Origin of the sequence: Synechococcus sp. J7-Johnson, from assembly GCF_024345795.1 — a bacterium.
Classification (GTDB): domain Bacteria; phylum Cyanobacteriota; class Cyanobacteriia; order PCC-6307; family Cyanobiaceae; genus Regnicoccus_A.
In genome coordinates, this window is record NZ_JAGQBU010000010.1 from 1 (window position 1) to 55106 (window position 55106).

General features: G+C 66.6%; 60 protein-coding genes and 1 tRNA gene (1 of these 61 running past the window's edge). 42 read left to right on the forward strand and 19 right to left on the reverse strand.

Annotated features, from left to right (window positions below):
- Positions 1–890: HAD family phosphatase (locus tag KBY93_RS06840; RefSeq protein ID WP_255093538.1), on the forward strand; the 890-nt coding region annotated here is incomplete at its 5' end.
- A gap of 360 nt (positions 891–1250) precedes the next feature.
- Positions 1251–2036, forward strand: a complete 786-nt coding sequence (locus KBY93_RS06845; RefSeq protein ID WP_255093539.1) for a methyltransferase domain-containing protein — start codon at positions 1251–1253, stop codon at positions 2034–2036.
- Positions 2037–2487: 451 nt separating this feature from the next.
- Here the strand turns inward: KBY93_RS06845 and KBY93_RS06850 are convergent, their stop codons facing one another.
- A complete protein-coding gene (locus KBY93_RS06850; protein WP_255093540.1) occupies positions 2488–3870 on the reverse strand; it encodes a PhoH family protein in 1383 nt (460 codons plus the stop codon).
- Between the two features lie 111 nt (positions 3871–3981).
- On the opposite strand from KBY93_RS06850, the gene KBY93_RS06855 reads away from it, so the two are divergent.
- The 15 genes from KBY93_RS06855 to fba all read left to right on the forward strand — a co-directional run bounded on the left by KBY93_RS06855 (position 3982) and on the right by fba (position 17185).
- Positions 3982–5202, forward strand: coding sequence for a F420-0:Gamma-glutamyl ligase (locus KBY93_RS06855; RefSeq protein WP_255093541.1), 1221 nt, complete (start codon positions 3982–3984; stop codon positions 5200–5202).
- Positions 5203–5255: 53 nt separating this feature from the next.
- Positions 5256–6407, forward strand: a complete 1152-nt coding sequence (locus KBY93_RS06860) for a hypothetical protein (RefSeq protein WP_255093542.1) — start codon at positions 5256–5258, stop codon at positions 6405–6407.
- Positions 6404–6889, forward strand: coding sequence for a Holliday junction resolvase RuvX (ruvX, locus tag KBY93_RS06865; RefSeq protein ID WP_255093543.1), 486 nt, complete (start codon positions 6404–6406; stop codon positions 6887–6889). The genes KBY93_RS06860 and ruvX overlap by 4 nt, the downstream gene beginning before the upstream one ends.
- Before the next feature lie 19 nt (positions 6890–6908).
- Positions 6909–7478 carry a DUF3727 domain-containing protein gene (locus KBY93_RS06870; protein ID WP_255093544.1) on the forward strand — a complete coding sequence of 190 codons (570 nt, stop codon included), beginning with the start codon at positions 6909–6911 and terminating at the stop codon, positions 7476–7478.
- A 29-nt stretch (positions 7479–7507) separates the two neighbouring features.
- Entirely contained in the window at positions 7508–7990 is a 483-nt protein-coding gene (locus KBY93_RS06875) for a YqeG family HAD IIIA-type phosphatase (RefSeq protein WP_399222736.1), read from the forward strand.
- Positions 7987–9126 (forward strand): glutamate 5-kinase, encoded by a 1140-nt coding sequence (gene proB / locus KBY93_RS06880; protein ID WP_255093548.1) that lies wholly within the window; start codon positions 7987–7989, stop codon positions 9124–9126. The genes KBY93_RS06875 and proB overlap by 4 nt, the downstream gene beginning before the upstream one ends.
- 41 nt (positions 9127–9167) lie before the next feature.
- Positions 9168–10196 (forward strand): UDP-3-O-(3-hydroxymyristoyl)glucosamine N-acyltransferase, encoded by a 1029-nt coding sequence (gene lpxD / locus KBY93_RS06885; RefSeq protein ID WP_255093549.1) that lies wholly within the window; start codon positions 9168–9170, stop codon positions 10194–10196.
- Positions 10197–10221: 25 nt separating this feature from the next.
- Positions 10222–11295 (forward strand): 3-isopropylmalate dehydrogenase, encoded by a 1074-nt coding sequence (gene leuB, locus KBY93_RS06890; protein WP_255093550.1) that lies wholly within the window; start codon positions 10222–10224, stop codon positions 11293–11295.
- A gap of 57 nt (positions 11296–11352) precedes the next feature.
- Positions 11353–12255 carry a phosphoribulokinase gene (locus KBY93_RS06895; RefSeq protein WP_255093551.1) on the forward strand — a complete coding sequence of 301 codons (903 nt, stop codon included), beginning with the start codon at positions 11353–11355 and terminating at the stop codon, positions 12253–12255.
- 112 nt (positions 12256–12367) lie between these two features.
- On the forward strand, positions 12368–12664 hold the full coding sequence (locus KBY93_RS06900; RefSeq protein WP_255093552.1) for a hypothetical protein: 297 nt from the start codon (positions 12368–12370) through the stop codon (positions 12662–12664).
- Between the two features lie 26 nt (positions 12665–12690).
- On the forward strand, positions 12691–13539 hold the full coding sequence (locus tag KBY93_RS06905) for an A24 family peptidase (RefSeq protein WP_255093553.1): 849 nt from the start codon (positions 12691–12693) through the stop codon (positions 13537–13539).
- A gap of 33 nt (positions 13540–13572) precedes the next feature.
- Positions 13573–14448: an acetyl-CoA carboxylase, carboxyltransferase subunit beta gene (gene accD / locus KBY93_RS06910; RefSeq protein WP_255093554.1), complete on the forward strand. Its 876-nt coding sequence runs from the start codon at positions 13573–13575 to the stop codon at positions 14446–14448.
- Positions 14445–14843: a hypothetical protein gene (locus KBY93_RS06915; protein ID WP_255093555.1), complete on the forward strand. Its 399-nt coding sequence runs from the start codon at positions 14445–14447 to the stop codon at positions 14841–14843. The genes accD and KBY93_RS06915 overlap by 4 nt, the downstream gene beginning before the upstream one ends.
- 26 nt (positions 14844–14869) lie before the next feature.
- Complete coding sequence (locus KBY93_RS06920; RefSeq protein ID WP_255093556.1) at positions 14870–15967, forward strand: Gfo/Idh/MocA family protein; 1098 nt, start codon at positions 14870–14872, stop codon at positions 15965–15967.
- Between the two features lie 144 nt (positions 15968–16111).
- Positions 16112–17185 (forward strand): class II fructose-bisphosphate aldolase, encoded by a 1074-nt coding sequence (gene fba / locus KBY93_RS06925; RefSeq protein ID WP_255093557.1) that lies wholly within the window; start codon positions 16112–16114, stop codon positions 17183–17185.
- A 76-nt stretch (positions 17186–17261) separates the two neighbouring features.
- On the opposite strand, the gene KBY93_RS06930 is transcribed toward fba, so the two are convergent.
- Complete coding sequence (locus tag KBY93_RS06930) at positions 17262–20153, reverse strand: UPF0182 family protein (RefSeq protein ID WP_255093558.1); 2892 nt, start codon at positions 20151–20153, stop codon at positions 17262–17264.
- Positions 20154–20305: 152 nt separating this feature from the next.
- Here KBY93_RS06930 and thrC point away from each other — a divergent pair, with 152 nt between their 5' ends.
- From thrC to KBY93_RS06945, 3 genes are all read left to right on the forward strand, one after another.
- Positions 20306–21592, forward strand: a complete 1287-nt coding sequence (thrC, locus tag KBY93_RS06935; RefSeq protein ID WP_255093559.1) for a threonine synthase — start codon at positions 20306–20308, stop codon at positions 21590–21592.
- A gap of 61 nt (positions 21593–21653) precedes the next feature.
- Entirely contained in the window at positions 21654–21929 is a 276-nt protein-coding gene (locus tag KBY93_RS06940; protein WP_094556518.1) for a MoaD/ThiS family protein, read from the forward strand.
- Between the two features lie 105 nt (positions 21930–22034).
- On the forward strand, positions 22035–23015 hold the full coding sequence (locus KBY93_RS06945; protein WP_255093561.1) for a cupin: 981 nt from the start codon (positions 22035–22037) through the stop codon (positions 23013–23015).
- Between the two features lie 29 nt (positions 23016–23044).
- Here the strand turns inward: KBY93_RS06945 and ftsH are convergent, their stop codons facing one another.
- Positions 23045–24853 (reverse strand): ATP-dependent zinc metalloprotease FtsH, encoded by a 1809-nt coding sequence (gene ftsH, locus KBY93_RS06950; protein ID WP_255093647.1) that lies wholly within the window; start codon positions 24851–24853, stop codon positions 23045–23047.
- 204 nt (positions 24854–25057) lie between these two features.
- Between ftsH and rpmF the strand changes: the two genes are divergently transcribed.
- The gene (rpmF, locus tag KBY93_RS06955; RefSeq protein WP_255093562.1) at positions 25058–25237 is read left to right on the forward strand and encodes a 50S ribosomal protein L32; all 180 of its coding nucleotides are present in this window, start codon (positions 25058–25060) and stop codon (positions 25235–25237) included.
- A gap of 157 nt (positions 25238–25394) precedes the next feature.
- Here the strand turns inward: rpmF and KBY93_RS06960 are convergent, their stop codons facing one another.
- The 3 genes from KBY93_RS06960 to KBY93_RS06970 are packed head-to-tail and all read right to left on the reverse strand — an operon-like array spanning position 25395 to position 27507.
- Complete coding sequence (locus KBY93_RS06960) at positions 25395–26393, reverse strand: phosphoribulokinase (RefSeq protein WP_255093564.1); 999 nt, start codon at positions 26391–26393, stop codon at positions 25395–25397.
- A complete protein-coding gene (locus tag KBY93_RS06965; protein WP_255093565.1) occupies positions 26390–26734 on the reverse strand; it encodes a DUF565 domain-containing protein in 345 nt (114 codons plus the stop codon). Before KBY93_RS06965 ends, KBY93_RS06960 begins: the two co-directional genes overlap by 4 nt.
- A complete protein-coding gene (locus KBY93_RS06970) occupies positions 26731–27507 on the reverse strand; it encodes an HAD-IA family hydrolase (protein ID WP_255093566.1) in 777 nt (258 codons plus the stop codon). The genes KBY93_RS06965 and KBY93_RS06970 overlap by 4 nt, the downstream gene beginning before the upstream one ends.
- 141 nt (positions 27508–27648) lie before the next feature.
- Between KBY93_RS06970 and recJ the strand changes: the two genes are divergently transcribed.
- The gene (gene recJ / locus KBY93_RS06975; protein ID WP_255093648.1) at positions 27649–29457 is read left to right on the forward strand and encodes a single-stranded-DNA-specific exonuclease RecJ; all 1809 of its coding nucleotides are present in this window, start codon (positions 27649–27651) and stop codon (positions 29455–29457) included.
- 6 nt (positions 29458–29463) lie between these two features.
- On the opposite strand, the gene psb30 is transcribed toward recJ, so the two are convergent.
- Positions 29464–29571: a photosystem II reaction center protein Ycf12/Psb30 gene (gene psb30 / locus KBY93_RS06980; protein ID WP_006170631.1), complete on the reverse strand. Its 108-nt coding sequence runs from the start codon at positions 29569–29571 to the stop codon at positions 29464–29466.
- A gap of 116 nt (positions 29572–29687) precedes the next feature.
- Between psb30 and KBY93_RS06985 the strand changes: the two genes are divergently transcribed.
- From KBY93_RS06985 to KBY93_RS07035, 11 genes are all read left to right on the forward strand, one after another.
- Positions 29688–30092, forward strand: coding sequence for a YkgJ family cysteine cluster protein (locus KBY93_RS06985; RefSeq protein WP_255093567.1), 405 nt, complete (start codon positions 29688–29690; stop codon positions 30090–30092).
- Positions 30089–30499 carry a TMEM165/GDT1 family protein gene (locus tag KBY93_RS06990; protein ID WP_255093568.1) on the forward strand — a complete coding sequence of 137 codons (411 nt, stop codon included), beginning with the start codon at positions 30089–30091 and terminating at the stop codon, positions 30497–30499. Before KBY93_RS06985 ends, KBY93_RS06990 begins: the two co-directional genes overlap by 4 nt.
- Before the next feature lie 16 nt (positions 30500–30515).
- Positions 30516–30800 carry a TMEM165/GDT1 family protein gene (locus tag KBY93_RS06995; protein ID WP_255093569.1) on the forward strand — a complete coding sequence of 95 codons (285 nt, stop codon included), beginning with the start codon at positions 30516–30518 and terminating at the stop codon, positions 30798–30800.
- A gap of 95 nt (positions 30801–30895) precedes the next feature.
- Positions 30896–33151, forward strand: coding sequence for a ribonuclease R family protein (locus KBY93_RS07000; protein ID WP_255093570.1), 2256 nt, complete (start codon positions 30896–30898; stop codon positions 33149–33151).
- A gap of 3 nt (positions 33152–33154) precedes the next feature.
- Entirely contained in the window at positions 33155–33778 is a 624-nt protein-coding gene (locus KBY93_RS07005; RefSeq protein ID WP_255093571.1) for a flavin prenyltransferase UbiX, read from the forward strand.
- A 38-nt stretch (positions 33779–33816) separates the two neighbouring features.
- Positions 33817–34338, forward strand: a complete 522-nt coding sequence (locus KBY93_RS07010; RefSeq protein ID WP_255093572.1) for a hypothetical protein — start codon at positions 33817–33819, stop codon at positions 34336–34338.
- Positions 34339–34414: 76 nt separating this feature from the next.
- The gene (locus tag KBY93_RS07015) at positions 34415–34864 is read left to right on the forward strand and encodes a DUF2996 domain-containing protein (RefSeq protein WP_255093573.1); all 450 of its coding nucleotides are present in this window, start codon (positions 34415–34417) and stop codon (positions 34862–34864) included.
- A 104-nt stretch (positions 34865–34968) separates the two neighbouring features.
- On the forward strand, positions 34969–36060 hold the full coding sequence (gene acsF / locus KBY93_RS07020; protein WP_255093574.1) for a magnesium-protoporphyrin IX monomethyl ester (oxidative) cyclase: 1092 nt from the start codon (positions 34969–34971) through the stop codon (positions 36058–36060).
- A 41-nt stretch (positions 36061–36101) separates the two neighbouring features.
- Entirely contained in the window at positions 36102–37535 is a 1434-nt protein-coding gene (locus tag KBY93_RS07025; protein WP_255093575.1) for a TldD/PmbA family protein, read from the forward strand.
- Positions 37536–37537: 2 nt separating this feature from the next.
- Complete coding sequence (locus KBY93_RS07030; RefSeq protein ID WP_255093576.1) at positions 37538–38929, forward strand: TldD/PmbA family protein; 1392 nt, start codon at positions 37538–37540, stop codon at positions 38927–38929.
- A 24-nt stretch (positions 38930–38953) separates the two neighbouring features.
- Complete coding sequence (locus KBY93_RS07035) at positions 38954–40009, forward strand: methionyl-tRNA formyltransferase (protein ID WP_255093577.1); 1056 nt, start codon at positions 38954–38956, stop codon at positions 40007–40009.
- Positions 40010–40222: 213 nt separating this feature from the next.
- On the opposite strand, the gene KBY93_RS07040 is transcribed toward KBY93_RS07035, so the two are convergent.
- The 5 genes from KBY93_RS07040 to KBY93_RS07060 form a co-directional block, all read right to left on the reverse strand.
- A complete protein-coding gene (locus KBY93_RS07040; protein ID WP_255093578.1) occupies positions 40223–40375 on the reverse strand; it encodes a hypothetical protein in 153 nt (50 codons plus the stop codon).
- Positions 40376–40759: 384 nt separating this feature from the next.
- Entirely contained in the window at positions 40760–42025 is a 1266-nt protein-coding gene (locus tag KBY93_RS07045) for a DEAD/DEAH box helicase (protein WP_255093579.1), read from the reverse strand.
- A 655-nt stretch (positions 42026–42680) separates the two neighbouring features.
- On the reverse strand, positions 42681–44096 hold the full coding sequence (locus tag KBY93_RS07050) for an NAD(P)(+) transhydrogenase (Re/Si-specific) subunit beta (RefSeq protein WP_255093580.1): 1416 nt from the start codon (positions 44094–44096) through the stop codon (positions 42681–42683).
- Positions 44096–44392 carry an NAD(P) transhydrogenase subunit alpha gene (locus KBY93_RS07055; RefSeq protein WP_094555566.1) on the reverse strand — a complete coding sequence of 99 codons (297 nt, stop codon included), beginning with the start codon at positions 44390–44392 and terminating at the stop codon, positions 44096–44098. The genes KBY93_RS07050 and KBY93_RS07055 overlap by 1 nt, the downstream gene beginning before the upstream one ends.
- Positions 44389–45540, reverse strand: coding sequence for an NAD(P) transhydrogenase subunit alpha (locus KBY93_RS07060; RefSeq protein ID WP_255093581.1), 1152 nt, complete (start codon positions 45538–45540; stop codon positions 44389–44391). Before KBY93_RS07060 ends, KBY93_RS07055 begins: the two co-directional genes overlap by 4 nt.
- Before the next feature lie 221 nt (positions 45541–45761).
- Here KBY93_RS07060 and KBY93_RS07065 point away from each other — a divergent pair, with 221 nt between their 5' ends.
- A complete protein-coding gene (locus KBY93_RS07065) occupies positions 45762–46043 on the forward strand; it encodes a 2Fe-2S iron-sulfur cluster-binding protein (RefSeq protein WP_094555567.1) in 282 nt (93 codons plus the stop codon).
- A gap of 4 nt (positions 46044–46047) precedes the next feature.
- On the opposite strand, the gene KBY93_RS07070 is transcribed toward KBY93_RS07065, so the two are convergent.
- The 5 genes from KBY93_RS07070 to KBY93_RS07090 form a co-directional block, all read right to left on the reverse strand.
- Entirely contained in the window at positions 46048–47745 is a 1698-nt protein-coding gene (locus KBY93_RS07070; RefSeq protein ID WP_255093649.1) for an NAD-dependent malic enzyme, read from the reverse strand.
- A 34-nt stretch (positions 47746–47779) separates the two neighbouring features.
- A complete protein-coding gene (locus KBY93_RS07075) occupies positions 47780–48172 on the reverse strand; it encodes an MAPEG family protein (protein WP_255093582.1) in 393 nt (130 codons plus the stop codon).
- Positions 48173–48178: 6 nt separating this feature from the next.
- Positions 48179–48370 carry a hypothetical protein gene (locus tag KBY93_RS07080; protein ID WP_255093583.1) on the reverse strand — a complete coding sequence of 64 codons (192 nt, stop codon included), beginning with the start codon at positions 48368–48370 and terminating at the stop codon, positions 48179–48181.
- Positions 48371–48671: 301 nt separating this feature from the next.
- On the reverse strand, positions 48672–49214 hold the full coding sequence (locus KBY93_RS07085) for a hypothetical protein (protein ID WP_255093584.1): 543 nt from the start codon (positions 49212–49214) through the stop codon (positions 48672–48674).
- Between the two features lie 42 nt (positions 49215–49256).
- Positions 49257–50135 carry a PfkB family carbohydrate kinase gene (locus tag KBY93_RS07090; RefSeq protein ID WP_255093585.1) on the reverse strand — a complete coding sequence of 293 codons (879 nt, stop codon included), beginning with the start codon at positions 50133–50135 and terminating at the stop codon, positions 49257–49259.
- Between the two features lie 23 nt (positions 50136–50158).
- Between KBY93_RS07090 and KBY93_RS07095 the strand changes: the two genes are divergently transcribed.
- The 4 genes from KBY93_RS07095 to KBY93_RS07110 all read left to right on the forward strand — a co-directional run bounded on the left by KBY93_RS07095 (position 50159) and on the right by KBY93_RS07110 (position 52260).
- On the forward strand, positions 50159–50320 hold the full coding sequence (locus KBY93_RS07095; RefSeq protein WP_255093586.1) for a hypothetical protein: 162 nt from the start codon (positions 50159–50161) through the stop codon (positions 50318–50320).
- A gap of 225 nt (positions 50321–50545) precedes the next feature.
- Positions 50546–50695 (forward strand): hypothetical protein, encoded by a 150-nt coding sequence (locus KBY93_RS07100; protein WP_255093587.1) that lies wholly within the window; start codon positions 50546–50548, stop codon positions 50693–50695.
- A gap of 138 nt (positions 50696–50833) precedes the next feature.
- Positions 50834–51307 (forward strand): hypothetical protein, encoded by a 474-nt coding sequence (locus tag KBY93_RS07105; protein ID WP_255093588.1) that lies wholly within the window; start codon positions 50834–50836, stop codon positions 51305–51307.
- Between the two features lie 215 nt (positions 51308–51522).
- Positions 51523–52260, forward strand: coding sequence for a hypothetical protein (locus KBY93_RS07110; protein WP_255093589.1), 738 nt, complete (start codon positions 51523–51525; stop codon positions 52258–52260).
- Between the two features lie 236 nt (positions 52261–52496).
- Here KBY93_RS07110 and KBY93_RS07115 read toward each other — a convergent pair whose 3' ends face one another.
- Entirely contained in the window at positions 52497–52703 is a 207-nt protein-coding gene (locus KBY93_RS07115) for a DUF899 domain-containing protein (protein ID WP_255093591.1), read from the reverse strand.
- Between the two features lie 89 nt (positions 52704–52792).
- Between KBY93_RS07115 and KBY93_RS07120 the strand changes: the two genes are divergently transcribed.
- A complete protein-coding gene (locus KBY93_RS07120) occupies positions 52793–53224 on the forward strand; it encodes a hypothetical protein (RefSeq protein ID WP_255093592.1) in 432 nt (143 codons plus the stop codon).
- A gap of 100 nt (positions 53225–53324) precedes the next feature.
- On the opposite strand, the gene KBY93_RS07125 is transcribed toward KBY93_RS07120, so the two are convergent.
- A tRNA-Lys gene (locus KBY93_RS07125) sits at positions 53325–53396 on the reverse strand.
- Positions 53397–53515: 119 nt separating this feature from the next.
- On the opposite strand from KBY93_RS07125, the gene KBY93_RS07130 reads away from it, so the two are divergent.
- From KBY93_RS07130 to trmFO, 3 genes are all read left to right on the forward strand, one after another.
- Complete coding sequence (locus tag KBY93_RS07130) at positions 53516–54019, forward strand: gamma carbonic anhydrase family protein (RefSeq protein ID WP_255093593.1); 504 nt, start codon at positions 53516–53518, stop codon at positions 54017–54019.
- Between the two features lie 87 nt (positions 54020–54106).
- On the forward strand, positions 54107–54229 hold the full coding sequence (locus KBY93_RS07135; RefSeq protein WP_094555684.1) for a photosystem II protein Y: 123 nt from the start codon (positions 54107–54109) through the stop codon (positions 54227–54229).
- Positions 54229–55106, forward strand: the 5' portion of a protein-coding gene (gene trmFO, locus KBY93_RS07140) for an FADH(2)-oxidizing methylenetetrahydrofolate--tRNA-(uracil(54)-C(5))-methyltransferase TrmFO (RefSeq protein WP_255093594.1). It continues 484 nt past the right edge of the window; only the first 878 of its 1362 coding nucleotides appear in the window; it begins with the start codon at positions 54229–54231; its stop codon lies off the right edge, out of view. Before KBY93_RS07135 ends, trmFO begins: the two co-directional genes overlap by 1 nt.

Sequence of the window (55106 nt, forward strand, 5' to 3'; positions counted from 1 at the left end):
GTGATGCCATCACTGCTGCCGGATCCCTGAATTCAGCAGCAAGAGCAGCACTGCTTCTTTGCCCGCTCAGCGATGAGCGATCAGGCGTGCATTCGCGCGGCGGCGCATCCCGACCCCTGAATGGTTACGATGGAGCCTTTGCCGTCGACGAACTAAACCGGCGCATCCTGACTGAGCCCAGGCTCGCTTCAGATCCCATGGTGCAAGCCGTCCTGGCTGGCGACCTTGGGAAACTCCTGGCAGGCGAACACTTTGATGGCCTGATGCAGATCTTGGCGCTCACTCATGCTGGGATGACGACCGACGAGTTTCGTGACGCGGTAGAGGCATGGCTCACATCGGCCAAACATACGCGATTTGGCAGGCCCTATGACGAACTCACCTACCAACCCATGCAGGAGCTTCTGCGCCTTCTGCGGGTAAATGGCTTCAAGAACTTCATCGTTTCCGGTGGCGGTGCGGACTTCATGCGCGTCTGGGTGGAGCGCGTTTACGGCATCCCACCGGAGCAGGTTGTCGGCTCGACAGCGCGGACGACATTTGAGCTACGCGACAGCGGACCGGTGCTGACAAAAACCCTCGATTATTTATTTGTCAATGACAAGGAAGGCAAGCCCGTCGGCATTCATCAGTTTATCGGCCGGCGACCTACGATCTGTTGTGGGAACAGCGACGGCGACCATGCGATGTTGCAGTACACCACGATCAACAACCCGCTCCCTAGTTTCGGCCTGATCGTCCACCATACCGACAGTGAACGCGAGTATGCCTATGACGCCGAGACGAAGAGCACCGGCAAGCTTGTCGAAGCCCTCAAGGAGGCCCCCAAGCGTGGCTGGCTCGTTGTGGACATGAAGCAGGACTGGAATGCCATCTTCCCTCCCGAGTAGAGGTAACCCGTGAATGGGCGACGTTGGTTCTGCCAGCTATCAACGCCCATGCACACCGACCGCCGAAGGTGATTGGTAATGGTGTACAGATTGCCTGCGGCGGGTGATGGGCATCGTTGGGCAGCACTTCGCTGTCCTCCGGTTCCATCCGCATGAACTTTTTTGTTTGCAGTGCCATGCCATTGTTGGTTGGTAGCTGCTAAGCGTCTGCTCCCCCTTGCTGGGCGTCAGAGAATTCCATCTCCCCCTATTTCCACCAAGTTCAGATGAGCTGCATCGCCCAACTAAGAAGTATGCCGCAGAAGATACTGCTCCCATTGCCATTCAGAGCGGAAGATCTGATCACCACGCTCCATTCCCATGAATGACACCACCCCAGACCCACTGCCCGTCGGATTCCGTGATGTCGATGCGACCGCTCCCGACAAGATCATCCGCTGTCTCGACTCTCTTCAGTCGATGGCAGCGGGGCGGGCGTACAAGGCGCGCGCACTCGACCTTCTTGGGCTCGAACCGGGAGCCTCCGCCCTCGACGTGGCCTGCGGACTTGGCGACGATGTGGTGAAGATGAAGGCGCGAGGCGTACGCGCCGTGGGCGTCGACCGCAGCCGCACGCTCATCGCTGCGGCGCAGTCGCGGCACGCCGGAAGCGGCTGCGAGTTCAACGTGGCCGACGCCGCGGACCTCCCCTTCGCTGACTGCAGCTTCGAGGCGGTGCGGATCGACCGCTCCCTCCAGCACATCCCCGACCCGGGCCGAATCGTCCTGGAGATGGCCCGCGTCGCCCGGCGGGACTCGGTGGTGCTCTGCGCCGAGCCTGACTGGGGCACGTTCCTGATTGGCGGGCGCCACAGCGCTGTGACCGAACGCATCCAGCACGACTGGATTCGGACATTCCAGAACCCGTGGATCGGCCGCGAGTTGTCGAGCCTCCTTGCCGACGCCGGGGTGGGCGACATCCGCCAGGAAGGATTCTGGCTGCCCACCCACGGGTTCGCCGAGTCGGATCTCCTGTTCGAAATCGATGCCAACGCCAGGGATCTCTCCGTCGAACTCCCCGAGGCCCTCCCCTGGCTCGATGCATACCGCCGGGGTGAGGCATACGCGGGCGTTCTGATGCTGATCTGCTGGGGCCGCAAGCACTGACCGGTCACGACTGAGAGGACGAGGACCGGCTGGTGCGCTTTTCGCTTCGGGGGCGTTCAGCAAGGGGTCGCTGCAGGTAGCTGTGAATGAAATCCACGCAATACCAAGCTCAGGACTTGCGACGGCGCGAGATGGAGTGGGTGGAGGTAAAGCTCAGGGTCAAACGCAGGGTTGCTCAGGTGGAGGGGATGCCCAGAAAGTAGGGCTCCTGTTCATCGGAGTAAAATGTGACCCTTGCCACGGACTTATTGGATCAGGATGAGCACATTCTGGATTATGTCATCGTTCATGAGCTGCTTCATCGCCGTCCTGATTGATGCCGACAACGCCCAGGCGCCCGTGATCACTCAGCTGTGGCTGAAGGAGGCCCAGGACGCCACCGATTCGGCTGGGCACTGATAACGCCCATACCGGCTGAGTGGCGATCGAGCCCGGACAAAGGTTGAAGCACTCAGAGCAGGTTCGCTGCCAGCTCCGCCAGGGCTGAGCGTTCCCCCTTGAGCAGGGTGACGTGGCCCGCCAGCCGTTGCCCTTTGAAGCGCTCCACCAGCCAGGTGAGTCCGTTGCTGTCGGCATCAACGTAGGGGTTGTCGATCTGATACGGGTCGCCGGTGAAAACGATCTTCGTGCCCTCTCCCACCCGGGTCACGATCGTCTTCACCTCATGGGGTGTGAGGTTCTGGGCCTCATCCACCACCATGTACTGGCGGGGAATCGAGCGGCCGCGGATGTAGGTGATCGCCTCCACCTCCAGCAGGCCCATGCCCTTGAGGTCCGACCAGTTGCTGCGAGGACCACGGCTGGAGCGCATGCTGCCCTGGGACGAGTCCTCACCACCGAGCAGGTAGTCGAGGTTGTCGATGATGGGCTGCATCCAGGGACCCATCTTCTCCTGCAGATCCCCGGGCAGGAAGCCGATGTCCTTGCCCAGGGGGATCACCGGCCGGGTCACCAGCAGGCGGTCATAGAGGTGTTCATCGGCCACCTGATGCAGCCCGGCGGCAAGGGCCAGCAGGGTCTTGCCGGTGCCGGCCTTGCCCACCAGGGTCACCAGGCTGATGGCCGGATCCAGCAGCAGGTCGAGAGCGAAGGTCTGCTCCCGGTTGCGCGGGCTCACCCGCCCCAGCTTGATCCGCGTTGCTTTCTGCAGGGGCCGCAGACCCCTGGCGGAAGCATCCACCCGCGCCAGCAACGTGTGCTGGGGTTGCAGCGCATCCACCAGGGTCACCCCTTCGTTTGCCACCAGCGGCGCCTGGGGCGGCACACCTGGCGGCAGCTCCTCCAGGGCCAGCGATCCCTGGCTGTGCAGCTGCTCCATCTGCTCAGCCGTGACCACCCACTCGCAGAAGCCCGGGTAAAGGTCGGCGATCGCCACCTTGTCGGTGCTGTAGTCCTGGGCGATCAGGCCCACCGCATCGGCCTTGATGCGCAGGTTGGTGTCCTTGGTGACCAGCACCACGGGGGGCTGGTTGCCCATCACGTCCTGGAGGCGCTGCTCGAGTGCCACCGCCAGGATGTTGTTGTCGCCGTTTCCGGACTTCAGTTCCGGCGGCAGTTGGGCGAGCGTTTCGCTGCGGCAGAACACCACCTTGAGCATGCCGTGGTGCTCGGGATCGATCTCCACCCCTTCGGAGAGATTGCCCTTGTTGCGCAGCTCATCGAGCAGACGGGAGGTCTGGCGGGCATTACGGCCCTTCTCAGATGAATCGCGCTTGAAGCGGTCAATTTCCTCGACCACCTCGATCGGAATCACCACCGTGTTGTCTTCGAAGCGGGTGATGGCCTGGGGATCGTGCAGGAGCACGTTCGTGTCGAGAACGAAGGTCTTCTTCATCACCCACGCCGCAATGGCTGTTCCGTGAACCTAGGCCGCAGCGGTGTCCACCCCGCCAGCCCCTGGCGCCAGACACGACCTACGCTCCCGCAGAACCGGCGCCCCTGCCCCTTGCCGACCCTGCCTCCAACGCTCTGCGCGCTGCTTCTGCTGGCGCTGCTCTTCGGCCTCACCCTGCTCTGGCTGGAGTTGCGCCACCGCCTGCGGCCGGCCTCACCCCTTTGCCTGAGTTCGGGCCCCTGGACCACCAGCTGGAGCAACGAGGGAGCAGTGACGCTGGAGGGCAGCTTCCGGATCGACAACCCCCATGCCCGCATGGAGGTGATGGTGCCGGAACTTCAGCTCCGCCCCACCGTGCTCGGCCGGCAGGACCTCTCAAGCCTGCAGGTGAGCACCACCGTCGTCGCCGACCATCCCGATGAGCCGAGCCGGCCCGATGGCTACTGGGCGGCCTACATCGTCAAGGGGCACAAGAGCACCCAGCTCAAGGCCACGGTGAGCATCAGCCTGCCGGCCGGAGCGAGCGGACCTGGCCCCAAAGAGCGCCACACCCTTCTGGAGGAGCTGCTCGACACCCTCTGGCTGGATGTGATCTGGGTGAACTACGGACCATTCGGGCGTCTGGAGCGCCGCCAGGGCTTCCTGGTGCCGGTTCGCCATCCCGCACCGCTCGATCCGGCCAGCGCTGCCTGGCGAAACGGTGATGGCTGCCAGGTCTTGCCGGTGCCCACCCACCTGCTGGGGGTGCTGGATGATCCCGCCGAAGTGCTGCGCCGCTATGCCGGTCCGGTGCTGCGTCCCGGCGACATCCTCACCATCGGCGAAACGCCCCTGGCGGTGATCCAGGGCCGCTATCAACACCCGTCAATGGTGGAGCCCTCCTGCCTGGCCCGGCTGCTCTGCCGCGTCTTCCATCCCACCAGCAGCCTGGCCACGGCCTGCGGTCTGCAGAGCCTGATCGACACCGTTGGGCCGGCGCGGGTTCTCTGTGCCTGGCTGGCCGGCAGCCTGATGAAGCTGGTGGGCAGCAAAGGCGGCTTCTACCGCCTCGCCGGTGACCAGGCCCGGCTGATCGACGACATCACCGGCACCACTCCCCCCTACGACCAGACGATCGTGCTCGGTCCCGATCAGCCCGAACGCAGCTGCCAGGAGCTGGCCCAGGCCCTGGGGGTGCCTGTGGCCGTGGTCGACGTCAACGATCTCGGCCGGGTCAAGGTGCTGGCTTCGAGCGCGGGCTGCGACGAGAACCTGCTGAAGCGTGCTCTGCGTCCCAATCCGGCCGGCAACGCCAACGAACGCACACCCCTGGTGCTGGTGCGACCGGCCTGAAGCCTCAAGGCTCCTGTCTCGCCCCGATACAGTTGGTCATCAGCGGTTCTTCCGTGCGTCACCCCACGTCATCCCGTTCCCCGGGAGGTGATTCACCCATCGCCCCCGGGGAGGTGCAGGTTGAACCCCTGCAGGGTTGGATGCTGCCGCACCTGCAGGACGCAGCTGTCCTCGATCTGCAACCCCTGCTCCAGAAAGCTCTCTTGCTTCAGACCCCGGAGCGGCTGCTGAGCACCCTGGTGCGGCGGCCACCCCTGGCCCCTGAAGTGCTGGTGGCCCACCGCGGCGGCGATCGCCTGCTGGGCCTGAGCGTGGTGCGGCGTCTCAACCGCAGCGGCAGTTGCTGGGGAGTGGAGGAATTGCGGCTCTGCCGCGAAGCCCTCAGCGAACCGGGCTCTCCCACCGCCAGACAGGTGGAGGGAGCCCTGCTGCGCGAGGCTCTGCACCGCTGCCCCGGGGCCTCCAGCTGGATCACCAGGGTTCCGACAGGGCATCAGGATCGCCTGGCCCTGCTGCGGGAGCAGGGGTTCCAGCCGCTGCTCCAGGAAACCCTCTGGTACTGGGAGCCCGATCCGGCTAATGCAGGCACCAGCCAGCCGGCGGCCGCGCCACCCAGCGACGATCTGCAGCTGCGGCCCCTCAACCGCCGCAGCGCCCCCCTGCTCTGGCACCTGGAGCAGGCCACCTGCCCGGCCCAGTTGCGCCAGCTGCTCGATCGCCGCATCGAAGACGTCCTCGATCAGAGCGAAGGGCAGGGGCTGCTTTGGATCGACCCCAGCCGCCAGCAGGCTGTGGCGGCTGTGCGACGGCTGCGCAGCCACCGCCTCGGTCCAGCGGAGCTGGAGGTGACCCTCCACCCCGGTTGGGCCCACCTGCATGGCTCCGCCCTGGCTCATCTGGTGCGGCAGCAGGCACGTGGATTTTCGCCCCTGCGCCTGCGCAGTGACACTGACGATCACGAGCGCGAGCGCTGGCTGAGCCTCCTTGGCGCGGTGGCGGAGGGGGAGGAACTGCTGATGGCGCGCAGCGTCTGGCGGCGCCAGGACTCCCGCGTTCTCAGCCGCCAGTCCTGGCGGCTCGACACCGTGCTGGACCCCTTCAAGCCTCGTCGCCGACCTGTTCCCACCCCGCTGCAGCGGGGAGTGGGCGGCCACCACGGCCCCCAATCCCTCGGTTGCCCCCAGTCCCTGGGCAGCGACCGTTGAGCCGCCAGCCGCCGCCGCCCCGCTCCGTTCTTGCACTCGATGTGGGCCGGCGGCGGATCGGCCTGGCCGGCTGCGACCCGCTCGGCCTGACCGTCACCCCCCTGCCCCCCCTGGCCCGGGGAGCCTTCCCCGCTGATCTCGAGCGGCTGCGCCCCCTGGTGGCCCAGCGGCGTGTGCAGGCCCTGGTGGTGGGGCTGCCCCTTGATGCCAGCCAGCAGCTCACCGTCCAGGCCAGACATTGCCGCCGCTACGGCCAGCGCCTGGCCCAGGCTCTGGCTCTGCCCCTGGCCTGGGTGGATGAACACGGCAGCAGCTGGGAGGCGGGCGAGAGTCGCGGGCTGCATGGAGATCGCAGCGGCCAGCTCGACAGTGCCGCGGCGGCCCTGCTGCTTGAGCAGTGGCTGCGGGAAGGCCCCGAGGCCCGTCCGGTCAGCCCAGCGACACCGAGACTCGACCAGCCGGCAGGCGTTACGACATTCTGATGCGAACTGCTGATTCCCCATGAGTGCCGAAGGACCGTCGATCAGCGGATCCGGTGACGTGCCCACGGTGCTTGTTCGTGATGGCCAGAACCGCCAGCTGCTCTGCTTTCTCGAGCAACTGATCCCCCTCGATGGACATGACTACGCCCTGCTTACACCGGTGGACACCCCGGTGTGCCTGGTGCGCATCGCCGAGGACGACGACGACGAGGACGAGGTGGTCGAAGAGGTTGATGCCGCCGAGTCGATCCTCAGCGTGGCCGATGTGGTGCTGCAGGAGCACGACCTGACCCTGGTGCGCTCGGCGGTGACCCTCACCGTGAGCGGTGAGCTGGAGGAACCGGACCCTGAGGACTTGGAAGACGACCTTCAGGGCGACGGCGATGGCGACGAGGAGACCGATCTCTACGAGATGCTGATTCAGTTCCGCGCCGAAGACCGGGAATACGGGCTTTACATCCCCCTTGATCCCTTCTTCGTGGTGGCCCGCATGGTGAACAATGAAGCCGTGCTGGTGGAAGGCGAGGAATTCGAGCGGGTGCAGCCGCGCATCGAGGCCGAGCTCGACGATCGGGAGAGCGTTGGGTGAAGCTCCAGCAGCTGTTGCGCCCTGACTGGATGCTGAGCACGACGCTTGCCCATGTGCCGCTGGAGAACCTGCTCGATCGCGGAATCCGCGCCCTGGTTCTTGATGTGGACCGCACCCTGCTCCCCCGCCGCCAGGCCGAGATGCCCCCGCTGATGGAGGCGTGGCTGCGGCAGGCCAAGGATCGTCTGCGACTGCATCTGTTCAGCAACAATCCCTCGCGGCGAAGGATCGGCTCGGTGGCCCAGCGCCTGGATCTGCCCTTCACCACCTCGGCGGGCAAACCTCGACGCAGCGCCCTGCGCCGGGTGCTGGCCGACCTCGACCTTCCCCCCGCTCAGGTGGCTCTGGCCGGTGATCGCCTCTTCACCGACGTCCTGGTGGGCAATCGCCTCGGTCTGTTCACAGTGCTGGTCAAGCCCATCGGTCCGGAGGGTCGACCCTGTCAGCAGGATCGGGTCCAGCGCCTGGAGGTGCGTCTGGCACGGCTGGTGGGCACCGAGTTGAGCCGATGACGCCTTCCACGCCCCCGACACGCCGTGTGATCAAGGTGGGCACCTCCCTGCTACGTGGCACGGCCCAGCGCAACACCGAAGCGGTGATCGCAGGTCTGGCCGCCAGCCTCAGCCGCAGGCGCCAGCAGGGGGAGGCCATCGCCCTGGTCACCAGCGGAGCCGTGGGTCTGGGCTGCCATGCCATGGGATTCGGGGAGCGCCCGGAAGATGTGGTGGCGCTTCAGGCGGCCGCCGCCGTGGGCCAGGGCCGGCTGATGCGCCTCTATGAAACTGCCTTCGCCCAGCACGACACCACCGTGGCCCAGGTGCTGCTCACCCGCGGCGATCTGGCCTCGCGCCGCCGCTACCAGAATGCCTGCCGCACCCTGGAGCAACTGCTGAGCTGGGGCGTGGTGCCCGTGGTCAACGAGAACGACACCCTCGCCACCGATGAGTTGCGCTTCGGCGACAACGACACCCTCTCGGCCCTTGTGGCGGTGGCGATCGGAGCCGATGAGCTTGTGCTTCTCACCGATGTGGACCGGCTCTATTCGGGTGATCCCCGCAGCGACAGCAGTGCCAGGCCGATCGAGGAAGTGCGTGATCTGCTGGAACTGGAGCGGCTCAGCGGCGTCGCCCAGGGCGGCGGGAGCTGGGGCACCGGCGGCATGACCACCAAGCTGGCCGCAGCCCGCATCGCCACCTCCAGCGGCATCGCCGTGCGCCTGGCCGATGGCCGCGATCCAGCGGTGCTCGAAGCCCTGCTGGCCGGCGAGCGTCTCGGCACCCTCTTCCGCCCCAGCCCCAGCCCCCTGCCCGACCGCAAGGGCTGGCTGGCCCATGCCCTTCTGCCCAAGGGGGAGCTGCTGATCGATCAGGGTGCCGAGCGGGCCCTGATCGAGCGGGGCGCGTCCCTGCTGGCGGTGGGTATCCGTGCCGTCAAAGGAGAGTTCGAGCGCCGGGATGCCGTGCGGTTGCTGTCGCTGGAGGGGCGGGAGATCGGCCGAGGTCTCTGTGCCCTCAGCAGCACCGAAGTGGCCCAGGTGCTGGGGCTGCGCAGCCAGGCGGCCGAGACCACCCTTGAGCATGGCGCCGGTGATGCCGTGGTTCACCGCGACCACCTTGTGCTCACCACGCCGGCGGCGGCCCGGGGCTGAGGAGCCGCCCTACGATCCGGCCGCCGGCCGCGATCCCTGGAATGCGCTTCAGCACCTTGCTCACCCACTTGAGCGAGTTGAGCGAGGGCAGCCCCAGGGACCTGGCCGCTGACCCCGACCTGATCACAGCGGCGGCCGTGGACCGGGCCGCTGCGACGGAGCTGGCCTTTCTCGAGCCAGGCCACAGCCTGGCCGCAGCTCTCGAGACCTGCTCGGCGGGTGCACTGCTGTTGCCGCCGGATGCCGCCCTGCAGGAGCTGGCCAGTGCCCGCGGCATCGCCTGGGTGGCCCTGAAGAATCCGCGGCTGGGCTTCGCTGAAGCCCTGGAGGCCCTGTATCCACCCCGCCGCCTGCCGCCGGGCATCCACCCCAGCGCCGTGATCGCGCCAGGGGCCAGCCTGGGCCTTGATGTGCACATCGGCGCTCACGTTGTGGTGGGGGAGGGCTGCGTGATCGGCGCTGGCTCCACCCTCCACGCCGGTGCCGTGCTCTACGACGACGTGCAGCTGGCCGAGGGCTGTGAAATTCACGCCAATGCGGTGCTGCACCCCGGCAGCCGCCTGGGCCGTGGCTGTGTCGTGCACTCCACCGCGGTGGTGGGCTCGGAGGGGTTCGGCTTCGTGCCCACCGCCAGCGGCTGGCGGAAGATGCCCCAGACCGGCCTGGTGGTGCTGGAGGAGGCGGTGGAGGTGGGCTGTGGCACCACCATCGATCGTCCCTCTGTGGGTGAAACGCGCATCGGCGCCGGCACCAAGATCGACAACCTGGTGCAGATCGGCCATGGAGTTGTCACCGGCCGAGGCTGTGCCCTGGCTTCCCAGGTGGGCATCGCCGGCGGCGCCACCCTCGGCGATGGGGTGATCCTGGCCGGACAGGTGGGCGTGGCCAACCGGGCCAGGATCGGCGATCGCGCCATCGCCTCCTCCAAGTCGGGGATCCACGGCGAGGTGGCCGCCGGCGAAGTGGTGAGCGGCTACCCGGCCATCCCCAACCGGTTGTGGCTGCGCTGCTCCGCTGCTTTCAGCAAGCTGCCGGAAATGGCAAAGACTCTGCGCCAGCTGCAGAAGTAGCCTCGCGCCCAGCGCTTCCTCCACGATGACCAGCTACCGGATCACCCTGCTCCCCGGCGACGGCATCGGACCGGAAATCACAGCCGTGGCAAGGCGCCTGCTCGATGCGGTGAGCGCGCGCCATGGCTTCAGCCTCACCTACGACGAGCAGCCCATCGGCGGCGACGCCATCGACCGCACGGGTGTGCCGCTGCCGGAGACCACCCTGGCGGCCTGCCGCAGCTCAGACGCCGTGCTGCTGGCAGCGATCGGCAGTCCCCGCTTCGATGCTCTGCCGCGGGAGCAGCGGCCCGAAACCGGCCTGCTGGGCCTCAGGTCGGGACTGGGCCTGTTCGCCAACCTGCGGCCGGTGAAGATCATTCCGGCCCTGATCGGGGCCAGCACCCTGCGGCCGGAGGTGATCACCGGGGTGGACCTGCTGGTGGTGCGTGAACTCACCGGCGGCATCTACTTCGGCACCCCCAAGGGACGGGTGGTGGCCGATGGCCACATACGTGCCTTCAACACCATGGTCTACAGCGACTTCGAAATCGACAGGATCGCCCGGGTGGCCTTCCAGCTGGCGAGTGAGCGCAGCAGCAGACTCTGCAGCGTCGACAAGGCCAATGTGCTCGATGTCAGCCAGCTCTGGCGCGACCGGGTGGAGGCGATCGCCGCTGAATTCCCCCAGGTGGAGCTCAGCCACCTCTACGTCGACAACGCGGCGATGCAGCTGGTGCGCTCCCCCCGCCAGTTCGATGTGCTGCTCACCGGCAACCTCTTCGGTGACATCCTCAGCGACGAGGCGGCGATGCTAACCGGCTCGATCGGCATGCTGCCCTCCGCTTCGCTGGGTGCCGAGGGTCCCGGGCTGTTCGAGCCGGTGCACGGCTCCGCCCCCGACATCGCAGGGGCTGATCTGGCCAACCCGATGGCGATGGTGCTCTCCGCCGCAATGATGCTGAGGGTGGGCCTGAAACAGGAGAACGCCGCCAGCGAGCTGGAAGCGGCGGTCGACCGGGTGCTCAGCGCCGGCTACCGCACGGGCGACCTGATGGCGGAGGGCTGCACCCAGCTGGGTTGCGCGGCCATGGGCGAGCAGCTTCTGGCGGAGCTCTGAGCGCCCACGGACCGACGACCTGCCAAACTCGCCTTCGCCCTTCCTCCCCCTGCGCCGATGTCCAAGCGTCACCCGGTTGTAGCGGTCACCGGTTCCTCGGGCGCAGGGACCAGCACCGTCAAGCGTGCCTTCGAGCACATCTTCCAGCGGGAGGGGATCGAGCCAGCAGTTGTCGAAGGTGACAGCTTCCACCGCTTCGAGCGCGGCCCGATGAAGGAGGAGATGGCACAGGCCCAGGCCTCTGGGGTCAACTTCTCCCACTTCGGCCCCGAGGCCAACCTGTTCGACAAGCTCGCCGAGCAATTCAAGTCCTACGGCGAAACCGGTGGCGGCCAGAAGCGCTACTACCTCCACTCCGTGGAGGAGGCCGCCGAACACAACGCCCGGCTCGGTACCGAGCTGGAGCCCGGCCAGTTCACCCCGTGGGAGCCGATCCCCACAGGTACCGACCTGCTCTTCTACGAAGGTCTCCACGGCGGTGTGGTGGGCGACGGCTACGACGTGGCCTCCCTGGTGGACCTGCTGATCGGCGTGGTCCCGATAGCCAACCTGGAGTGGATCCAGAAGATCAGCCGCGACAATGCCGAGCGGGGCTATTCGGCCGAGACGATCGTGGACACGATCCTGCGCCGCATGCCCGACTACATCAACCACATCTGCCCGCAGTTCAGCCGCACCGACATCAACTTCCAGCGGGTGCCCACGGTGGACACCTCAAACCCGTTCATCTGCCGCAACATCCCCACCCCGGACGAGAGCTTCGTGATCATCCACTTCCGCAAGGGAGCCCGTGAGAAATGGGGCATCGATTTCTCCTATCTCCTGCGGATGATCAACGGGTCCTTCATGTCGAGCCCGACCAGCATCGTGGTCAACGGCGGCAAGATGGGCTTCGCCATGGAGCTGATCCTCACCCCGATCATTCACCGCATGATCGAGGAGAAGAACAAACTCGCCTGAGCGATTAAGCTGCAGGGGCCGATCGGAATGGCTGAGGCCGATTACCTTCGCCACACCTCCATCCTTCGACCCCGTATCCCCGGCGGCTTCCAGCGGCTCCAGGAGGTCAACCATGCCGTCCTTCGAGATCCGCGGGGCCTCCAATCCGGGCAATCCTCCGGTGCGCTGGGATCAGATCAACAGCGGTGTGGTCATCAAACAGGCTCGGCGTGTGTATTTCCACTACGTGGAGCAATGCCCGGGGGGGGCTGAACCGATCGGGATCGTGCTCGAGAGCAGTGGTGGCCTGGGCCGGGTGGTGTTCGAGGCACCCGTGCTGCTGCCGGATGAGCAGTTCGTCCCCCTGGAGCTGATCCGTGGCCGCAGCGCCGGCCGACCCCGCTCGATCCGCAGTCCCCAGCGCAGCTGAGCGAACGCCATCCGCGTCCTAGTGCCATGCCTGTGGAGCCCGACACGGCCGCCCCTCTCCTGATCCCCCTGCTGGTGGCCCTTCTTGGGGCGTGCGTCGGCAGCTTTCTCAACGTGGTGGCCTGGAGGCTGCCGCGGCGGGAGTCACTGGTGCTCCCCGCCAGCCACTGCCCACGCTGCGGAGTGCCTCTGGCCTGGTACCAGAACCTGCCGGTGCTGGGCTGGCTGCTGCTGCTGGGTCGCTGCGGCAACTGCCGGGGCCCGATCTCCCCCCGCTACCCCCTGGTGGAACTGCTCTGCGCCGGGCTGTGGGTGGCGGTCCTTCAGGCAAGCCCAAGTCCCATGGCCGGGACGCCGGCCTGGCTGCAGATCGGCGCGGGCTGGCTGCTGATCAGCTGGCTGATTCCGCTGGTGCTGATCGATTGTGACCATCTCTGGCTGCCGGAACCCCTCTGCCGCTGGGGTCTGCTGCTGGGTCTGGGAGTCACGCTCGCCGCCGGCCTCAGCCAGTCGGAAGTGGTTTCGCGGGCTCTGATCTTCAACCACCTGCTCGCCGCCTGCCTCGGCCTGCTCGCCTTCGAGGGGCTCAGTGCCCTGGCCGAAAAGTTGATGGGCAAACCGGCCCTGGGGCTGGGCGACGCCAAGCTGACCGCCCTGCTGGGAGCATGGCTCGGGCTCTCCGGTCTGGGTCTGGCGGTGGCCCTGGCGGTCTTCAGCGGAGCTGCCCTGGGAGTGCTGGGCCGCCTGAGCGGCAGGCTCGGGCCATCCCAACCCTTTCCCTTCGGCCCCTTTCTCGCCCTTGGTGGCGTGGCGGTCTGGCTGGTGGGGGAGGGCTGGTGGCTGCAGCAATGGAGCCGGTGGGGCGCCACCCTTTAATGGATTCACCGCTCCGTTGCCAGGTCCAATCCCGTGTCCCTGTTCGACTGGTTCGCCGATCGCCGCAAAGCCAATCCGGTGGTGCGCACCACCCAGGAAGTCGACGATGGGGACGGACTGTGGAGCAAGTGCCCGGAATGCGGGCTGGTGGTGTATCGCAAGGATCTGATTGCCAATGCCAGCGTCTGCAGTGGCTGCTCCTACCACCACCGCATCGACAGCGATGCCCGCATCCGGGTGATCGCTGATGAGGGCAGCTTCAGAGCCATCGACACCGAGCTGGCCCCCACTGATCCACTCGCCTTCAAAGACCGTCGCAGCTACGCCGACCGTTTGCGCGACACCCAGCAATCCACTGGGCTGCGTGATGCCGTGGTCACCGGCCACTGCCGCCTGGAGGGCCTGCCTCTCTCCCTCGGGGTGATGGATTTCCGCTTCATGGGGGGCTCGATGGGCTCCGTGGTGGGCGAAAAGCTCACCCGGCTGATCGAGCAGGCCACCGAACTCCGCCAGCCTCTGCTGATCGTCTGCGCCTCCGGCGGCGCCCGCATGCAGGAGGGGATGCTCAGCCTGATGCAGATGGCCAAGATCTCAGGTGCCCTGCAACGCCACCGCCAGCAGAATCTGCTCTACATCCCCCTGCTCACCCACCCCACCACCGGCGGGGTCACGGCCAGCTTCGCCATGCTTGGTGACCTGATCCTGGCCGAGCCCAAGGCGCTGATCGGCTTTGCCGGGCGCCGGGTGATCGAGCAGACCCTGCGCGAAAAACTGCCCGAAGGCTTCCAGACCGCCGAATACCTGCAGGAGCATGGGTTCGTGGATCTGATCGTGCCGCGTACCCGCCTGCGCAGCACTCTCGCCAGCCTGTGGAGACTGCACGGCGTCAGTGTTCCGGTGGCGGCATGAGCGGACTGCAGCGGTTTCTGCGTGCCGCTGTGGTGGCGGTGGCGCTGCTGGCGATCGGCCTGGCGGCAGGGCCCGCCACTGCCTGGGCGGGTCCGGTGAACTGGCAGGAGGTGCCCGAGAGCCCGGCAGGCCGCCAGTGGTGGGACACGGGCAGCCTGCGCCTCAGCCGTGGCGGGGAGCTTTCGGTGCTCACCCGGTTCCAGCCGGCCTCCGAGGATCGTGGCCAGCTCTACGTGATGGAGCTCGACTGCGATCAGGGGCTCTACCGCGACACCTCAGTGAACGGCTTGCCCCGCTTCAAAGCCGAGTGGCAGCCCACCGGCGGCGATTCTCTGATCAGCGATGTGCTTGATCAGGCCTGCGCGGCTGGCACCGAGCTGCTGGCGTCCCGTTGATCCACTGAACACTGAACCCCCCTCCCATGAGTAAGCCCCTCCAGGTCGCCGTGGCCGGCCTCGGGTTCGGAGAGAAGGTGCACCTGCCCGCCTTGCGGGCCTGCCCGGGCACGGAGCCGGTGGCCATCTGGCACCCCAGGCCCGAACGCCTGGAGGCCGCCTGCCGTGCCGCTGAGTTGCCGGGCCACAGCGATTTTGCTGCGCTGCTTGCGGATCCTGCCGTGGAAGCTGTGGTGATCGCCACCCCGCCAGGCCCCCGCTTCAAGCTGGCCCGCGCCGCCCTGGAAGCCGGCAAGCACCTGCTGCTGGAGAAACCCATTGCCCTGGAGGTGGCCCAGGTCCGGGCGCTGAGACGGCTGGCGATCGAGCGGGGCCTCAGCGTGGCGGTGGATTTCGAGTACCGTGCCGTGCCGGTCTTCCAGCAGCTGAAGGCGCTGCTGAGCCAGGGGGTGCTGGGGGACCCGTGGCTGGTGCGCTTCGATTGGCTGATGAGCAGCCGCGCCGATCCCGGCAGGGCCTTCAGCTGGGCGTCCCAACGCTCTGAAGGTGGCGGCGTGCTCGGCTCCCTCGGCACCCATGCCTTCGACAGCCTGGAGTGGCTGGTGGGGCCGGTGCGCCAGCTGAGCGCCAGCCTCTCCACCGCCATCCACCAGCGCCCCCTGCCCGGAACCCCAGAGAGATCCGGAGTCGTCGACGCCGACGATGTGGCCCTGCTTCAGCTTGAGCTCGAAACATCCACAGGGGCATCGGTGCCAGCCCAGCTCAGCCTCTCTTCGGTCACCCGCGCCGGAAGGGGCTGCTGGCTTGAGTTCCATGGCAGCGAGGCCACGCTGATTCTTGGCAGCGATAACCAGGCCGACTATGTGCACGGCTTCCATCTCTGGCTGGCCCGGCCTGGGGAGCTGCTTCAGCCGGTACCGGCGGATCCAGCCCTGGCCTTTGTCCGCACCTGGGCCGACGGCCGCATCGCCCCGGTGGCGCGCCTGCAGGGCTGGTGGAGCGACAGCTGTCGCGAAGGACGACCCATGCTGCCGGGCCTGGCGGAAGGAGAACGCAGCCAGCTCTGCTGCGACCTGGCCCTTGAGTCAGATGCCAGCGGCCTGCGCCAGAACCTTGGCAGCTGAGCCTGAATCCGAGGCCGCTGGGACCTCATTTACAGGGGATCGACTAGATTCTTTCCAGCCCGCGTCAAGGTCCCGACGCCGGTGATCCGGTCCTCCGGGGCCGAACCTGACGCATCACCCACCCAACCTCCAGAGATTTTTCCCATGGCCCTCGTTCCGCTTCGGCTGCTCCTCGACCACGCCGCTGAGAACGGCTATGGCATTCCAGCGTTCAACGTCAACAACCTGGAGCAGGTCCAGTCGATCATGGAGGCGGCCTACGAAACCGACAGCCCTGTGATCCTGCAGGCCTCCCGCGGAGCCCGCCAGTACGCCGGTGAGATCTTCCTGCGTCACCTGATCATCGCAGCCACCGAAACCTATCCCGACATCCCGGTGGTGATGCACCAGGACCACGGCAATAGCCCGGCTACCTGCTTCGGTGCCGCCGCCAATGGCTTCACCTCCGTGATGATGGATGGATCACTGGAAGCCGACGCCAAAACGCCCGCCAGCTACGAGTACAACGTGGCCGTCACCAAGGAAGTGGTGGATGTGGCCCATGCCATCGGCGTGAGCGTGGAAGGCGAGCTCGGTTGCCTCGGATCGCTTGAAACCGGCAAGGGTGAAGCCGAGGACGGCCACGGGTTCGAAGGTGCCCTCTCCCGCGAGCAGCTGCTCACCGATCCTGCCGAAGCCGCTGACTTCGTCGCCAAAACCAAGGTGGATGCCTTGGCGATCGCCATCGGCACCAGCCACGGCGCCTACAAGTTCACCCGCAAGCCCACCGGCGAAGTGCTGGCCATTTCCCGCATTGCCGAGATCCACAAGGCGATCCCCAATACCCACCTGGTGATGCACGGCTCCAGCTCCGTGCCCCAGGAATGGCTCGACATGATCAACAAGTACGGCGGTGCCATTCCCGAAACCTATGGCGTGCCGGTGGAAGAGATTCAGAACGGCATCAAGAACGGCGTTCGCAAGGTCAACATCGACACCGACAACCGTCTGGCCTTCACCGCCGCCGTGCGTGAAGCCGCCTTCAAGGATCCCGCCAACTTCGACCCTCGTCACTTCAACAAGCCGGCCCGGGCCTACATGAAAAAGGTGTGCCTTGATCGCTACCAGCAGTTCTGGTGCGCCGGCCAGGCCAGCAAGATCAAGCAGCAGAACATCAACTACTACGCCGCTCTCTACGCCAAGGGCGCCCTCGATCCCAAGACCGCTGTGGCCGTCTGAGTCTTTCTTCAGCTCAGTCCAGACACTCGCTCGCGACCTGTCCAGGGAGCCCCAGGCTCCCTTTTTTCATGCCTGCTCAGGGAACTGGGGTGAACGTGGGCAGGCCAGGGAGCCCCAGCGGACTAGGCACAACGGGTCCGCCTCCGCCTGCCGGCGCACCCACCGGACTCTCCCCGCCGGAGACCAGCTTCTCCAATGCCGTGTTGAGATCCCGCTCCATCACGAAGCGGCGTCCGTCGGTGACCACCACCCTCACCAGGGTGGGCAGATCGTTGTTCTTCGACTGCAGATAGATCGGCTCCACATAGAGCAGCCCCTTGCCCACAGGCAGCAGCAGCAGATTGCCGCGCACCAGCTGGGAGCCTGTGCGGTTCCACAGACCAAACTGAAAGCTGATCAGCGGATCCTGCTCGATCAGGGCCGAAATCTGCTGCGGGCCCAGCAGCAGCCGCTGCTGCGGGAAGCGCACCAGCACCAGTTCGCCGTAGTGGGGCGGATCGTTGCGCGCCGCCAGCCATCCCACCAGGTTGGTGCGGCGCAGGGGCGAGAACGGCAGCAGCAGCACGAATTCCGGCCGCTTCTCTCCTGGGAGCTGCAAGGTGGCGTGATAGGGCTCCACAGGCACGTTGTTGGAGCCGTAGACCTCGAGCGGGATCGACCAGACGTCATCGCCGTTGTAAAAGGTGCGCACATCGGTGACGTGGTACCGAAGTAGCCGCTCCGACTGGATCGCGAACTGGCTGAGCGGCACGCGGATGTGGCTGAGCAACGCGGCAGGCATCTCCAGCAGCGGGTTGAACAGCTCGGGAAACGCCCGCTGCCAGGTGCTCAGCACCGGATCGGTGGGATCGTTCACATAGAGCCAGAGGCGCCCGTCGTGGGCGTCAACGACCGCCTTCACCGGGTTGCGGAAGTAGCGGATCCCCTTGGCATTGGCGTCGCTGTAGGGATAGCTGCGGCTGGTGGTGAATCCGTCGAGCATCCAGTACTGATGCTGAGAGGGCTCGAAGCCAGGCGAGCCCTCCACCCGCGCCGTCACCAGATAGGGCTCGGCCTCAAAGTGCAGAAACGGCGCCAGGGCCTCCAACCGTTCGTTCACCTGCCTGCGGATCAGCAGCAGCGAGTCGGGCGTGAACGAACCGCTGAACAGCATCCGCGGTTCGCGCAGATAGACAGCTGCCTTGAACCTTTGCCAGGAGGTGTCGAGCCGGATCCCGAGCCGCCCCGAGAAATGGGTGTAGACGTTCAGTTCCCCGTCGGGGAAGTCGAACTCCTGCACCTTGGTGGGGGCGATCACGTAAGGAGCCCGCGCCGAGGCGTAGTAAAGGCGTGGTTGCCCGAGCGGCAATGACTTCTCGGCGGCGGCGTCACTGATTCCCAGCTTGGAAATGCCCTGCACCCGGCCGCTGCTGCCCAGGTCCTTGACGAAGAACAGCGGCAGGCCGTCAGGGCCGAAAACGTTCACCGGCGAGACGGTGAAGCCGAAGCCGTGGGTGAAGACGAGATGACGGTTCAGCCAGGTGCGCGAGCCTGCCGGCAGGGCGCCGCTGTCGAGTTCCCGGGCCGCGATCAACACCTGCTGCGACCCGCGGCGGAGAGGATCCCCCAGCAGCGGGTAGCGGTCCACCGCGGCGGAGGGGAAGGTGTAGTACAGCCGTAACTGCTGCAGCTGCCTGTTGGCGGCCAGCAGAGGCCGACTGTCCCACAGACGGATGTTGGCCAGGGTTCCCGGCGCCGATTCCAGATCGCCAGGGGTGAGCTTCTGTTCTGGATTGAGAGTGCCCTCCTGGATCGTCCCCAGCCCAAAGGCCTGGCGCGTGCCGCGGATGCTGCGCTCGATATAGGGCGCCTCCATCACCAGCTCCCGCGGCTGCACCACAAAGCGCTGCACCAGGGGAGCCACCAGGAACTCGGTGATCGGCACCAGCGCCACCGTGGCCAGCAGGGGAACCAGCGCGACCCTCCGCAGCCAGTGGCGACGCACCGAGGCGAGCAGACCGAGGGCGGTGAGCACCAGCAGGGCGGCGAGCAGTAGCCGCAACGGCAGGCGCACGTGCAGATCGACGAATCCGGCGCCGGAGGCCACGCCGCTGCCCCGCACCATCAGATCGAAGGGGGCCAGGGCGGTGCTGAAGGCGGCCAGCAGGCAGAGAACCGCGAGCTGGGGCTTGAGCACTCCCTGCTGGTCACGGCTCAGGCCCACGAAGCGCAGGTCACTCAGGCTGGATCCTTCGGTGAAGGTGAGCCAGAGGCAGGCCGCGAACCCCACGATTCCCTGGGCCAGAAGGATGCTCAGCAGCAGATGCAGCGCCGGCAGGCGCAGCACCGTGAAGCTGATGTCGAACCCCGTGAGCGGATCCCCTTCTCCGAACGGCACCGCCAGCAGGGCCGGCAACCACAGACTCCAGCCCCGCGCCAGGGCGGTGGCTGATCCGGCCAAGGCGGCCACCAGCACCAGCTGCAGGGTCGGCAGGGGCTTGACCAGCAGCGGCAGCAGCAGTCCGGCTGCCATGGCGAGCAACAGCGGCAGCGGCAGGTCGGCCAGCACTCGAAAGCCACTGAAGATCTCGCCACTGAAAGGGGCGCTGATCAGTCCCCACGCCTGAACGATCAGGTAGGTGAGGCCAGCGGCCAGGAACAGCTCCAAGCCCGCCAACACCAGCACCATGGGCAGGGGCTCGAGCCGCAGCAAGGTCAGGCGCGGCATCACCTTGGTGGCACTGGCGCTGCGCAGACGCCAGCAGCGCTGCAGCTGTTGCAACTGCAGGGGAACCCCCAGCCCCATCACCAGCAGGAACGCCCCGACCTGCAGCCACCAGCGGCGCCACAGCACCGATTCGAAGCCGAACTGGGCAAACCAGTCAAGCTCGATGCCCAGTCGGGAGATCAGCACCAGCGCCAGAGGGACGAGCGCCAGCACAGCCAGGGCTGCAGGCAGCGACAGCAGGCGCGGGAGACGGGAGGGCACGGCATGAGGCTAGACAGCGGCAGGCAACCACGCCCGCTCCGTCCTTGATCGCAGTGAGCACAAGCCGATCCCAATACCCGACCCCGGAGATCGGCTTTAATGGAACGTTCTGTCCGGCGCTGCTAGCTTTCACCCACAGCTGTTGTCGGGCCTTGACCGCCACCCTCTCCCGCTCCACCTTCACGGGCCTGCGCTGCAAGGAATGCGGCCACCCCTATGAAGCGAGCGCCCGCCACGTCTGTGAAGACGTCTGTTTCGGCCCGCTCGAGGTCGTCTACGACTACGACGCCATCCGCAACCGGGTCAGCCGGGCCTCGATCGAAGCCGGCCCCACCTCCATCTGGCGGTACCGCGAATTCCTGCCGATCGAGGGGGATCCGATCGATGTGGGCACCGGATTCACCCCTCTGCTCAAGGCCAACCGGCTGGCCCGCCGCCTCGGCCTCAGGAACCTCTACATCAAGAACGACGGCGTCAACATGCCGACGCTCTCCTTCAAGGATCGGGTGGTGTCGGTGGCACTCACCCGGGCCCGCGAACTGGGCTTCACAACGGTGAGCTGCGCCTCCACCGGCAACCTGGCCAACTCCACAGCCGCCATCGCTGCCCATGCCGGCATGGAGTGCTGCGTCTTCATCCCCAGCGATCTGGAGATGGGCAAAGTGCTCGGTACCCTCATCTACAACCCCACCCTGATGGCGGTGAAGGGCAACTACGACCAGGTGAATCGCCTCTGCTCCGAGGTGGCCAACACCTACGGCTGGGGCTTCGTGAACATCAACCTGCGCCCCTATTACTCCGAGGGGTCCAAGACCCTCGGCTACGAGGTGATCGAGCAACTGGGCTGGCAACTGCCTGATCACATCGTGGCCCCCCTGGCCTCCGGTTCCCTCTTCACCAAGATCCGCAAAGGCTTCGACGAGTTCATCAAGGTGGGCCTGGTCGACGAAAAGCCCGTGCGCTTCAGCGGCGCCCAGGCCGAAGGTTGCAGCCCGATCGCCCAGGCCTTTGCCGAGGGCCGCGACTTCATCACCCCGGTGAAGCCAAATACGATCGCCAAGTCGATCGCCATCGGCAACCCGGCCGATGGCCCTTACGCCATCGACCTGGCCAACCGCACCAAGGGCACGATCTCGGCGGTGAGTGACCAGGAGATCATCGACGGCATCAAACTGCTGGCCGAAACCGAGGGCGTTTTCACCGAAACCGCCGGAGGTACCACGATCGCGGTGCTCAAGAAGCTGGTGGAGCAGGGCAAGATCGATCCCGGCGAAACCACAGTGGCCTACATCACCGGCAACGGCCTCAAGACCACCGAAGCCGTGGCCTCCTCAGTGGGCGAACCTCACACGATCGAACCCCAGCTCGCCAGCTTCAATGCCGCCTGGGAGCGGGCCCAGTCGCTGCACCGCGCCAGCTGGGAGCCGATCGGCGCCTGAGCCATCTTCCAACTCCCATCCACGTCCCGTTCCCTGCGGCTCCGCCGCTCTCCCTTACGCCATGGCGATACAGGTTCTGATCCCCACTCCCCTGCAGAAGTTCACCGCGGATCAATCCAGCGTCGAGCTCGAGGCCACGAGCGTCGACGGGCTGCTCGAGGCTCTTGAAGGACGCTTCCCCGGCATCCTTGCCAGGCTCACCGACGAGAGCGGCAAGCTGCGGCGCTTCCTCAACGTCTACGTGAACAGCGAGGACATCCGCTTCCTCGACAACCAGGCCACGGCCCTCGCCGACGGCGATGAGGTGAGCATCGTGCCCGCCGTGGCCGGCGGCTGATCAGGCTCCGTTCACGACAGCCCCCAAAGCGCAGGTGTGACCGCAAGCACCCAATGGGGTGGGCATCCTCCATAGGCTCAGCGCACGTTCCGTGCGGCTGGATCCATGACCCAAGCTCCCGAAGCCCCGGTGGCCCCGCGGCCTGATGAGAGCGCCGCCCTGTCGATGGCTCCGGCCGGCAAGGCCCTGCTCTTCGACTACCGCCAGGCGGCCAATCCTGTGCGACGGGGCCTCACCGAGCCGATTCCCGAGGGGCGCTGGGGACCGGAGCTGCACGCCAGCGGCCCCAGCGCCATCCTTCCCCTGGATCTGAGCCGTGAGCTGGAATGCCGTGGTCCGGCCACCAGCCCGGCCCTGAGCGCCAACTTCATCCGCATCCTGGCCGGTGAGTCGATCAGCGCCGGGGCCAACGCCACCAGCTTCCTGTTCTACGTCTGGCGCGGCGCCGGCAGGTGCCGGCGGGCGGCGGGCACCCTGGGCGGTGCGGTGGATCAGAACTGGAGCCAGGGGGATCTGTTCGTGCTGCCCTGCGGCGAGGCGGCCCAGCTGGAAGCCAGCGAGGAGAGTGTTCTCTACTGGGTCCATGACGCCCCACTGCTCAGCCACCTGGGGGTGAGCGCCGATCAGCCCCGTTTCGAGGCCACCCACTACCCGGGCGAATGGCTGCGGCGGGAGCTGGCCGCCCTGGCGGCGGATCCCAGCAGCGCCCGCAGCAACCGGCTCAGCCTGCTGCTGGCCAACAGCGATCTTCCGGCCAGCCGCACGGTGACCCACACCCTCTGGGCCATGTACGGGCTCGTGCCTGCCGGGGCTGTTCAGGCCCCCCATCGGCACCAGTCAGTGGCCCTGGACCTGGTGATCGCCTGCGCCCCGGGCTGCGCCACTCTCTCGGGACCCGAGCTCAATCCTGACGGCACGATTCGCAACCCGCTGAGGATGGAGTGGGAGCCTGGCGCGGCCTTCGTGACCCCGCCCGGCCACTGGCACGGCCATGTGAACGAAAGCGGTGAGGACGCCTTGCTGCTGCCGATCCAGGACGCCGCCCTGCACACCTATCTGCGCAGCCTCGACATCCGCTTCACCTGATCAGCCCTGGCCAGATCTCGGTTTCTGGCTCAGGCGTGGCCAGCCACCGGCAGGGCCGCCTGGGAACCAGCCTCAGCAGGAGAAGCCCCGCTGGCTTCGAAACTGTCAACGATGGCGCGGAAATCGTCGCCTCCGAGAGTTTCCTGCTCGATGAGGCGGTCGACCAACTCATCCATCAGGGCACGTCTGGGGCGCAGCAGAGCCAACGCCTGGTCCAGGGCCTGCTGGGAGAGCTGACGCACCTGAAGGTCGATCTGACGGCCGGTGGATTCGGCGTAACTGGGGCGGGTATGGATCAGATCACGGCCCAGGAACACTTCATGGCCATCCCCCTCCAGGGCCACCTGACCGAGGGGAGAGAAGCCGTAGCGGGTCACCATCTCCCGGCTGATGCGGGTGGCCATCTGCAGATCACCGGAGGCACCCTGGGTGATCTCACTCGGACCGAAGACCACCAGTTCAGCGGCGCGGCCACCCATGACCACCACCAGCCGGGCCCGCAGGTAGGCCTTGCTGATCAGTCCTGAATCGAGGATCTCCTCATCCGGCATGGTGCGGGCAAAGCCGCCTACACCACCGGAGCGGGGCAGCAGGGTCACCTTGTCGAGCTTGTCGGCGTGGGGCACCAGAGTGCTGAGCAGGGCGTGACCGATCTCGTGGTACGCGATCAGGCGCTTCTTGGCGCTGTCCTGCAGAGGGGCAACCGCCAGGCCCATGGTGATGCGTTCCAGGGCGTCGCTGAGCGCCTGGTCGTCGATGCTGCTGCGCTGGCGGCGGGCGGTGAGAATGGCGCCCTCATTGAGCAGATTGGCCAGATCGGCCCCGGAGAAGCCGGGTGTGCGCGCCGCCCAGGTGCTCAGCGACACTGAGGGATCGAGGGGGCGGCTGCGGGCATGAACCGCCAGGATCGCTTCGCGGCCCAGGCGGTCGGGCAGGTCCACCTGGATCTGGCGGTCGAAGCGCCCCGGGCGGGTGAGGGCCGCATCGAGCACATCCGGGCGGTTGGTTGCCGCAATCAGGATCACGCCCGAGTTCTGCTCAAAGCCATCCATCTCGGTGAGCAGCTGGTTGAGGGTCTGCTCCCGCTCGTCATTGCCGCCACCGATGCCGGCGCCGCGCTGACGTCCGACCGCGTCCACCTCATCAATGAAAATGATGCAGGGGGCTTTCTCCTTGGCCCGTTTGAACAGATCACGCACCCGGCTGGCACCCACCCCCACGAACAGCTCCACGAACTCCGATGCGGCCATCGAGAAGAAGGGAACCCCGGCCTCGCCTGCGATCGCCTTGGCCAGCAGGGTCTTGCCGGTTCCAGGCGGTCCCACCAGGAGCACCCCCTTGGGGATCTTGGCTCCAAGCGCGGTGAACCGCTCCGGTTGACGCAGGAAGCTCACCACCTCCTGAAGTTCAGCCTTGGCCTCATTGATACCGGCCACATCTTCGAAGCGGACGCCCACCGAGCCCTCCGGCTGCAGGCGGGGCTGGCTGCGGCCGAAGCCCATCGCTTTGCTGGCCACCTGGGAGGAGCGTCTCAGCAGCAAGGTGAGTCCACCCAGCAGCAGCACCACCAGCAGAACGTTCACCAACAGCCCGGCGGTGGCGTCGTCCTGGCGGTCATCGCGCACCGTGAGCGGAACGCGGCTTTGCTCGGCCGTGCGCAGCAACAGCGAATCGTTGGCGAAGACAGGCACCCGGATGCTGCGGCCGTCCTTGAACTGGACCTGCACCTCCCGCTGCCGGGGAGAGAGCTCCAGCTCCTTGATCGTGCCCCCCTTGATCAGGGTGAGCAGCTCGCTGTAAGACGGAATCGGTTCGGGCTGTCGCACCAGGCGGCCCATCAGACCCCCCTCCCTGGTCGGGGTTGGGGAGGGAGTGGCCTCCGGCTGGGCCGGTGCCGCGGCCAGGACAGCAGGGGTACCCTCTGGCCAAAGAGGGAGCACCGGACGCGGGCTGCTCACAGGGTTCTGCTTCTGGAATGAGCTTAGCGATTTGACGAAAGGCCTCACGACAACGGAAGATCGTTGTTTGGTTGATCGCGCGGGATGGCTGTTCCCAAGAAGAAAACCTCCAAGGGCAAGCGCAACCAGCGCCATGCCCACTGGAAGGCGAAGGCAACCGTTGCCGCTCGAAAGGCCATGTCTCTGGGCAAGGCAGTCTTGAGTGGCCGGGCCCAGGGCTTCGTATATCCGATCGACGAATCCGCCGAAGACGCCGAGAGCTGAGCCCTGCTCAGATCACACCGATCGGACAAAACCCCGATCGGAGATCACTCTGATCGGACACCGTAAGGATCACAGCGGCAGCTCGATCGGCTTCACCAAAGCTGACCTGATTTGCATTCCACCTGGTTCAGGGTCCCTTGGTCCGAGAGCCAGGCCACTACGTTTGCTCCGCCGGCCCACTCCAGATGCAGCGTCGCTGGCCATCGAGTCTGATCACGGCGTTGGTACCAGAGGATCCAGGCTGTGCTGCCGCCAGGCAGTCCTGATAGAGCTCAGGGGGCAGAGAAGCCAGGGTGGCTCTCACCATGGAAGCCACTTCTGAAGCCTGGAGTGCCTGGCCGGCTGATCGGCGCTGACATGCTTCGGCCTGAAGGCGCCAGCGCAACGGCAGGCTCCAGCGGCTGGGCCTGAGCAGCCAGAGCCCATCAAGCTGATCCCAGAGCGGCTGATAGGCCTGCAACTCCCTTTCCCAGCGGGGCAGCCAGGCCAGTTCAGCAGCACTCAGGGGGCTGCTCCACTCCTTCAAAGGCCTCGCCATCGCCCTGGAGAGAGCGTTTTCCCCCAGGGCCCGGCAGCCCACCAGCCAGCCCTCCAGCACCAGCACGTCGACGGCCTCGAAGCGTTGCCAGCCGGCCCGATCCCCCTGGCCGGCGCGCAGGCGTTTGTCAAAACGGGGCAGCTGCAACGGCTCTCCCGAGCGCCAGCGCCGCAGGCACTCCAGCAACAGGGGCAGATCGTGGCTGCCGGGCGGAACGCGGCTCACCCCGAAGGGATTGCCCGCCAGCCGCTGCAGCCTCAGCTCAAAGGGGAGGTAGGCGTCATCGATCGAGACCACCGCCAGGCGCAGGCCGAGGCTGGGGGCCAGCTGCTGCAGCACCCGGCCGATGGTGGTCTTGCCTGCCCCCACCGGCCCGTTCAGCCCGATCAACAGCGGGGGGCACCAGCCCGCCTCCCCGCCTCCAGATCTGGAGAGGCAGCAGCTGAGCAGGGGCAGGACGAGGCCCCAGAGCAGGCTGGGATGGGGCGGCCCCTGCCAGGCGCCGAGACGTTGCTGCCACTCCTGCTCCCAGGCGAGGGGATCACGCACGCCGCAGCCGATCAGCAGCTGGCGGTGAGGCTCCGGCGGAAAGCCCCAGGGCCAGGAGCGGCCGCTCACGAGCCGAGCTTGAACCCTTCCAGCACCACGGCATAGACCACACCGATGCGCAGGTTGTCGCAGAGCACCCAGCCCAGGGAGGGTTCACCGCGCACCAAGTGGCTGCGCAGGCGAGCCACCAGTTCAACCAGCACCACCAGCAGCAGCACTGCCAGGGGGCGTGGTCCGAACTGGTAGAGCACAAAGGAGGTGACGTTGTTGCCGGCAAACAAGCCGAGCAGGAGGGCGAGCAGCGCCAGGCTGCGGTGGCGCCAGTTACCACGCCATCCGGAAAGGGCCGTGCGGCCGCTGCTCTCCAGGGCCTGCTGCAGGCGGGTGGATTGCACGGGCAACGGGCTCATGGCACTGGTGGCAACTGCTCCAGGTAGGAGAGCGTGATCAGGCCGCCGGCACAAGCGGGGCCCCGCAGCACCTTCGCGGGCGCCGTGACCTCACCCAGGCCATCGGTGAGGCTGGAGGCGGCGCTGAACACCGAGGCTGAGGCCTGGCTGAAGGCGGCACTGAGGGTCACCAGGCAGCGCAGACCGGCTGCGGTGGCCGCCGCCAGTCCTGCAAGGGAATCCTCAAGGGCCACCGCCTGGGCGGGGTCAAGATCCAGGCGCTGCAAAGCCAGGGCGTAGGCCTCAGGATCTGGTTTCTTGGCGCTCACGTCCTCTCCGCAGATCCGCAGCGGCAGCAGCCGGCTCTGCTGCCTGAGCTGGTTTTCCAGCAGGGCGGCCACCGCTTCGCGGCCACTGGTGGTGACGATCGCCTGCTGAAGACCGGCCGCCCCCGCCGCCTCGATCAGGCGCCGCACCCCGGGCCGCAGCCGCACCTCGCCAGCCACCACCAGCTCGCGGTAGTGGTTCTGCTTGCTTTTGTGCAACGCTTCCAGCAACGACGCCTCAGGCTCCCTTCCCTGCTGGTGCAGGAAAAACCAGCGCATGCGCTCACGCCCGCCGCTGATCGCCAGCAACTCAATGTAGGTGGAGCGGTCCCACTGCCAGGGGAGACCCAGCTCCGCAAAGGCCCGGTTGAAGGCGACCCGGTGGCCGTCAAGTTCAGTTTCGGCCAGCGTGCCGTCCACGTCCCAGAGCAGGGCGCGCAGGGAACCCTGGGCGGCACGGACTTGCATCGACCCAGGCTAGGAGCTGGGGCCAGCCGATCAGAATGAGTCCCGATCCCCGAGGTTCCCCTGCCCTTCACTCCGCCCGAGCAACGCTGGCAATTGCCAGCACCCCTGCCGACCATCGAGGATGAAGCCCAGGCCAGGGGGATGGCGGCCCTGGGCCTGCCCCCGGAACTGCTGGCGGTGCTGCGCCGGCGGGGTTTCGACAGCCCAGAGGCGATCGCCGAGCTGCTGGAGCCACCCGCCGCCCCCGATCCCCGGCTGCACTTCGCCGATCTGAGCGTGGCGGTGCAGCGGCTGGTGCGGGCCTGCGCCGTGGCGGAGCCGGTGGCGATCTGCGGCGATTACGACGCCGACGGCATGACCAGCACAGCCCTGCTGGTAGGGGTGCTGGAGCGACTGGGGGCCCGGCCGCAGGCCGCCATCCCCAGCCGCCAGGAGGAGGGTTACGGCCTCAATGCCGGCATGGTGGAACGCCTCTGGGGGGAGGGGGTACGCCTGCTCGTCACGGTCGACAACGGCATAGCCGCCCGGGAGGCCCTAGATCGAGCCCGGGATCTTGGGCTGGAGGTGATCCTCACCGATCACCACAGCCTGCCCGCCGAGCCCCCGCCTTATCTGGCGTTGCTCCATCCCGCCTGCACCCCTGTGGGCTCCCCCTACCGGGGCCTGGCGGGGGTCGGGCTGGCCTATCTGCTGGCAATGGTGCTGGCCACGGAACTGGGTCGCGCCGACGCCACTGCCATGGCCCTGGATCTGTTCTGCATCGGCACGGTGGCCGACATGGCCCCCCTGCTGGGGGTCAACCGGCGCTGGCTGCGGGATGGCCTCAGGCATCTGCATGCATCACCACTGCCCGGCCTGCAGGCGCTGCAACGGCTGGCCGGGCTGGGGGAGGAGCCCCTCGATGCCACGGCGGTGGCATTCAAACTGGCGCCGCGCATCAATGCCGTGGGGCGGCTGGGCGATCCGGCGCTCGTTGTGGATCTGCTGACCACCGCCGACCGCGACCGCGCCATGGCCCTGGCTCAGGACTGCGAGACCCTCAACCGTCAGCGGCGAGAGCTCTGTGAGGCAATCGAGGCGGAGGCGGTGGCCCTGGTGGAGGCCGATGGCCCCGAGCCCAGCCCCTTTGTGCTTCTCGCCCAGACTCACTGGCATCACGGCGTGATCGGCATCGTGGCCGCCAGGCTCGTGGAGCGTTATGGCTTGCCCGTGGCCCTGCTCGCCGGTGAAGGGGGCGGCAGGCTGAGGGCTTCGGTGCGGGCACCCAGGGGGTTTGCGGTAGATCAGGCCCTGAGCCATTGCGGCGCCTTGCTGGAGCGCTATGGCGGCCATACCGCCGCCGGCGGCTTCACCGTCAAAGCCGAGCGGCTGGCGGATCTGCATGACCAGCTCAACGGCCTGGCGGCCAGCTGGCTTGGCGACCGGGGCGGCGGCTCGCCGGTGGAGCCGGAAGCCTGCCTGGCCCTGAACCGAATCGGCCGTGGCTTCTGGCGCGACCTGCAGCGGCTGGAGCCCCTGGGGGCGGGGCTGCCGACACCGACGTTCTGGAGCAACTCCTGCCGGGTGCTCAGCCAGCGGCTGCTGCGCGGCGGCCACCTTCAACTGGAGCTGGAGCAACAGGGCAGCCGCCTGCGGGCAATTGCCTGGCGCTGGCAGGGAGAGGGCACTGTGCCGGAGCTGGTGGATGTGGCCTACCGCCTGCGCAGCGACAGCTGGCAGGGGGAGGAGCGCCTGCAACTGGACCTGGTGGGACTGCGCGGCAGTGGTGGCGGAGATGTGCTGCTCAAACGTCGCCAGCGTTCCTACTGGTGCCGGCTTCAGGGTGATGGCGTGTTGATCCGCAATCAAGAAGGCCGGGAACTCCATGTGGAGCTCCCGGCGTTGGATCAGCCTGCTTATGTGCGGGCACTTATCGATGAGGCAGCCCTGGCCCTTGGGCTTCAGGCCTGAGCCCGATCAGAGGGCGCCGCGTTTGTAGAAGAGGATAAAGATCACGGCCGGGCCCGCCAGGGTGATCAGGGCCAGCGCCAGAAAGTTGGCGATCAGATGGAAATCGATTCCCATGGATGCGGCGCTCGGATAAAGGAATTCGAGGAATCAGCGTACGGGTCGCCCAGGCCCCCGGCAGCGCCGTCCCCATGCCACTGTGACGCCTTGTCACAGCCGTTGGAGCAGATCGGATGGGCGCAGGATCCCACTGGAGCTGCATCAGCGGCTGCGGCGCCTGCTGCCGTCTTGACCCGGAGCAACGGGGCGAAGCACTCGACGCCCTCAGTGAGGAGCAGCGCCAGCTGTACCTCTCGATGGTGGGGGCCGACGGCTGGTGCCGCCACTTCAACACGGGCTCGAGAACCTGCCGCATCTACGCCGATCGGCCCGAGTTCTGCCGGGTGGGCGCCCTCGCCCAGCTGTTCGCAATACCACTCGAGCAGGGGGAAGCCTTTGCGATCGCCTGCTGCCAGCAGCAGATCCGCGAGGAATATGGGGGTCGCTCGGTTGTGATGCGTCGCTTCGAGCGGGCCACCCGTCAGCCTGGTGGCCTCCCTGCGGCCCCGATCCCCAGCGAGCTCCAGAACCAGACATGAGCGACCCCGTCGATCCCGATTCCAGCGCCAGCCCGGAGACCGGCGCCAGCCCCGAGGCCAGCGCTAACCATGAAATTGAGACCCCGGAGTCGTCGGATTTTGTGGCGGTGGCCGCCACCACCTTCACCACGGTTTTTCTCGCCGAGCTGGGCGACAAGACCCAGCTGGCGGCGCTTTTGCTCTCAGCTGAGTCCGGTAGGCCCGGCGTGGTGTTCGCCGGGGCCGCCCTGGCGCTTATCTGTTCCAGCCTGGCGGGGGTGCTGTTGGGACGCTGGCTGGCGGCGGTGCTGCCGGCCAAGCGTCTGGAGCGGATCTCCGGGGTGTTGATGATGTCCCTTGGCCTCTGGCTGGGGGGTCAGGCCACCTTCGGTCTGCTCCAGCCCGTCCTCGATCTTTCGACTCCCTGAGCCCCCGCGGCAAGCCATGCAGCTCCCTCTCCTGGCCTCCACCTTCCTGACCGTGTTCGTGGCCGAACTGGGTGACAAGACCCAGCTCACGATCGTGACGATCAGCGGTACCTCCAACAACACGCTGGCCGTCTTTCTCGGCAGTGCTGGCGCCCTGGTGCTCGCCAGCCTGCTGGGGGCCCTGGCGGGAGGCTCGCTGTCCAGTCTGATCCCACCCGATGCCCTTCAGCTGGCTGCCTCCCTGGGCTTCCTGGTGATCGGCCTGAGGCTGATTCTGCGCTCAGGAACCGACGCTCCGTAAAGTTGTGGGTGGAGACATCGATGCCCCGGGGCTTCGCTGCACGCCCCTGCCGGCTTCATGCCGCGCGTCTCACCTCCAACTCCGCGTTGCCTTTAATGAAGTTCACGGTCGCCCATCTGCTCGACCAGCTCCCTGCCGCCGATGCCCTGCCGGTGGCCAAGCTCGAGAAAGCGCTGGGCCTGAGCCTCAAGCCGGACAAGTCGCAGCTGCGCATCGCCCTGGAGGGCCTGAGCCGGCTGGGGGTGCTGGTGGAAACCGAGGACGGCATCCAGCGGCGGCAGGACGACACCCTGATCGAAGCTCGCCTGCGCTGCTCCAGCAAAGGTTTCTGTTTCGCCCTGCGCGAAGACGGCGGTGAGGATATCTACATTCGCGATCACCAGCTCAACCACGCCTGGAACGGCGATCGGGTGCTGGTGCGCATAACCCGTGAGGGGGGGCGCCGCCGCTCCCCTGAGGGTGGCGTTCAATGCATCCTGGAGCGGGCCACCACCCACCTCCTGGCCCAGGTGGAGCAGCAGGACGACCGGCTCCTGGCCGTGCCCCTCGACGACCGTCTGCTGACCTCGGTGGAGCTGCCGAGCTCAGACGCCAGCTACCTGGACCCCGAGAAGCAGTCGGTGGTGGAAGTGCTGCTCGACCGCTATCCAGTGGCGCAGTTCCCGCCGCTGGGCCACGTGGAGCGGCGCCTGCCGATCAACGGCGGCGAGGAAGCCGACCTGGATCTGCTGCTCACCAAGCACGGTCTGCGCCAGCGGCCGGCAGCGCCGCGCTCCAGCCTCAAGGCCCCCAGTGATAAGGACCGCACCGACCTGACGGCTCTGCCGACCCTGGTGATCAATGGCTGGAGCGGCGCCGACGCCCCGATCCTGCCCGCCATCTCCCTGGAGGACGGCGATGAGGGCTTGCGCCTGTGGATCCACGTGCCGGCGCTCGCGGAACGCTTCACCACCGGCGGGAGCCTCGACCTCTGGCTACGGGAGCAGGGGGAGTCGATCTGCCTGGGCCGCCGCTGGCTGCCCCTGCTCAGCCCGGCCTTGAGCAAGGCCGCTGCGTTCAAACCCGGTGAGGCTCAGGCCGCCGTCTCGGTGGGGCTGCGCTGCAACGAACAAGGTGAGCTGAGCGACTATCGCTTTGCTCTCACCAGCATTCAGGTGGACGCTGTTGTCGATGGGAGCGCCCTGCAGGCCCTGGCGGAGCGCAAGCCCAAGGCCCGCACCGTGCCGGCGGCGCTCAAGCCCATCAAGGACCAGCTCCCCCAGCTTGAGCGGCTGCTGGAAGTGGCGGCCTTGCTGCGCCAGCACCGACTGGAGCGCGGCTCCCTTGAACTGGATCTGCCGCGCCCCAGCCTCGACTCCCTTGGCGACCTCAGCATCCCCGCTCCTGAGGAACGTCGCCAGGGCTGGATGGTGCAGCTGCCCGACCACCAGCCCACCGCCTTGCTGCGGGAGCTGGTGATCCTCGCGAACCGCGCCCTCGGCGCCCATCTCTTTGCCCTAGGGCTGCCGGCCCTGTTTGCGGTCAACCCGCCGGCCGATGGCACTGAGATCAACGAGGTGGCCAAGGTGGCTCTGGGCCTCGACATCCAAGTCGAGCTAAGCGAAGACGGCAATGCCCCCGCCCCGCGTGACCTGGCGGCCACGTTCGCTGCCACCGATCGCAGCCGCGTGCTGCAGCGTCAGCTGAGTGAGGTTACCTCCCCGATCCAGCTGAGCGCCAGCGCCGAGGTCCACGTGCTGGCTGGTGAACCCACGGCTTACGCACCCTGGTGCCTGCCCTCGCTGCACTACGCCGATCTCTGGAATCAGCAGCTGCTGGTGCTCCTGCTCACCGAGGGCAAGGATCGCCCCAGCGTTCGCCACAAGACCCGGGTCGACCTGGCGAGCGCCAGCTGCCACGGTGCCATCGACTGGCCCCTGCTCACCCCCACACAGCTCTCCGAGCTGCAGCAGGGGCGCAGTGATTCGATGCTGCAGCGGCTGAACGGCCGGGTCCGCTTTGCCGCCGAGGTGGAGTCCGACCTGCTGGCCATGGCCCAGGCCCGGGCGGCGGAACCCCTGGTGGGTCAGACCCTCACCGGTGTGATCAGCGGCGTGCAGAGCTACGGGTTCTTCGTGGAGATTCCCCCCTCCCAGGTGGAGGGACTGGTGCACGTGAGTTCACTCAAGGACGACTGGTACGAATACCGCTCGCGCCAGAACCGCCTGGTGGGCCGCAAGAACCGCCGCACTTACATGCTTGGCGATCAGGTGGACGTGCAGATCCAGAACGTCGATGCGCTGCGCCATCAGATCGATCTGGTTGTGCTTCTGCCTGAGGACGACGAGGAGAGCGGCGAGGGGGAGGACTGAGCGATGGATCCGGTGGTGCTGGCGGTCACGGGTGCCTCCGCCATGCCGCTGGCGGAGCGCGGTCTGCAGTTGCTGCTCGAGGCGGGTGAAACGGTTGAGCTGGTGGCCAGTCGCGGTGCCCTGGGGGTCTGGCTGGCAGAGCAGGGGGTGCGCATTCCCGCCGAACCCGATCTCCAGGTCCGCTTCTGGCGGGAGCGCACGGGCGTGACAACGGGCCAGCTGCGCTGTCACCGCTGGAACGATCAGGCAGCAGCAATCGCCAGTGGCAGCTTTCGCACCCGCGGCATGGTGATCCTGCCGGCGAGCATGGGAACGGTGGGGCGGATCGCCAGCGGCGTGGCCCTAGATCTGGTGGAGCGGGTGGCCGATGTGCATCTCAAGGAGGGACGGCCCCTGGTGATCGCTCCCCGGGAAATGCCCTGGAGCCTGGTTCACCTGCGCAACCTCACGGCCCTGGCGGAGGCGGGTGCACGCATCGCTCCACCGATTCCCGCCTGGTATCACCGCCCCACCACCCTGGAGGAGATGGTCGACTTTCTGGTTATCCGGGTGTTCGATTGCCTTGGCTACGACCTCGGCTCCCTGCGCCGCTGGGATGGCCCGGTGGCCGCCGCGGCCAGCATCTGAGTCCGCCCACCGGTCTGATTCCCGGACTGATCCCCACCGTGCTGCAACGCCTCCTGTTAATGCCTCTGCTGGCCCCGCTGCTGGCCGTGCTGCTGGTGGCGGCCCTGAACCCCACCCCCGCCAGCCGCCTGCGGCTGTTGATCTGGACCTCCCCGGCCCTGCCGATCGGGATCTGGATGGCTCTGGTCGCAAGCGGTGGAGCCGCTATCAGCGCCGGACTCACGGCCCTGGCCCTGCAGCAACCGGGGGATCAGCTGCTGAGGCGTCGATCAGTTGAGAGTTTCGGCGCCGGCGACCGGCGTGAACAGGAACCCTGGGAGGGAATGCCCGAACCACGGGCCAGGCCTGCGCGGCAGGAAGCTCCCGCCTGGTACGCGGGCCCCGAGCGCGCGCCCCAGGACCCACCACCCACCGTCTCGGTGCCCTTCAGGGTCCTGCGCACCGGCAGTGCTGAGGCTCCGGGTCGAGCTTCAGCTGCACCGGCAGCAGCGGCCGCAACGCCCAGCCCCGGCAACGGCGACGCCGAGGGCTGGGACACACCTTCCAGCGACGACTGGTGAAGCTGAGTAACTGGACAGCCCCGCAACCGGAGATGCCTAGAGTCGGCTGCAGTGTTTCGAGCTGAGGCTCCAGCCCGTGAGCGATTCCGCCAGCCCCGCACCGAATCCCACCAAGGCCGACGCCGCCAGCAAACCAGCCCCGGCGGCCGTCAAGGTCAAGCCGCCGGCGCCAGAAGACAAGCCGTTCGGCGAATTCATCCCCCAGCTATTCCTGCCGGCCCTGATCAAGGAGATCAATGCTTTCGGCGGTGACGCCCCCCAGCTGAGCTTTGAGCAGGGGCCGATGCCGGTGGTGGGCAGCCCCTGCTGGATGGTGCTGGGAACCTTCCCTGGTGGCCGACGTTTCTGGCTCTGTTTCACCGAGGCCGGCATCAGCTCAGCCAAGACCTTCGCCCTGGCGGAGACGGGCAGCGATCCCAGCCTGCTGGAGTCGTTTCTGATCGACGAGAAGAAGACGACCCTGGCACTGCTGATCTCGCGTGTGGTCTCCAGGCTCAACAGCCAGAAGTGGCTGGGTCCCAACTGAGCGCCCCCTCAAGCGCAACGACCTGGCTGCGGGGGCTTTACATCCCGGCCGGGTGCGCTGAAAGCCCACCTACGATGCGCTGACCACTCCACTGTCCTGCACGCATGGTGCCCCCCGTCGCTGCGCCCACCGCCACCCGTGGCACCAATGCCGCCGAGGCCAAGGCCTTCAAGGAGCCGGTGAAGGACACGATCCTCACCCCACGCTTCTACACCACGGATTTCGAGGCGATGGCCGCCATGGACCTGCGGCCCAACGAGCAGGAGCTTGAAGCGATCTGCGAGGAGTTCCGCAAGGACTACAACCGCCACCACTTCGTGCGCAACGAGGAGTTCGAGGGCGCCGCTGACAAGCTTGATCCCGAAACCCGCAAGGTGTTCGTTGAGTTCCTCGAGCAGAGCTGCACCTCCGAGTTCTCCGGATTCCTCCTCTACAAGGAGCTGAGCCGCCGGATCAAGGAAAAGAATCCCCTGCTGGCCGAGTGCTTTGCGCACATGGCCCGCGATGAAGCCCGCCATGCCGGCTTCCTGAACAAGTCGATGGGTGATTTCGGCCTGCAGTTGGATCTCGGCTTCCTGACCGCCAACAAGTCATACACCTTCTTCAAACCGAAGTTCATCTTCTACGCCACCTACCTCTCCGAGAAGATTGGCTACTGGCGCTACATCGCCATCTACCGCCACCTGCAGAAGCATCCGGAGAGCAAGATTTTCCCGATCTTCAACTTCTTCGAGAACTGGTGCCAGGACGAGAACCGCCACGGCGACTTCTTCGATGCCCTGATGAAGGCCCAGCCCGACACAGTCCGTGGACTGCAGGCCAGGCTGTGGTGCCGCTTCTTCCTGCTGGCGGTGTTCGCCACCATGTATGTGCGCGATGTGGCCCGCAAGGAGTTCTACGAGGCACTCGGCCTGGATGCCCGCGAGTACGACAAGATGGTGATCGCCAAGACCAACGAAACATCGGCGCGCGTGTTTCCTGTGGTGCTCAACGTGGAGCATCCCAAGTTTTATACGCGCCTGGAGCGGATCGTCACCAATAACGCCGCCCTCAGTGATGCCGATGCGAGCGGCGGCCCGGCCCCGATCAGGGCCCTGCGCAAGCTCCCCTACTGGATGGCCAATGGGCTGGAGATGGCCAAGCTGTTCCTGATGGCACCGATCCGCAGCGAGGAGTTCCAACCCGCCGTGCGTTGAGGGTCTGCGTGGCTAGCCTGGCGGCCCTCACTTAACCCGTCTTGCTCGCCACTCCAACCACGTCCCTGACAGGCGACAGCCTCGATCAACGCTGGCGTGACCGGCTTGAAACCGTGCTGGCCGCAGGTGCGGCAGCCGGAGCCAGCCTGGTGGAGGTGTTCATCGAGAGCACCGACCACATCGGGCTGCTGGCTGAGCAGGAGCGGATCACCAACGTCAGTCCGGCTTTCGGTCGCGGTGCTGGTCTGCGGGTTTTCCTGGGCGACAAAGACGGCTTCGTCTCCACCAACGACCTGAGTGAGGTCGGTCTGCTGCAGGCCCTGGATCAGGCCCTGGGGATGCTCGGCCTAACTCGCGCCAACCTCGGCGCCCATCACTTCGATGGCCTGGCCGCCCTGCGCGACCACGGGGCCAGCAAGGAGAACTGGTTAAGGCAGTGCCCAGGCCTGGATGAATCCACGGCACGGCTGCTGGAGGCGACGGCCCTGCTCAATCGCCACGGAGATCATCTCCAGGCCCGCCGCGGCAGCTATGCCCGCGACTGGCAGGAGGTGCTGGTGGCCGCCAGCGACGGGACCTTCGCCCGTGACATCCGGCTGCACCAGTCGGTGGGGATCAACGCTCTGGCGGCCGATGGCGATCATCGCGCCAGCCTGGGTCGCCGCTACGGCAGCTCCGGTCGTCCGGACGACCTGCGCCAGTGGGATGCGGAAGCCTCTGCGATCGATCTCTGCAGCAGCGCCCGCTCGATGCTCTACGCCGACTACGTGGAGGCCGGCAACTACCCCGTGGTACTCGCCAACCGCTTCGGCGGGGTGATCTTCCACGAAGCCTGCGGCCATCTGCTGGAAACCACCCAGGTGGAGCGGGGCACCACCCCCTTCGCCGACAAGGTGGGCGACACAATCGCCCATGAGGCGGTCACCGCCGTGGATGAAGGGCTGAGTGACGGGGCCTTCGGCAGCCTCTCGATGGACGACGAGGGCATGGAGCCCCAGCGCACGGTGCTGATCGAGAACGGCATACTGCAGCGCTTCATCTCCGACCGCGCCGGCGAGCTGCGCACCGGCCATGCCCGCACCGGCAGTGGTCGGCGCCAGAGCCATAACTTCGCCGCCGCCAGCCGCATGCGCAACACCTTCATCGCCGCCGGCCCCCATACCCCCGAGCAGCTGATCGGCTCGGTGGACCGTGGGCTCTACTGCAAGTCGATGGGGGGAGGCAGCGTGGGTCCCACCGGCCAGTTCAACTTCGCCGTGGAAGAGGGCTACCTGATCGAAGACGGCCAGCTCACCAAACCGGTCAAGGGGGCCACCCTGATCGGCGAGGCCAAGGAGGTGATGCCCCGCATCTCGATGTGCGCCAACGATCTGGAGCTGGCCGCGGGCTTCTGCGGCTCGGTGAGCGGCAGCATCTTCGTGACCGTCGGTCAGCCCCACATCAAGGTTGACACCATCACCGTGGGGGGGCGCTGATCATGCGGACCGACATCATCACCGCCCGCCCCAGCGCCCTTCATGCCAGTGATCTGGCAGGGCAGCTGCAATCCCTGGCCACGGAGCTGGGGGTGAGCCGCTGGGATCTGGGCGCGGCCTGCAGCACCGACACCTCCGTACAGGTGGACCGGGGTGAAGCCAAGCAGCTCAAGGGAGCCCAGCGCAGCTCGATCACCGTCAGGGCCTGGAACAGCGACGGTCTGGTGGGCATCACCAGCACCTCCGATCTCTCCCCCGCTGGCCTGGCCCGCGCCCTGGCCGGCGCCAGTGAGGCAAGCACCTACGGCAATCCAGACGACAGCCCAGGCTTCTCGCCCCTGGCCACGGCTCCCCTGGCCCAGCTGGAGCAGCCCATCAGTGAACCCAGGGGCATCCTGGAGCTGCTGGACACCCTCAAGCAAGCCGAAGCCGAGCTGCTGGGCCGCCATCCCGCCATCAGCACCGTTCCCTACAACGGTCTGGCCCAGCGCAGCAGCCAGCGGATCTACCTCAACAGCGAGGGGGCCTGCCGCGAGCAGCAGCTGAGCACGGCCAGCCTCTACCTTTACGCACGCGCCGAGGAAGACGGCCGCAAACCCCGCAGCAGTGGTGCCGTCAGGCTGGCATACGGCGCCGAGCAGCTGGACGTGGCCGGCTGCATCGAAGAGGCGGCGGAACGCACGATCCAGCATCTCGATTACGCCCCGATCGCCACCGGCCGCTACACCTGCGTGTTCAGCCCTGAAGCCTTCCTCGATCTGATCGGCGCCTTCAGCGGCCTGTTCAATGCCCGCGCCGTGCTCGATGGCGTCAGCCTCAGTCAGCGCGACTCCCTCGGCAGCCAGCTGGCAGTGCCCTTCCTCTCCATCCACGACAACGGTCTGCACCCCGGCAACATCGGCGCCACCAGCTTCGATGGTGAGGGCACACCCGTGGCACGGCTGCCTCTGCTGGAGGGCGGCATCCTGCGGAACTTCCTGCACTCGGAAGCCACCGCCCGCGCCTTCGGTGTGGCCCCTACAGGCCATGCCGGCCTGGGGGCCAAGGTGTCGGTGGGACCGCACTGGTTCGAGATCGGCCCGGCTGGCAGCACAGGCGAGCAGGCGGGAGCGGCGAACCTCGATCGCTTCAGCCAGGACGGCATCGTCTGGATTGATTCCCTCTCGGCCCTGCACGCCGGCGTCAAGGCCAGTCAGGGATCGTTCTCCCTCCCCTTCGATGGCTGGTTGATCCAGGGTGGTGAAGCCCGCTCGATCGAAGCCGCCACCGTGGCCGGCGACATTCGCGCCGTGCTCAAGGGCCTGGTGGGCTTCGAGGGGCAAGCCAAGGTCACCCCCGATGGGATCTGCCCTCTGGTGTGGGTGGATGAACTCTCGATCACCGGCGACGCCTGAGGGCTGAGGCCTGAGGATCAGGGGATGAAGATCCTGTTCTGGGGCACCCCGGCCTACGCGGTGACCAGCCTTGAGGCGTTGATGGCGGCGGGCCATGAGCTGGTGGGGGTGGTGAGCCAGCCCGATCGCCGCCGCGGCAGGGGCTCGGCTCTGGTGCCCTCGCCGGTCAAGGCGAGAGCCCTGGAGCTGGGGTTGCCGGTGTTCACCCCCAGCAGGATCCGGCGTGAACCCGAGCTGCAGGCCCAGCTGGCGGCCATGGGGGCAGAGGCCTCCGTGGTGGTGGCCTTCGGACAACTGCTGCCACACGAAGTGCTGGCCGTGCCGCCGCTGGGCTGCTGGAACGGACACGGTTCGCTGCTGTCCCGCTGGCGCGGCGCCGCCCCGATTCAGTGGTGTCTGATCGAAGGCGACGCTGAGACCGGCGTGGGGATCATGGCCATGGAGGAAGGCCTCGACACAGGACCGGTGCTGCTGGAGCGGCGTCTGACGATCGGCCTGCTCGAGAACGCGACGCAACTGGGGGCGCGTCTGAGCCAGCTAACCGCTGAGTTGATAGTGGAGGCCATGCCGCGGATTGCCGCCGCCGGACCTGGCCCTGAGGCCGAGCGCTGGCGGCGGCTGGGCGTGCGGCCCCAGGGGGAGGAGGGCATCACCTATGCGCGCCTGCTGCAGAAAGACGACTACGCGATCTGCTGGGACGCCCCAGCCCTGACCATCCACCGGCGCGTGCTGGGCCTGCACCCTGGCGCTTACACCAGCTGGCGGGGCAAGCGACTGAAGCTGTTGGCCAGCGAACCGCTGGTCGGGCGTCTGGCCGATCAGCTCAGCCCCGAGGGGACAGCACTGGCGGAACGCTGGGGCCTGCCGGCGGAGGCGGCCCCTGCTGGCGAGGCTTCAGGTGATAGCGCGGCAGTTGCGCCCGGCACGGTGCTTGAGCTGGTTGAACGGACTGGCGTGGTGGTGGCCACGGCCGGTTGCCCGTTGCTGATCCGCGAGGCTCAGCTGGAGGGAAAGGGGGCCAGCGAGGGTCAGGCGTTACTCCAACAGCTGAATGCATCTGTAGGGGAGAGGCTGGGCTGAAGCTGAGCTGCGTAGGAGCTGAAGACGGCATCGGCGCTGAGGAGGGTGAGGTCCTCGCTGATCGCCTGGCGATCAGCAGGCGGTCGAAAGGATCCCGGTGGTGGGGTGGCAGGCCGTCCAGGCAGAAATCGATCAGCTCTCGGCTGATCGGACCAAGCCGTGCGTCGTCCGCTATGGCCCAGTGGAAGGCATGGGTGTCCAGCAGGATCCACATCAGGGCTGCTCGAAAAGGTCGAGGATCAGCGGGCTGTCGTCGTCGATTGAGGCCGGCACACGAAAGCTCCCCTTGGCAACGCCGAGGCGGCGCTGCTGAATGGCTGGCCGCAGGCTGGTGAGCGAGCAACGGGGCGAGGCATGGAGGCCCATGGACGAGACCAGACCAGGTGGTACGCGACCGCCCGTTCAGCCTCTTCCCCAGCTTGTGCTGCTGCTTCGCCGCGCTGGCCGCCACCAGAGTTAAACCAGGGCAGGGGGACGGGCTTCATCTCCCTGCCGGAATCGCAGGCCCTCGGCCTATGCATTCACGGAGCTGGAGCTGGCCCATGGCTCGGCCCGGTTGTAGCAACCGGGGCGGCCCGGTGCTTATCCGCGAAGCGCAACTGTGGGCACAGGCGGGGGATCTGATGGGGTCAGACGGGTTGCCTCATCCGAACCATCCACCTGGGTCCGGGTAGGAGGAGCTGATGCCGGGCATCCGGAGAAATCGGGCTACTCAATCAGCTCAGGTTTGTTGAATCTGCCAACCCCAGATCAGCCCCGACCCCGGGGCCGGCTTTCGCGCGAGAGCGGCTGGCTGCGGGGAGAGCTGCTGCGGGGACTGTTGCGCCTGGGGGCTGGGGAGCCGGAGCCACGGCGGCCGCCCTTGCCCCGACCACCACTGAGGTCGAGGGGGGGGGCTGAAAGGATGGTGGGCTCGAAGCCGGGGATCTCCGCCCGGGGCAGGGAGTTGCCGATCACTTTCTCGATCGCCCGCAGCAATTCGTGTTCCTCGGCAGCCACCAGGGAGAGGGCATGGCCGCTCTGGCCGGCCCGCCCGGTGCGTCCGATGCGGTGCACGTAGTCCTCTGCCACGTTGGGCAGATCCAGGTTCACCACGTGGGGAAGCTGCTCGATGTCGAGGCCGCGAGCGGCCAGATCGGTGGCCACCAGCACCCGCAGCTCACCGCTCTTGAAGCTGGCCAGGGCCCTGGTGCGGGCACCCTGGCTCTTGTTGCCGTGGATGGCCATAGCGGCCACGCCCTCCTGGCTCAGGCGTTCCGCCAGCCGGTTGGCGCCGTGCTTGGTGCGCGAAAACACCAGCACCTGCTGCCAGTCGTTGCTGCGGATCAGGTGGGAGAGCAGATCGCCCTTGCGCGCCATGTCACAGGGGTGCATCACCTGCTCCACCAAGGGGGCCGCCCTGTTCTCGGGGGTGGCCTGCAGCTGCACGGGCTGGTGAAGAAGCCCGTGGGCAAGCTTGCGGATCGAGGGGTTGAAGGTGGCGGAGAACAGCAGGTTCTGGCGCTTGGGCGGCAGCAGGGCCAGGATCTTCTGGATGTCGCGGATGAAGCCCATGTCGAGCATGCGATCGGCTTCATCAAGCACCAGGATCTCGAGCCGGTCGAAGCGGATCGCGTTCTGCTGGTAGAGGTCCATCAGGCGGCCGGGGGTGGCCACCAGCACATCAGCGCCGCGGCGCAGCCGCTGCATCTGGGGGTTGACCTTGACGCCACCGAACACCACATCGCCGCGCAGGTCGAGGAAGCGGCCATAGGCCTGGACGCTCTCTGCCACCTGGGCCGCCAGCTCGCGGGTGGGGGTGAGCACAAGGGCGCGCACCTGGTTGTTGCGGGCATGGGGCCCGTGGCGCAGCCGCTCCAGCATCGGCAACGTGAACCCGGCTGTCTTGCCGGTCCCGGTCTGGGCGGCGGCCATCACATCACGGCCGCTGAGCACGGCCGGAATCGACTGCACCTGGATCTGTGACGGACAGGTGTAGCCCTTTAGCGCGATGGCCTTGAGCAGTGGCTCGGACAACCCGAAGGAGGCGAAATCCTGGACCGGGCTTCCGGAGGCGGCTGGATCTGCCCCTGAAACGGTCGGGCTGATCTGCTCCTCTCCCGGAGCTGGGTGGGTCAGACGGGAAATCGGAGCAGTCCTCGGAAGACGCTTACCCTAAGAGAACGGGGCTGTGACGATGAGAACAGCGGCCAGACCCTGGGATCCATGTCTTGATGCGGCGATGATTCCCACCTTCTCCAGCCGTGGTCGTCCAGGCACTGCAGAGGCTGCCTACTGGCGGCGGCATCCACCGACATCCTGGAAAGCGAGCCAGGCCCTGCTTACCACAGGGGTTGTGATTGAAGCGGGTGCGGAGAGTTCGGTGTTTCCTCGACCAGTTCAGGACTCAGCAGTTCAGGCGACAACTGTTCTGCCGACACCCGCACAGGCCAGGCAGCCACAGCTGAGCGAAGACACAGGCAGAGAGTTGCTCATGCTGCTGGTCTGGGCTGCGGTCGTGCTGATCGATGCGGCCATGGCCCTGAGGGAACTGGCTGCGCCATGGTCAGCACTCCTGCAAGAAAAAGCCCCGTGGAGCCGCCGCCAAAAGCAGACCCACGGGGCAATCAGAGGGAGCTGGCAGGCCCAGGTGGCCGGCCTGCCCTGAGTAAGGAGGCGAAGTGCCTCTGGCTCAGCGGGCGCTGCCAGAGCCGACAGCAACCTTGCCCACACCAATGGAGCGCAGCTCCTGGAGCAGGCTCTGCAGCACCTGCTTGGCGTCCCCGAACACCATCGAGGTCTGGGGCAGCTCGAACAGATCGTTGCGGATGCCGGCGTATCCGGAGCCGAGGCTGCGCTTGACCACAAACACAGTGCGGGCCTGATCAACCTCCAGGACCGGCATGCCGTACAGAGGGCTGGCCGGGTCGCTCTTGGCTCGCGGGTTGACCACATCATTGGCCCCCAGGACGATCACCACATCGGTGCGCGGGAAGTCGGGGTTGATGTCATCCATCTCCACCAGCTGGTCGTAAGGCACATCGGCCTCAGCCAGCAGCACATTCATGTGCCCGGGCATCCGGCCGGCCACCGGGTGGATGGCGTAGCGCACCTCAATGCCGTGCTGCTCGAGCAGGCGGGCGAGCTCCTTGAGGCTGTGCTGGGCCTGGGCTACGGCCAGTCCATAGCCGGGCACGAAGATCACACGCTCAGCCGCCTCCAGGGTGAGGGCACATTCCTCCGGGCTGCAGGAGGTGACGTTGGTGTACTCCTCACGTCCGCCGGCGCCATCACCGGCGTCGCTCGACCCGGCTCCCAGGGCGCCGCCGAACAGCACCGAAGTGAGTGAGCGGTTCATGGCCGTGCACATCACCTGGGTGAGAATCAGACCGGCCGCTCCCACCATGGCGCCCGCCACGATCAGCAGCTCACTGCCCACCACGAAACCAGCGGCAGCAGCAGCCACTCCTGAATAGGAATTGAGCAGGGAGATCACCACCGGCATGTCGGCGCCGCCAACGGGAAGGGTGAGGCCCACTCCCAGCAGCAGCGACAGCACGGTGAGGGGGATCAGGGCCACCGCCATGCCCTTGAGCACCAGCACGCAGCAGACCAAGCAGGCCACTGCCAGAAGGATGTTCACCGCATGGCGCTGGGGCCTAAGGGTCCAGCCGGGTGTGCCCAGCCACTCCTGCAGCTTGCCCATCGCCACCAGCGAGCCACTGAAGGTGATCGCACCCACCAGGACCGACACCAGGACCGACACCTGGCCCACCAGGTTCAGCGGCGTGGGCAGTTGCACCGCACCGATCGCCACCAGCAGCGACGACATGCCGCCGCAGCCATTGAAGAGTGCCACCGTTTCGGGCATGGAGGTCATCGCCACCCTCAGGGCAAGCACAGCCCCGAGGCCTCCGCCGACGGCCAGCCCCAGCAGCATCCAGGGCCAGCCGCCCAGACCCTGCTGCAGCAGCAGTCCGACAACCGCCAGGCCGATGGCCAGGGCGGCGAGGCCGTTGGCGGTGCGGGCCGTACGGATCTTGGCCAGGCCCTTGAGCCCGAAGGCGAGCAGCAGCACCGAGCCCAGTTCGATCGAGAGTTCAACCATCAGTTCGCCTCCCTGCGGCGGAACATCGCCAGCATCCGGTCAGTCACGAGAAAGCCGCCCACCACGTTGAAGAGGGCAAAACCAAGGGCCACCGCACCGATCAGCTTCAGGGCCGGGGTGGGGGCCTCACCGATCAGTGCCAGGGCCGCTAGCAGGGTGATACCGCTGATGGCATTGGCTCCTGACATCAACGGGGTGTGCAGGGTGGGAGGCACCTTGCCGATCAGTTCAAGCCCAAGCAGGCTGCCGAGCACCAGCACCCAGAGGGCGGAGGTGCCGCTGAGAGGAACGCTCATGCCGTCACCTCTTCGAGGCTGGGCCACAGTTCGGGCCTACGGCAGGCGCCCTGATGGGAAATCAGGCAGGGGTCAAGCAATGGATCCTCGGGGTTGAGTTGAAGGCCGTCGTCGCAGAACAGGGGCTCGAGGAAAGCCGCCAGGTTGCGCGCGTAGAGGGCGCTGGCGTGGTGGGGAACCGAAGCGGGCAGGTTGGAGGAGCCGATGATGCGCACCCCGCCGATCTCGACGGTGCGATCCGGCTGGCTGCCGGCGCAGTTGCCGCCGGTCGACACGGCCAGATCGACCACCACGGATCCGGGGCGCAGCGCCTTGAGCATCTCCTCGGTGATCAGCAGTGGCGCGGGCCGGCCAGGCACCTGGGCAGTGGTGATCACAGCGTCGGCTTCGGAGAGGTGTGTGGTGAGCTGCTGGCGCTGTGCCTCCAGGAAGGCAGCTCCGGCCTCGCGGGCATAGCCGCCGGTTTCACCCGGGGCCTCCCGGCTGGGGGGATCGATGAAGCGTGCCCCCAGGGATTCCACCTGTTCCTTCGCGGCCGCCCGCACATCGCTCACCTTCACCATCGCGCCGAGGCGGCGGGCGGTGGCTACGGCCTGCAGACCGGCCACACCGGCCCCGAGCACCAACACCTTGGCTGGCTGAACCGTGCCGGCGGCGGTCATCAGCATCGGGAAGAAGCGATCCAGTTCAGCGGCCGCCAGGAGCACCGCCTTGTAGCCGGCGATGTTGGCCTGGGAAGAGAGCACATCCATCGACTGGGCGCGGCTGATGCGCGGCAGCAACTCCAGGGCCAGGGTCGAGAGCCCACGGCTGTTGAGGCGCTCGATCAGAGCCCGGTTCAGATAGGGATCCAGCAGACCCACCAGCAGGGAGCCGGAAGCCAGCCGCTCAAGCCCGCCACTGCCACCTTCATGGTCCTGAAGGGGCGGTTGCACGCAAAGCACCACTTCGGCGGCGCTCCAGGTGTCGGAGCAGCCCTTGACCACGATCGAGGCACCAGCTTCGATGAAGACCTCGTCGTTGAATCCGGCCTCCAGACCTGCGCCCGATTCGATGAACACCTCGGAGTTCTTCGCCACCAGGCGGCGCACCGTCTCCGGTGTGGCGGCGACACGCCTCTCCCCACCCCGGCTTTCCGCAGGAACCAAGACCCTGACCACAGACGACTCCGGCGATCCTCACTATCCCTATTCATGGACAGAGCGCGGGAGGGGCGCAAGTCAGCATTGGACGTTGTGTTCAAGCCACCACACAGGCGCTGGTTCGGCCCCGTCTGCCGTGGCGATGGCAGCCCACTGTCACGAGGGCTACCCCACAGCGGGCACGCGTTGCCTAGCAAGTGTGGGCAATCCTGAGCTGATCCCCAGCCATGGCCTCCTTCACCATCACCCTGGAAGACGGCAAGTCGTTCAGTTGCCCCGACGATCAGTACATCCTCGATGCCGCCGAGGAGCAGTCAATCGATCTGCCCTACTCCTGCCGCGCCGGGGCCTGCAGCACCTGCGCCGGCAAGATCCTCTCGGGCAGCGTTGATCAATCCGATCAGAGCTTCCTCGATGACGAGCAGATCGCCGAGGGCTTCGCGCTGCTTTGCGTCAGCTACCCCCTCGCCGACTGCACGATCAAGCCAAACGTCGAAGACGACCTCTGAGCCATCAGATCGCTTCCAGCTCCTTGTAGACCGCCGTCCAGGTGGCCTGATCGAGCCGCTCGATCGCCTCCTCGGCGCTTGCGGCTCGGCTGGCGAGGCCTTCGTGCACCGCCGCCAGCGCCACCGCTTCCGCCACCGCCCGCGACACCGACTGCACCTGGGTGAGCTCAGGCATCAAGGGAGCATCCGAATCCCGGTAAGCCGGAATTCGATCGGCGAGGGCATCGAGCCCCGCATCGATCATTCCCTCGCTCACCTGGATGGCACCCACAGCCACGCTGGCGAAACCCAGGCCGGGGAACAAGAAGCAGTTGTTGCACTGCCCGATGCGGCGAAGGCTGCCCTGCCAGCTCACCGGCTCGAATGGGCTACCGCTGGCCACCAGGGCCTTTCCGCCGGTCCATGCATAGAGATCGGCCGGAGTGGCCTCCGCCAGACTTGTTGGATTGGAGAGGGGCAGGATGATCGGCCGCTCCACCGCCGCAGCCATCGTTTCCACCACCTCGCGGCTGAAAGCCCCCGCCACGGTTGAGGTGCCGATCAACACGGTGGGGCGCACCGTCCGCACCACCTCCAGCAGGCCGATCCGGCCCTGCACGTCGTGCTCGAACGCCGAGCGCTCAGAAGGATCTCTGGCAAGGGCCCGGGCCATGGGGGAAAGATCGGGTTGATCGGCCAGCACCAGCCCCTCCCGATCGATCGCCCAGATACGGCGGCGCGCCTCTGGCTCACTCAAGCCTGCCCTGGTGAGCAGGCGCACCAGACCCTCGGCGATGCCGCAACCCGCTGTGCCCGCTCCGAACACCACGATGCGGTGGTCTTCCAGAGGCAGGCCGGCGCCGTGGGAGGCCGCCTGCACCACCGCGCAAGCCACTCCGCGGGTGCCCTGGATGTCGTCGTTGAAGCTGGGCACCCGCTCGCGGTACTCCGCCAGCAACTGGTGGGCATGGCCGGTGCCGAAGTCTTCCCAGTGCAGCAGCGCTCCCGGGAACTGGCGCTGCAGGGCCTCCACGGTGCGGGCCAGGAAGCGGTCGTAGTCGGGGCCATCGAGGCGCGGGTGGCGCCAACCGGGGTATAGAGGGTCGTCCAACAGCTGCGGGCGGTCGGTGCCCACATCAAGCACCAAGGGCAGCACCCGAGAGGGATCAAGCCCGGCGCAGAGCGTGTAGACCGCCAGCTTGCCAAGACAGATCTCGATTCCGCCGATGCCCTGATCGCCGATGCCGAGGATTCCCTGCGAATCGGTGATCAGGATCAGATCCACCGGCCCGGGCGCCGCCTGGCTCAGCACCGAATCGATCCGCTCCAGATCCGGTGCCGCCAGGAACACCCCGCCGGAGGGGGTGCGGTAGTCGAGGCTGAAACGCTGGATCGCCGCTCCCACGGTGGGGGTGTAAACGATCGGCATCACCGCCTCGATGTGATCGGCCAGGAAGCGATGGAACAGGGTGAGATTTGCCTGGCGCAGGGCCACAGCGAAGCGGAACTTCTCCAGGTCGCTCCCCAGAGTGAGGAATGCCTGCCAGTGGCGCTCCACCTGGGTATCCAGGCTCTCCACGGCGTGGGGCAGAAGGCCATCAAGCCCGAACGTCTGGCGTTCCTGGCGGCTGAAGGCCGTGCCCTTGTTGAGACAGGGATCGGCGAGAAGATCGCGGCCCCGCAGGCGGGTGCTCTGGGGAAACGTTGGGCGGGCCAGGAGGATTCAGCAACCTGGCAGCGGAGCGTAGGCCAGGGGCTCAGAGCAGGCGCATCACGCTGCCCACCAGGGCCATCACCAGCAGCACTGTCGTAGCGATGAAGCTGATGGCGAATCCCAATCCCCGCTGCTCCGGAGCCCGCAGATAGCCGACCGCATAAAGCACCCGACCCAGCACCCAGACAGCCCCCAGCACCGAGGCCGCAGTGGCGTTTGAGAGCAGCACTGCCAGCCAGAAGGCTGGCAGGAACACCACGATCTGCTCCAGGGTGTTCTGCTGCACCCGCATGGCCCGCTCAAAGGCCGGTGGACCGCTCATCAGCGGTGGCTTCACCCCATGGCGTATGCGCGCCCGACCCACCTGCATGGCGGTGGCCTGAAAGGTGATCACAGCCAGCAGGGTGATGAGCCCGGGAAGGGGGGCGATCGTCATGGGAAGTCAGCCCAATGGCCCACCATGACCCATGGCAGCGACCCCACCCAGAATGCCCATGGCTGCCATCAGGGCTGCAATCGCCCAGAAGGCATGGTCATGGGCCTCCATCACCGGTTCACGGCCATGAATCGGCACCTCCTGGGCATAGAGGTTGTCGTGGTTTTCGAGATCATGGGTATGCATGATGGGCTCCATCGGCTGTCTCCAGCGTGGCCGCGGCCGGCGGGTCACGCCTCAGGCAGCAGGCAGATGTGACAGAGCTTCGCCAATGTTGACCTGCCCGACATCAACCCGAGATCAAGAAAGTTGCCTCAGCGCAGGGAGCTGATCAGCCCGCGACGCCGCAGCTCCTGGGCGAACTCACTGGCGAGTCGGTTCCTGGCCCGAAAGGCATGCCAACGGCCATACCAGTCGAGGCAACGGAACAGCACCCAGGTGAGGAACAGAACCTGCAGGAAGGGTTTCAGGGTCGGGAGGACCGGGCTCTGAATTGAATTTAGGCAGCCCCATGGGCTCTGTCATCAGCGGGATCGAGGGTCCAGAGCGCCAGACCCCCGCCACGGCCCCTGGCCGCCAGCCAGCCATGGCTGGCCCCGCCACCGATCAGGGCGAAGAAGGGCAGCTCCCCGGCCCGCTGCTGGCCAAACGGAAGCGGCTGGGGGAGTGGGCGATCGAGGGGCCGCCAGGCGCCCAGCGCCAGACACAGACGCTCAAAACGAAACAGCAGCAGGGGCCGCTTGCCCTCGAGCCTGGCCTGGCCCGCAAATGTGAGCCCAAGTTCCCCCAGCTGCACGCTGTTGCGGATCACCATCTCCTGGCCCTCCCCCCCAGGGGCTTCGATCACCAGCCTTGCGCCCAGGGCCCGCAGGAGTCCACTGACCAGATCAGCCGGCCGCTCTGATCCCCGCGGCCAGGTGCGCTGCAGACGCCAGCTGCCGATCAGCTGGGCAGCCTCAACAGCACCTCCTTGCTTGCGGCTGATTGCCTCCATCCGGAGCAGGTCCGCCCCGTCGGGAGTGGCAGGGAGTGTCGGGTCCATCTGAAAGCGTTGTGCGGGGACTGGAGCAGAACCCAGCCTGGCTCAGAGGGGCTGGGGCGCACCCCACTGGGAGGCATAGGCGCCGCGGACATCGAGGGCAGCGGCGCCGCAGCGGCAGGCCAGCGCCAGCGCGTCTGGGCGTTCCCAGCCGGCCGCCAGGCCCGCTGTGAAGCCGGCAGCAAAGCTGTCGCCAGCCCCGTAAGCATCCACCGGGGGGTGGCGTCGCTCGATCGCTCTGAAGCGACCTCCAGGGACAGTGAATCCCCCCTGCTCGGCCTCCGTGGCCACATAAATGCGAGGTGCGGGAAAGAGATCCCCATCCCGGTATTTCTCTCCGGGGTCGCGGGCACTACCTATGAGTGCGTCGAGCTCCACGGCGGCCGCCTGCAGAACCGGCAAACGGACCCGGGGTGTAGCCGCCAACACCCGCGCCCGACGGGCCAGCCGCAGGGCGGCTTCATCGGCGGCGGTCACGAACACCCCGTCGCAGCCAGCCAGCTCGGCCCAGGGCAAAGGATCGCTGGCGGCAGGAGCGAGCCGTTCGCCAATCACCGTGATGGTGCGCTCCCCGCTCGCCTCCACGAAGGTGATCGCCCTACGGGTGGGGCTCTCCCGCCAGGCCACATGCAGTTCAAGCCCCATGGCCCTCAGCTCGGCGGCCGCCCGCTCTCCGAGGGAATCTCGGCCCAGGGAGGTGTAGAAGGCCACCGGTTGATTCGTGAGCCGGCTGAACTGGGCGGCCACCACAGCGCCGCCACCGGCGGGTTGCTCCAGGGTTTCGAGCACGTGCTGGATCTGACCGGCTGAAGGCAGCCGCTCCACCATCACGAAGCTGACCCACTCCACGTGACCCACCACTGCCAGGCGCAGCGGGGGCAAGGGAGGCGGACCTGGCAGCTCAGCTGGGGCAGCAGCAGACATCCAGGCTGAGCGGGTGCTCCAGGATGACGGCTCACCTCGGCTTCGCCGCTGCCATGGCACCCAAGGAACGGTCCGCCACCACCGTGAAACTCCAGATCGCCGGTGCGGTGTTGCTGCCGCTGCTGCTGCTGGGCCTATGGCTGAATTCGCTTGGATTCTTCAGTGCACCGCCTCCGCCAGGCTGAAGAAACCGGCCTTAAGTCCTCAGCTCGCTGGATCAGCCGCATCCAGGGAGGCGAGGTATCGCTTGCGTTGAGCAGAGGCGCCGGGCTCCTCGCGGCGGCGGCTGGGAATGTTGCCCCGTTGGCTGGGTTCTTCAGGCCAATCGGTGATCTCGGGAAGGGACTGGGATTCAGGCATTTCTGAATCGTAGGGGGTCTGCGCGTCCCGCAAAAGTTGCCTCAAGCGCTGTGAGCAACGGTTCGAGCTGCTGCTCTGGTGGATTGCTGATCTCGCCGATCGATATCCGCGATCTGGATCAGCTCATGCAGACGCTGATGGCGGACCAGGCCGCCGGGGACTGGCCGATGGCATCAGTTACCGATGACTTCAGTGCGTGAAGGCATCAGCGATCCCGCCGCGGCCTGATGGGAAACATGCTGGTACGTTGAAAGAAGGTTGATTGCAGCTCTTCGCGTCCTTCGACCCTGATGTCACCACGACGGCAATCACGCTTCATGTCATTACGTCACCATCTGTTGCACGGCGGCCTTGCCATAGCGGCAGCAACCTCCTTGGTCGTTCTGAACGCCGGTGAGGGCAAAAGCGAGGTTATGTACACCCTCACAACCCAGTGCAGCCTCAATAGCGAGCCCGCCAAAGCCTGCATCGTCGAAGCGGTCAATGAGGGCCAATCAACCCTGTACCGCCACAAGATCGGCGGTGACGTAATGACTGTCCGGGTAAGAGATCAACCCGTTCGCATGGACCTCTGGTCCAAGGAATCGAAAGCCTGGACATCTCTGAAGCGAGCCGAAGCCCGTTTCTCCACCAACACGGTTTGCTTCAACGGCACGGATCTGTGTGTCGTCAACCCCAACTATCTCAACAGCGTCCTTCAGAACCAGACACCTGCCATGAAGGGCCGTGACCACGTGATGGTCCACTTCGGCAGCGACGGCCGTGTCGATGCCAGCTGCTACGACGAAGGCTGCGACGTGGTGCGCAAATGAAAGGAATCCCTGGATTAAGCCTCTTACTCTCCGGCGTGCTCGCCTTCCCGGCAGGCTCAGCACTGGCACTGGACAGATGGCCTGGAGACAGCCAGAACCCCATCACTACTGAGCTGCTGGCCAGGGGAGGAGGCGGTGGAAGTCGTGGTGGCGGCAGCCGTGGTGGCGGTGGGAGCCGAGGTGGCGGTGGTGGAAGCAACCGTGTTCGCACAGGCATGAGCGGCGGAGGCGCGAGCCTGAACCGCGGCAACAGCCGACCCAATGGCGGCTGGAGCAACAGGGTGTCTTCACCCTCGGCGCGGCCATCAATCCAACGGCCCTCGGGATCGAACAACATCAGCCGCGATCTCAATCGCAGCGGCAACCGTGACTTCAATAGAAGCGGAAATTTTGACGGCAACAGGTCCATCAACCGGGACGTGAATCGGGACGTGAACCGGAACATCAACCGGGATGTAAATAGGAATATCAATCGGGACGTGAATAGAAATATCAACCGAAACGTGAATTGGAATACGAATCGGCGCGTCAACATCGGCAATGTGAATGTCAACCCCGGCTGGGCTCGCCCGGGCTGGGGCGTGGCCCGGCCTTGGAATGCCGGCTGGTATGGCGGCTGGTCCTCTCCCTCCTGGGGATGGTGGGGGGCAAGAGCCGCAACATGGGGTGTGGCCTCTCTGGCTACTGCAGCCGTAATCAACAATGCTGTCGACAATGCCGTCAGCAGCAACGCCACCTACATAGTTGTTCCCAACACCGACTACCAGCTGCTCTACGGCTCGGTTCAGCCCTCCGGCTCCCAGGGAGTCAGCTTCGCCGTCACTGCCGATGGCAGCACTTACCAGCTCTCGGCCGATTGCAACCAGGGCCTTCTGGATGGCCGCGAACCGAGCAATGCTGCCGAAGCAGAGCTGCTCAATGCAGCCTGTCAGGTGGCCTTCGGCTCCGTCTGAACTCCACATCGTGGGGTAGCTCCAAGGAGACTCAGCCCGGTGTGATCATCGGGCAACAGCTGGAACAGATCAGGCTGTTCCAGCTGTTTTCGGGTGTTGACAACGGCGGCAACCAGCATCAGATTGGCCTATTGCGTCATTACAACCAGTCGATCACGGCGCATCATCTTCAGCGTCAAACTGGCATTCGCTCCAAGAAACAACGGCCTTCCATAGAGATTCCCCCTTCAACTCAGTCAGGGTTCTGCCTCGGACAGCGTGGCGTCAATCCGCTCCGCCAGCAGCAGACAGGCGTCCATCTCGGCCCAGAGCAACTTCCGCCTCTGAGCCTCGACAGCGTAGGAGCGCCGGTGTAGATCCCGACCCAGATAGCGCAGGGCATCACGGATCCGTCGCCAGTCCTCGTTGCTGCAGTTGGGCGCCTGAGGGACGCTGTCATCCATGGAGGCCGAGTGAGCCAAGGGTTCAGCCATGCAGCATGAAATCAATGCAGTTTCCGACTGTACCGTTGAGTTTCAGACGCCATTCAGTCATGGGAAACTCACCTGGGTTGCGAAGATGGTTCCGCTGGACCGCAGCTTCGACGCTGGGACTGGCCAAACTGCTGCTGGCTGACCTGGCCATTGCTGCACCCTTCAGCTACGACCCTGTCTCGTTCACAAGCTTTGCCAACAGCCGTATGAAAGCTCAGGGCAAGGATGTGGTCTTCCGCAACCTCGCCCTGTGCCGGCGTGATGGGTCAAGTGGCTATCGATGCCTGGAGGGAGAAGTGCTCCGGCGTGAAGCCGGCAAGCCAGGGCGCGAGCTCTGCAAATTGTGCTCAGTTGGCTATCATCCGGCCACGCGCAGCATCAACTACCTGGCCAAGGACTGCGTCAGAAAAACAGACCAGCAACGGCTGCGCGAGCAGTCTGAAAAGCTGTTGCGAAAGGGACTGGATGCGCTGGAAAACATCAATCCATGATCAGCTCTTCCGAGCCTGCCGATCCGCCGCTGGATCAGCTCAATCATGCCTGCCTCAGCCGGCAGGGGTGTGGCTTCAGCCAGCTGGATCGGTGAGGGTATGGGTCGCCTGAGATTCGAACTCAGGACCAATCGGTTAAAAGCCGAGTGCTCTACCGCTGAGCTAGCGACCCGCCCTGGTGGGCTGCCCTCGCGGGCACCCCTGGAACGTATCACCCAGGGGGCACCTCCTCCAAGAGAGCATGGTCGAGTCATCAGGGGGTGCTGATCCCCCGGTTGCCCGCGCGTTGCCATGTCCTCCTCCCCCTGGCCCGAGCCCAGCGTTCACCCCGAAGCCTGGGTGGCCCCCTCGGCGGTGGTGATCGGGGATGTGGCCATCAGCGCCGGAGCGAGCATCTGGCCGCTGGCCGTGGCCCGGGGCGACCTCTGCAGCATCCAGATCGGGGCCAACAGCAACGTCCAGGATGGGGCCGTGCTGCACGGGGATCCAGGCCAGCCGGTGCTGATCGGCGCGGGGGTGACCATCGGCCACCGAGCTGTGGTGCATGGCGCCACCCTCGAGGATGGCTGCCTGATCGGCATCGGCGCCATCGTTCTCAATGGGGTGCGGGTTGGGGAGGGTTCCCTTGTGGCCGCAGGGGCGGTGGTGACCCGGGACGTGCCGGCCCGCACTCTGGTGGCGGGCATCCCGGCCAAGGCGAAGCGCACGCTCAGCGAGCAAGAGGCCGCCGAGCAGCTCAAGCACGCCTTGCGCTACAGCCAGCTGGCCGCCGCCCATGCCGGCCGCGCTGGCTGAATGCTGCGATTTGGATCAACCGGCTCGGGAGCCCTTATGGGCAGGCGTGTGGTGTCCGTAAGATTGGCTAACGATGATTCTTCCTCGATGGACGCTCGGCTGCTGCTGGTTACTGCTCCCATCCTGCTCGCCGTTGCCTGGGCTGTGTTCAACATCGGCCGAGCGGCCGTCGGTCAATTGCAACTGATGCTCAAACGTTCCCGCGCCTGATGGTCCTGGTGATAGGTGCCGGCCTGGCCGGCACTGAAGCGGCCTGGCAGATAGCCCAGGCAGGTCTGCCGGTGCGGCTGGTGGAAATGCGGCCCGTGCGGCGCTCTCCCGCTCACCACAGCGCTGAATTCGCCGAACTGGTCTGCAGCAACAGCTTCGGTGCCCTCTCCAGTGATCGGGCTGCCGGTCTGCTGCAGGAAGAGCTGCGCCAGCTGGGTTCACTGGTGATCAGCACAGCCGACGGCCACGCGGTTCCGGCCGGAGGTGCGCTGGCGGTGGATCGTGGCCAGTTCAGCGCCACACTCACCCGCACCCTTGAAACCCACCCTCTGATCCAGGTGGAGCGGGCGGAGCTGCTGCGTCTGCCTGAGCCACGAGAGATCACCGTGCTGGCCACGGGACCCCTCACCAGTGACGCCCTGGCCGAGGACCTACGCCGCTTCACCGGCCGCGACGACTGCCATTTCTTTGATGCAGCCAGTCCGATCGTGGCGGGCGAGAGCATCGACCTGGAGGTGGCCTTCCGCGCCAGCCGCTACGACAAGGGCGACGCCGACTACATCAACTGCCCCATGAACCGGGAGCAGTACGAGTTGTTCCGGGAGGCCCTGCTGGCGGCGGAGCAGGCCGAGCTCAAGGATTTCGAGCAGGAGAGTGCCAGCTTCTTCGAAGGCTGCCTGCCGATTGAGGAGCTGGCACGTCGCGGAGACGACACCATGCGCTATGGCCCGCTCAAGCCCATCGGCCTCTGGGATCCGCGCTGGGGCGACCTCCAGGACCGCGACGTGCGCCGCGCCAGGAGGGCCCATGCCGTAGTGCAGCTGCGCCAGGAAGACAAAGGCGGCCGTCTCTGGAACCTGGTGGGCTTCCAGACCAA

Coding starts and splice junctions, on each gene's coding strand:
- lpxD (WP_255093549.1), top strand. CDS start 9,168: ATGCGCTTCAGCACCTTGCTCACCCACTTGAGCGAGTTGAGCGAGGGC.
- KBY93_RS07040 (WP_255093578.1), bottom strand. CDS start 40,375: ATGGGCCTCCATGCCTCGCCCCGTTGCTCGCTCACCAGCCTGCGGCCA.
- KBY93_RS07095 (WP_255093586.1), top strand. CDS start 50,159: ATGACGGCTCACCTCGGCTTCGCCGCTGCCATGGCACCCAAGGAACGG.
- recJ (WP_255093648.1), top strand. CDS start 27,649: ATGGCGGCCCTGGGCCTGCCCCCGGAACTGCTGGCGGTGCTGCGCCGG.
- KBY93_RS06965 (WP_255093565.1), bottom strand. CDS start 26,734: ATGAGCCCGTTGCCCGTGCAATCCACCCGCCTGCAGCAGGCCCTGGAG.
- KBY93_RS07075 (WP_255093582.1), bottom strand. CDS start 48,172: ATGACGATCGCCCCCCTTCCCGGGCTCATCACCCTGCTGGCTGTGATC.
- KBY93_RS06845 (WP_255093539.1), top strand. CDS start 1,251: ATGAATGACACCACCCCAGACCCACTGCCCGTCGGATTCCGTGATGTC.
- KBY93_RS06875 (WP_399222736.1), top strand. CDS start 7,508: ATGCTGAGCACGACGCTTGCCCATGTGCCGCTGGAGAACCTGCTCGAT.
- KBY93_RS07005 (WP_255093571.1), top strand. CDS start 33,155: ATGGATCCGGTGGTGCTGGCGGTCACGGGTGCCTCCGCCATGCCGCTG.
- KBY93_RS07035 (WP_255093577.1), top strand. CDS start 38,954: ATGAAGATCCTGTTCTGGGGCACCCCGGCCTACGCGGTGACCAGCCTT.
- leuB (WP_255093550.1), top strand. CDS start 10,222: ATGACCAGCTACCGGATCACCCTGCTCCCCGGCGACGGCATCGGACCG.
- KBY93_RS07085 (WP_255093584.1), bottom strand. CDS start 49,214: ATGGACCCGACACTCCCTGCCACTCCCGACGGGGCGGACCTGCTCCGG.
- acsF (WP_255093574.1), top strand. CDS start 34,969: ATGGTGCCCCCCGTCGCTGCGCCCACCGCCACCCGTGGCACCAATGCC.
- fba (WP_255093557.1), top strand. CDS start 16,112: ATGGCCCTCGTTCCGCTTCGGCTGCTCCTCGACCACGCCGCTGAGAAC.
- KBY93_RS07000 (WP_255093570.1), top strand. CDS start 30,896: ATGAAGTTCACGGTCGCCCATCTGCTCGACCAGCTCCCTGCCGCCGAT.
- KBY93_RS06995 (WP_255093569.1), top strand. CDS start 30,516: ATGCAGCTCCCTCTCCTGGCCTCCACCTTCCTGACCGTGTTCGTGGCC.
- rpmF (WP_255093562.1), top strand. CDS start 25,058: ATGGCTGTTCCCAAGAAGAAAACCTCCAAGGGCAAGCGCAACCAGCGC.
- KBY93_RS06850 (WP_255093540.1), bottom strand. CDS start 3,870: ATGAAGAAGACCTTCGTTCTCGACACGAACGTGCTCCTGCACGATCCC.
- KBY93_RS07030 (WP_255093576.1), top strand. CDS start 37,538: ATGCGGACCGACATCATCACCGCCCGCCCCAGCGCCCTTCATGCCAGT.
- KBY93_RS06985 (WP_255093567.1), top strand. CDS start 29,688: ATGGGCGCAGGATCCCACTGGAGCTGCATCAGCGGCTGCGGCGCCTGC.
- ftsH (WP_255093647.1), bottom strand. CDS start 24,853: ATGGGCCGCCTGGTGCGACAGCCCGAACCGATTCCGTCTTACAGCGAG.
- KBY93_RS06870 (WP_255093544.1), top strand. CDS start 6,909: ATGAGTGCCGAAGGACCGTCGATCAGCGGATCCGGTGACGTGCCCACG.
- psb30 (WP_006170631.1), bottom strand. CDS start 29,571: ATGGGAATCGATTTCCATCTGATCGCCAACTTTCTGGCGCTGGCCCTG.
- KBY93_RS07050 (WP_255093580.1), bottom strand. CDS start 44,096: ATGGTTGAACTCTCGATCGAACTGGGCTCGGTGCTGCTGCTCGCCTTC.
- KBY93_RS07110 (WP_255093589.1), top strand. CDS start 51,523: ATGAGCGGCGGAGGCGCGAGCCTGAACCGCGGCAACAGCCGACCCAAT.
- KBY93_RS06895 (WP_255093551.1), top strand. CDS start 11,353: ATGTCCAAGCGTCACCCGGTTGTAGCGGTCACCGGTTCCTCGGGCGCA.
- KBY93_RS07130 (WP_255093593.1), top strand. CDS start 53,516: ATGTCCTCCTCCCCCTGGCCCGAGCCCAGCGTTCACCCCGAAGCCTGG.
- KBY93_RS07135 (WP_094555684.1), top strand. CDS start 54,107: ATGGACGCTCGGCTGCTGCTGGTTACTGCTCCCATCCTGCTCGCCGTT.
- KBY93_RS07115 (WP_255093591.1), bottom strand. CDS start 52,703: ATGGATGACAGCGTCCCTCAGGCGCCCAACTGCAGCAACGAGGACTGG.
- KBY93_RS06900 (WP_255093552.1), top strand. CDS start 12,368: ATGCCGTCCTTCGAGATCCGCGGGGCCTCCAATCCGGGCAATCCTCCG.
- KBY93_RS07080 (WP_255093583.1), bottom strand. CDS start 48,370: ATGGAGCCCATCATGCATACCCATGATCTCGAAAACCACGACAACCTC.
- KBY93_RS06905 (WP_255093553.1), top strand. CDS start 12,691: ATGCCTGTGGAGCCCGACACGGCCGCCCCTCTCCTGATCCCCCTGCTG.
- KBY93_RS06920 (WP_255093556.1), top strand. CDS start 14,870: ATGAGTAAGCCCCTCCAGGTCGCCGTGGCCGGCCTCGGGTTCGGAGAG.
- KBY93_RS06940 (WP_094556518.1), top strand. CDS start 21,654: ATGGCGATACAGGTTCTGATCCCCACTCCCCTGCAGAAGTTCACCGCG.
- KBY93_RS07055 (WP_094555566.1), bottom strand. CDS start 44,392: ATGAGCGTTCCTCTCAGCGGCACCTCCGCCCTCTGGGTGCTGGTGCTC.
- KBY93_RS07090 (WP_255093585.1), bottom strand. CDS start 50,135: ATGTCTGCTGCTGCCCCAGCTGAGCTGCCAGGTCCGCCTCCCTTGCCC.
- KBY93_RS06970 (WP_255093566.1), bottom strand. CDS start 27,507: ATGCAAGTCCGTGCCGCCCAGGGTTCCCTGCGCGCCCTGCTCTGGGAC.
- KBY93_RS06915 (WP_255093555.1), top strand. CDS start 14,445: ATGAGCGGACTGCAGCGGTTTCTGCGTGCCGCTGTGGTGGCGGTGGCG.
- KBY93_RS07120 (WP_255093592.1), top strand. CDS start 52,793: ATGGGAAACTCACCTGGGTTGCGAAGATGGTTCCGCTGGACCGCAGCT.
- proB (WP_255093548.1), top strand. CDS start 7,987: ATGACGCCTTCCACGCCCCCGACACGCCGTGTGATCAAGGTGGGCACC.
- KBY93_RS07065 (WP_094555567.1), top strand. CDS start 45,762: ATGGCCTCCTTCACCATCACCCTGGAAGACGGCAAGTCGTTCAGTTGC.
- KBY93_RS06990 (WP_255093568.1), top strand. CDS start 30,089: ATGAGCGACCCCGTCGATCCCGATTCCAGCGCCAGCCCGGAGACCGGC.
- KBY93_RS06945 (WP_255093561.1), top strand. CDS start 22,035: ATGACCCAAGCTCCCGAAGCCCCGGTGGCCCCGCGGCCTGATGAGAGC.